The organism is Herpetosiphon sp. NSE202 (genome assembly GCF_042688385.1).
Lineage (GTDB): Bacteria > Chloroflexota > Chloroflexia > Chloroflexales > Herpetosiphonaceae > Herpetosiphon.
Window position 1 is genome coordinate 230685 of record NZ_JBHUPY010000010.1, and the last position, 50152, is coordinate 280836.

A 50152-nucleotide genomic window follows, 5' to 3' on the forward strand; every position below is an offset into this window, starting at 1 on the left:
GGTTTCTTTGGCCAAAGGCTGATCCTGTTTGAATCCAAGGCCAATAATCGCCACGCTGGAGAGCAACGTCCAGAGGCCGAAATTAATTCCCCACGCTTGATGAAACAAGCCTATCAGATCGGCAATTAATCCTAAACCAAACGCAACTGGGAGCAAAGCCAGCACAAGTCGTTGTTGGCGTGACATACAGTTTCCTCGCAATGAATCGAACCCGTGTGTTTGGATTGTAGTTGCCTGGGCTAGCACCCAAGTGCCAGATTATGTGCACTCAAGTGCAATGCAATGTTCCCTTACCCGCAGAACGCGTTTTCATCACGGAGTGCAGCAGAATCACGGCATGAAAGCCCCTCGCTCGTTCGACGGGAGCGGGGTTGGGGTGAGGGAATTAGTGGCGCAAAAACCTGCGATAATAGGCCCAATTGTGCTGTTGTGGAGCAAACCTATGCAGATCAAACAAATTGAAAATGCCGCCGAGATTACCAGCACCTTTGCCGTGATGCAGCAGTTACGCCCTGCCTTAGTTGAAGCAGAGTATGTTGCCCGCATTCAACGCATGCAACAACATGGCTATCGCTTGGCAGCTGTGGTGGTTGATGGCGAAGTTCAAGCCTTGGCAGGCTATCGTTTTATGGAGATGTTGTACGCTGGAATGTTGTTATATGTCGATGACCTGATCACATCAGCTAACCAACGCTCAAGTGGTCATGGCAAGGCGCTGTTGGATTGGCTTAAAGCTGAGGCCAAAGCCCAAGGTTGCAACGAACTGCATCTTGATAGTGGCGTGCAACGCGAGCAAGCGCATAAATTTTATTTTCGTGAAGGCTTAACAATCAATGCCTATCACTTTCGGATTGGCCTTGATTAACCAAAAAGCCCAGTGCGGAGCGCAAAACTCGGCACTGGGCTAATTTCTATCCCAACAATGGAATAACGTCTAACGGTGCATCGCTACTATCATCCAAATAGCGTTGAATCATCGCTGGGCGATAAATTCCGCGATCAGTCACGATGCTGCTGATCAATTCTGGCGGGGTTACATCGAAGGCAGGATAATAGCCACGCACACCTGCTGGAGCGATGCGCTGGCCATTCATCATCAGCACTTCATCACCATTACGCTCCTCAATTGGAATCTCAGCGCCGGTTGGCGTGTTGATATCGGGACCATCGTAGCCCAGCACATAAAACGGCACGCCATGGCGTTTGGCAAGCACAGCATTGGTATAGGTGCCAACTTTATTGGCAATCGAACCATCAAGCGCAATCCGATCAGCAGCAGTGATATAGACGCTAATCATATCGCGGCTAAAGCAAAAGCCCGACATATTATCGTTAATTACGGTCACTTGCGAGCCAATTTCCAAAGCTTGCGAGGCGGTTAAGCGAATGCCTTGGCCATACGGGCGAGTTTCAGTTGGCATCACCGCCACTTGTTTGCCATGTTTCACCACAGCCGTGTAGAGCATCCAATTGAATGCAGCGCCAGGATAGCACACCGTCAAAATAGTATCGCCATCGGTCAGCAACTCAGCAGCGCGCACACCACAGCGCTCCGCCGAACGGTCGCCACGCTGAATTTCGCCAGCAACATAGCGATAAACCGCGTCATTTGGGGCTTGGTTTTGATTCAGTGCCTGCAAGGCCAAGCGTTCTGCTTCTGCCAAAATGGTGTGCAAATCGTCGGCCGTTGGGCGGGTGCGGCGCAAACGCTCCAGCGCTTCACCTAAAACCGCTTGTTGCTCAGCCAACGAATAGTCACTAGCGCGATCGAGGGCCAAGGCCAAACCATAGCCAGCAGCGTAGGCCAAGGGCGGGCCACCCTGAATCACCATTGTTTCAATTGCTTGCGCTACGGCTTCAAGATCGGCGCAATCAACCCAAACAGTTTCGGCAGGATACAAACGGCGATTTAATATGGAAACAATGCCTTTTTCGCGATCGTAGCGCAAGGTATCGCCACGGCGGGTCAGTAAAGGTAAACGTCCAGTCATCGGCAACCTCATATTTCGTTGATGCTAAAATTGTAGCAGAGATTGCACGCCAACTCGCGTGAGCGTGGTAGTATAGGGCCAAAATCAGCAACCCTAGGGCAAAGGATCGCAATGCAATCACCAGCAAAACAATGGCTCCGCCGCAGCCTTCGTGGGCTATTCGCCAGTATCTGTTTGGCAACTGTGCTATTTATCAGCACTGGCTATATTGTGGCGCGCCAAGCTGACCGAGCAGAATTGCGCCCAGTTGATGCCTTGTTGGTGCTCGGCGCAGCCCAGTGGGATGGCGAGCCGTCGCCAGTGTTCGAAGCCCGTTTGAGCGAAGCAATTCGGCTGTATCGCTTGGGCTATGCCCGCCGGATTATCGTTTCTGGCGGCACTGGCCTCAACGACACCCGCTCGGAGGCCTCCGTGGCCTATGATTTTTTGATTGAGCAATCGATCGATCCAACCTTGATCATCAGCGTGGCCCAAGGCAGCGACACCCGCACCACATTGTTGGCAGTGCGCGACGAAATGCAGCGCCAGCAGATCGATAGCTTGTTGATTGTGACCGATCCGCCACACCTGTTGCGCGCACTCAAAATGGCTCACGACTATGGTATTACCAGCTTTGGCGCGCCCGTCAAGGCCAATACCCCAACTACGAATTGGGCTAGTATCAAAGCTACCAGCCGCGAAACCTTGGCCTACTTAGCCTATGTACTCTTAGACCAATAAGATCGTGACTTTTGGCATACCAAAATGTGAGCATCTGTGCGTCAAAGTCATCGTATGTGCTTTCAGAGGAGGCCACGCGATGATGACAGTACACTCTTTGCCCACTGCCATTCAAGCTGTTTACCATAGCTTGATCGACCACCCCCGTTGGCACACCTTCGGCAAACAAACCTGCGGTTCATGGCGCGATCTGTTATTGATCGAGTCGGTTGTTCGCTATCCCCGCCAAACCTTGCATGGTTATGTCAATTATCTGCATTATTATACCCCGTTGATTGTTGCCAGCGTGCTTGAAAAGGCTTTGCAGCAAGGTTGGCTGGTGCTTGATCAGGGCAAATACGAGCCTGGGCCGCGCTATCCTAGCTATCTGCTTGAACGCGCCGATTTAATCCAAGAATTATTGAATCTTTGGCCAACCGCCGCTGCTCAAGCTGTCGCCGAATATGGCGAGCGTTTATGCGCTACGATTCCTGCTCAAGCCTGTCTTGACCATTTACTATACGCCTATGGCCCACGCCCCAGCGCCCACAAAGCAGCAACCTTTGAAGAACGGGCGTTGTTGGTTTGCACGGCGCTGAGCAACTATCGCGCCGATGCCAAAGCCTTGGCATGGCATGCCTGTGGCATTAGCCCAGCCCAAGGCATCATTTTGCGCACGATTATCAAACAGCATAGCCCGATTTCGCGCTGCAATTTGTTGATCGCAGTCGATCCCTATTTGGGCATCTGCGCCGAAAGCGCCATCGAAGCGCTATTAGCCCAACAATGGATCACCCGTGATGATCGGGGCTTACGCCTGACCGCAACTGGTTGGGGCTATTGGCATGCTGGCCGCAGCGCCTTGCGCCAACGCATCGCCCAACTCTATGGCGTGCTGAATTATCAAGAAACTCAAGAGTTTATTATGGGCGCACAAACTCTAGTTAACACAACCAAATATGTCTTTGCTCAACATTTAGCACTGGCTTGATCTACATTTAACCAAAACCGTGGTACAATGACCTGAATACCTCCCGCCAGACGGGACTCAAATTTGCCATCTAAGGCACAAGCGATGATGCTTGTGCTTTTGTGCAACATAAGGAGGCCAAATGGCTTTAGAACAAATTGATACCCTGCTGCTTAATGGCATCGTCGTAACAATGGATGCAGCAGGAACGATCATTCGTGATGGTGGGGTGGCAATTCAGGCTGGTGCGATCGTTGCGGTTGGGTCAAGCAGCGAATTACGCGAGCGCTATACCGCCAATCAAACGATCGACTGTACCAATCATGCCATTGTGCCTGGCTTAATCAATGGCCATGCTCACGTTCCAATGAGCTTGTTGCGCGGCATCGTCGCCGATCAACAGCTGGATGTGTGGCTCTATGGGTATATGTTTCCGGTCGAAAGTCGCTTTGTCAACCCCGAATTCGTGTACCATGGCACGCGCCTCTCGTGTGCCGAAATGATCAAAGGCGGCATTACCAGCTTCGTCGATATGTATTTCTTCGAGGAAGAAGTTGCCCGCGCCGCCGACCAAGCAGGCATGCGCGCCATCTGTGGCCAAACCGTGATGAAATGGCCAACTCCCGACGCAGCCTCCTACGATGAAGGTTTAGAGCGCACTCGACGCTTTTTTGAGCAATGGAAAGATCATGGGCGCGTGATTCCGGCGATTGCCCCACACGCACCCTACACCTGTAATAGCACGATCTATCGCGCCGCCGCCGATTTGGCCCGCGAATTCGATGTGCCGTTGGTAACTCACCTCAGCGAAACCGCTCGCGAAGTTGAAGAAGCTCGCCAGTTGGTCGATAAATCACCAATCGCCTATGTTGCCGATTTGGATGCTTTCACAGGCAAAGGCATTGCAGCCCACTGTGTGCACATCGACAAACGCGATATGCAATTGCTCAAAAAACATAACGCTGGCGCAGTGCCCTGCCCAACCAGCAACCTCAAACTAGCCAGCGGCGTGGCCAAGTATAGCGAAATGCTCCAAGCTGGGGTGAATGTTGGGCTTGGCACCGATGGCCCCGCCTCCAATGATGACCAAGATTTGTGGATGGAAGTTCATTTGGCGGCGATTTTGCCCAAAGGTGTGACTGGCGACCCAACCGTGGTCACCGCCAAACAAGTCTTTGCCATGGCTACCAGCATGGGAGCCAAAGCAGTGCACCTTGAGCATTTGGTCGGTAGCCTTGAAGTTGGCAAACGCGCAGACATTACCATTGTTGAGCTTGGCGGATTACACGTTGTGCCAGCCCCAGCCTACAACTATAGCAACGATTCAATCTACAATCACCTGGTCTACTCGGTCCGTTCAGGCGATGTGCGCCACGTCTTGATCGATGGCGCGTGGGTGATGCAAGATCGCCAATTATTGACCCTTGATGAAAACGAAGTGCGGGTCAATGCCATGCGCATCGCCGAAACCATCAATCAATTCCTCAGCCAACGCGAAGTCAATCTATTGGATAAAATTTTGGCAATCGGCGGAGTCAAGCAGGCCGAAATCTTCGAAGTTCAAGTCAAAGCACGTTTAGAAGATGCCAGTGGTGTCGAAGCCTTGCTGGCCTCGCATGCGGTTGAAATTACCAAGGCCAGCGAACGCAAGCAATACGATACCTACTTACTGTTCGATGATGCAACCCGTGGCCGCATTCGTTACCGCGAAGATCATCGGGTTGATGGCTCGCGGATTGAACCAAAATACAACTTGACCTTGACGATGCCCAACGAACGCGAAGATTTGCCCTCGGCAGTGTTGCTTTCCCGCGCTCGCTACACCGCGCCAGCCGATCGCTCGTTGCGCTTCTATCGCGAATATTTCTCGCCCGACCATGTGCTTGAAGTTGAGAAATATCGTCGCCGCTGGCGGATTATGTATGGCGAGGTTGATTTTGCGGTCAACATCGACATGATCACCAGTGGTCCAGCCAAAGGCACCTATTTGGAAATCAAGAGCCGCACCTGGTCGGCTCGCGACGCTGAAAGCAAAACCCAAATTATCAGCGAATTGTTGCAATTGGCCGGAGTCAGTGCCGATCAAATCATCAAACAAGAGTACGTCGAATTAGCCCAAGCCTAAATCAAAAGCCCGCAGCCATGAGCTTCATGGCTGCGGGCTTGGTTCGGTTGGCACGCTCAAAGGCTATTTGATGTTGATGCTCGAAGCCGAGCCAGAAAGATAAATATCTAAGCGATAGGTTTCGTCGCTCTCTTCCCAACCTGGGCTGCTATAGAGATCATCATCAATCGATTGAATATCCAAGCTTTGGTCGAGGTTGAACGCAGTAGCAGTATCATCGCGATGAATTCGCACTGGAACACCCGGCGGCAAGGTTAATTCTAAAGTCGTGGCATCGATATTAAAATGATACTCCCCGCGCTCAGCCAAGGCAATCGTTGCCGTGCCAGCCTGCAATTTTGCATCAATTTTACCAATTTGCAACGACGTTAAATCAGCATTTAAGCTCACATCGCGCAAATCCCAATCAAAATCAACTGCATGATTCATCGAAACCAAAATTGTTTGATCTGATCGATTGGTGCCTAATGGGCTATCTTGGCCTAAGACAATCGTTATTTGATCGCTGTCTGGTTGCAATTCGCGCACATTGATATTGCTTGCTTGAACAATTCCAGCAATTGACGCTTTGCCATCGAGAATTTCAGGCTTAATTGCCAGCGTACTGGTGCGTTCCTTCACAATAATATGCGCCGTTTCGGGCATCGTTGTGCCTTGTGGGTAGCTAATAGCGTAATTTGGCTCGTTGTAGGTAAGCCCATAACCCCCCATAACTGCCAACACCAGCAGCGCCAAACCAAGCCCCAACTTCGGGCGATTGCGCACCAACAACAAATCAAGGCCAGCCCCGATCAACAAGACTGGCCAAAACTGTTCAAGGATGTCGAACAAACTGGCCTCAAACACATCGATTGCTGAAAGCGCGCCCAGTAAACCGAGGCCAATCAGCAAACAAGGCCAGAATAATGAACGGCGCGGTGTTTGCTCCGTTACAGTTGTCATCGCAAACCCCTCTCTTATCCGCGCCGACGAAACAGCATGACCCCTAAACCAATCAAGAGCAATGGTGTAATGAATTCGGCAGCGCCGCCAAATTTATCAATCATCGTAATCATGCCGAATGCCAGCAGCAACAAACCAAGAACATGCTTGTTGTTGCGGGTTGAACGGGGCGCTGGCGTTGGAGCTGGCGCTGGTTGTTGGCCTTGGATAAATGGCGGCATATAGTGGTCTGGCCGCACTTGGACGGTTGTGCCAGTATAGGCCTCTGGTTGCTCAGCAATTGGCTGGCCCGTAAATGGGTCATAGCGATACGGCGGGCGGGCAGCATTGATTGGTTGCTGTGGTGGTGGCACAACGCCCGCTTGCTGGTGTGGCATAAAAGGTGGTGGCATAGCCCCAGGTTTTTCGCTTGGCATAATTAACCACAATACAGGATAAATAAAGAAACTTAAGCCTGTAAAGATGAGTAAAATCATGACTAAACGCACCAGCGTTGAATCAATTTCAAAATAAGCACCTAACCCTCCACACACGCCAGCAAGCTTGCGGTCGTAGTAGGAGCGCAATAACCGTGGTTGCATTGTTTGCCTCCGAACCTTGTGTTCTGTATTTGCTATCGATATGACGCGCTTTGTGGTTCAATTGTTGCAAGCAATCTCTGAACCAACAGCCTAATCGTTGAAACCTTTTTTTGCAGGGTTCGTACGTGCTAAGTTCAAGCCTTGGTGTGGGGCTTGCAAGCGCTTGGCATTGTATGCAATCAAGCCAAGTCTGTCGAATTTTGATTCAAGCTAGCATTAATAAAGCACGATGGTATAATTACGCCTCAATTCAAGCATGTCTGTTACAGCGCCGATTAAGGCCTGTCTAATAGTTTTTTAAGGAGTCGCTTCATGCCTTCTACCCGCGCTCGTGTTCGCCGTTCACTGCCAGGTATTGCCATCGAAGGTATGCCTTTCATCGGGGCCGGCTTGGGGTTAACTGCCCTAACAGCGTTATTTAGTCGCAAGGCAGCGGCACTACCCCTCGCACTTACCGCGTTTACCAGCTATTTCTTCCGCGACCCAGACCGCGAATGCCCCGCCGATAGTTCAATTCTCTACGCAGCAGCCGATGGCCATGTCACCATGATTGATGAGGTCGATGAGCCACGCTTTATTGGCGGTAAGGCTACCAGAATTGTTACATTCTTATCGGTGTTTGATGTTCACATCAATCGCACGCCCTGCGCTGGCACGGTGCAATATCGCGATTATGTGCAAGGCGAATTTCGCGCGGCATGGGATGGCGAGGCGGATATTGTCAACGAACGGGCTTATATTGGGCTGGAAACCGAACATGGCCCTGTTTTGATCAGCCAAATTGCTGGTTTGGTGGCCCGCCGCATTGTAACTTGGCCGGTGGTTGGCGAAGAATTAGGGGCTGGCGAACGCTTTGGCTTGATCAAGTTTGGCTCGCGCACCGATATTTTGGTCCCAAGCGGCTCAATCAACGTCTTTGTCAAAAAGGGTCAAGCCATCAAAGGTGGGCTGACTCAGATTGGAGCATGGCTGTGAAATTTCGCCGTTCATGGGTTCCCAATCTGGTTACGTCGGGCAACCTGTTTTGCGGCTTTTTAGCAGTTATTGCTGCTGTTGATGGTCAGGCTTTCAGAGCCGCAGTGCTGATTTGTTTGGCCGCCATTTTCGATACGCTCGATGGTCGAACTGCGCGCATGCTGGGCGTAAGTGGCGAATTTGGCAAGGAGCTTGATTCGCTAGCCGATGTGGTTTCGTTTGGCACGGCTCCAGCGCTGCTGATTTATCAAGTTTCTTTGCGCGAGGTCGGCTGGCTGGGCACGATTGCCGCAGGCATTTTTGTCTGTTGTGGCGCTGGGCGCTTGGCTCGCTATAACTTAATCACCAGCTCGGATAAGCGCTTCTTTGTCGGGATGCCAATTCCAATGGCGGGCATGACCGCAGCCTCGTTGGCGCTCTATACGGGCGCGCTCGACCCCTACGTGGCCACCGCATTAATTGGCTTTACAGGCTTTTTGATGGTTAGCACGTTGCGTTTTCCCAGTGTTGAGCAAATTGCCTTTGAAGCCTTCTTGCCGATTCGAATCGCCTTTATTGCGATTTTCGTCTTGGCTCTGTCGCGGCCAAGCCAATTTCTGTATGTCTTGCCGCTGAGCTACATCTCCTATGGCTTGATTGCCAACATTGTTTGGACAATTCGCGGGCGTGGCTCGCGCACAGCCACTTAACGACACTTGGGCGTAGCAAACAACTACGCCCAAGCATTCTAAAATTTCAGCAATAGCTAACTTGGTGGAATAACCGAATCCTGCGGCAGGCCTTGGCGGCGCAGCAATCCGCGCAACATGCCAAAGCGTAAGCGGGCTAATTGGGCTTGGGCAGCAATGCTGGTGCGCAAAGCAGCCTCTAGTTTGCTGCGGCGGGCTGGCTCAATTGGCGCAGCAACTGGTGCTAATTGGCTTTGTTCATTGAGATAGGTTTTGGCACTTTGATAGCCTAATTCCATCAACTGGCCGCTATAACGAAAATCGCGTACATCCAGCCCACTATAATGCAACATTTGAATATGGTGAACTTTAACACCAGCCTTGGCAGCCAAGCGCACTAACTCACGTTCATGAGCCATTTGGCGGCGCATCAAGGCATCGAAGGTACGGGTCAACGAGCCTCGCATGCCAAACGGTGGCACAGTTGAAGCAGCATCAAGCCCAATTTCCAAGGCCCAAATTTCGCTCGCACCTTGCTGCAAGGCTACGCCGATGGGCAAATTTGAAACAAAGCCGCCATCAAGGTAGGTTTCGCCACGATAATGATAGGCTGGCAAGTAGGGCGGCACGGCGGCACTCGCCATCAAGGCATCGACCAAACGCTCGCGCGGATCGTCGCCAAACAAATGCATATCGCCAGTACGATAATTGGTAGCGGTCACAAAAAAGGGCATTGCCAAATCGCTGAAGCGGCGAATATTTGGTGGCAATAATGAGAGAATAAAACGGCGTAAGCCATGATTATTGTGCAGCGAGCCACGCCCACGCATCACGCGCCAAGCAGAGCGCAACGAGCCACCAGGAAAAATATCCTCACGCTTAACGGTTTTCCAGCGCTGAGCAATGCGTTGAATCCCAGCCAAACTGGGATTACATGCGAGAACTGCTGCATTAATTGAACCAACTGAAGAACCAACCACTAAATCGGGGGTAATGCCTGCTTCGAGCAGGGCAAGGGCGGCTCCTGCTTGGAGTGAACCGCGATTGGCACCGCCACTAAATACAAGTGCGCGCATAGAGACAACCTTTCATGACCATTCTGCCGCGTCGTTGAGACAATGTAGGTCACAGGCGAGGCGCTCTACGCTCGATAGTCAAAGCTTACTCTGAGGTATCAAGCGGAGTGAGGGGATGCTGGAAGTCGCCCCGTGCGCCGCCCGTTTTATTGCGAACAAAAACCTGCTCAATCACCATAGCACGATCAACAGCTTTGGCCATATCGTAAATGGTCAAGGCTGCGACTGATGCTGCCATCAGCGCCTCCATTTCTACGCCAGTGCGGCCTGTGCAGCGCACCGTGCTGATGATACGCAATAACGATTGGTCGGGATGCGCCTCGATCTCAATCGCGACTGCACTCAGCGGCAGTGGATGACACAAGGGAATCAAATCGGCAGTGCGTTTGGCGGCCATAATGCCAGCGATGCGGGCAGTTGCGAATACATCGCCTTTGGGCAATTCTCCGGCCACCAATAACGAGAGGGTGGCTGGCAGCATACGCACATCAGCTTGCGCTTGGGCTGCACGCTGGGTCACATCCTTGGCCCCAACATCAACCATATGCGCCCGACCATGATCATCAAGATGAGTCAACATGAAATATGTGATTCCTCAAGCAGCGAAACGGGCAAGGGTCTGTTCAAGTTGGTCGACAACTTGGGGAATTAAGCCAGTTTCGCGCACATCGATCAATTGGGTAAAGCGGCCTTGTTGGCTGCGTTGCTGTGCCCAGCTATGCACCTGAGGCCGAAAGCCATCTTCGATCCAAATAATTGGCTTTTGCCACTCGGCTAGGTGTTTGGCAACACTATTGAGCTTCCACAAAATTGCCTTTGGATTTTCGGCCAATGGCTCGATTAAGGGTAATTCTGGCAAGCCAAGGTCGCTATGCAAGCCAAAATTTGCCAATTGCAGCCACGTCGAACACCAGATAAGTTGGCCAAGTTTGGCTAAGCGGGTGATTGAAGCATGAATCTGCGGCGGATATTGCACTGGAATGCCTGGCGGAATGCGCTGTTGGGTTGGCCCTAAGCGCCCAAACATATTAATCACGCCATCAATATCCAATAAAATAATTGGCCGCAGATCGTGCCAATCGAGCTTATCCACGGCGTTGCTCTTGCAAGGGGCGAATGCCAAGCCCAACTTGCTCCAAGGCGTATTCGATACCATCTTGCAAGTTGGCGCGAACCGACAATTGGCGCAGGTCGATTTCGAGGCCAACGATGGTTTGGGCCACTTCGGCGCTAATCCCAACCAAAATCACTTGCGCGCCCAACAAACTCACAGCTTTGGTGGTTTGCACCAGGTAATTGGCAATATTGGTATCAACAATTGGCACGCCAGTAATATCCATAATCACAATATCGGATTGACGGGCAACGATTTGCTCAAGCAGATCTTCGGTGAGCATTTGGGCACGGTTGGTATCGATCGAACCAACCAAGGGCAGCACCAAAATATTATCGTGAATTGGCGCAATCGGCGCTGCTAGCTCACGCAACGCAGCATTGGCTTGATCCAATTCGTTGGTCATTTGGTGCAAAGCCTGCTCACGCTCGCGAATGCTGGCCTCGCGCAAATCAACAAAGGTTTGATAGCTGGCTTTATTGGCAATAAACGTCACTTCGGCAATAACCGCTCGCGCCAAGGCATAATTCAATTCATCATCGGCAAAAGCTTCGCGGGTTGCCACTTTGAGAGTTTCGTAAATTGCTTCGCCCACTTGGGCCACAATGTCGCTGCTGGCATTTGGATTTTCCACCACCGCCTTAATCGATTGCCGTGAAAAATCGATCAGGGCTTGCATATCGCCGCGCAAGGCTTCAATAGTGGCGACAAACGGTTTTTGCATGCGGGGAATCAACTCTGCGTCTGCGATTTTAAGGTAGGGCGAATTGGGCACTTGGCGCAGCAATTCACCAGCGTGTTTGGCGAAGCGCGCAAGATTGGCTTCGAGAAAGTCGGCTAATACATGTTCGACGCTCATTGGTATCCTCGTTATTGACTAAATTGCTGATCGTCAGCGCCCGTTTGTCTCGTACAATGGTGATTATACCCGTTTCTGCAACGTGGTTCTATGGTTCTCTTTACGGTTCTTAATAGTACTTTTGTGGAATGAGGAAAACGATGACACATACCACTCCCGATAATTTTTTGGGCTTAGACCAGCAGTATAGCACGCTAGAGACCAGCAAGGTGGTAGTTTTGCCTATCCCCTTTGAGGCTACGGTGAGCTATGGCGGTGGCACGGCCAATGGGCCAGCGGCAATTATCGAGGCTTCGCAACAGGTCGAATTTTACGATCGCGAATTTGATAACGAGCCAGCCAAAACTTGGGGCGTGCATACGCTACCTAGTGTCGAGGTGAATGATCAAGATCCTGATAGCGCTATGGCCAGCATTGCCCAAGCAGTTGAGCAAACTGCGCGTTTGGGCAAATTGGTGTGCGTGCTGGGCGGCGAGCATTCTGTTTCTGGCGCGATAGCCCAAGGCTTGCATGCTGTTCATGGCGATTTTGTGACGGTGCAAATTGATGCTCACGCCGATTTGCGCGACGAATACGAGGGCAGCAAGCACTCGCATGCCTGTGCCATGCGCCGAATTCTCGATGTTGGCGCTGGCGATTTGTTGCAATTGGGCATTCGTTCGCTGGATATTAGCGAAGCCCAGATGATCAAGAGCGATCAACGAATTACGACCTTCTATAGTGAAAATGTGCATGATGGGCTGCATCTGCAAGCCTTGCGCGATTTTGTGCGTGGCAAGCAGGTCTATTTTACAATCGATATTGATGGCTTGGATGTGGGCCTTGTGCCTGCGACCGGAACGCCCGAGCCAGATGGCATGACATGGCGCGAAGTGCTCGACATTACCCGTATTCTAGTGCAAGAATCCTCGAAGGTTGTGGCCTTTGATGTTATGGAATTAGCACCAATTGAACAGCTGCATGCGCCAAATTTTGTGAGCGCCAAGCTCACCTACAAGGTTATGAGCATTATCATGGCCCAACAAGCCAATTTGTGGCAATAAACCCCACACATTAGCCCCAGTAGTTTGTAGCAGATCACAACGAACACCAAGCATCAGCATTTGGTGTTCGTTGTCGCAGCATTGGCAATTTCTCATCAGCGCTAATTCCAATAGTGTGTTTTGTGTGAGGTCGTCAATGCTGATGCCAGAGGTAGGTGTATGAAGCATCCATTCTCGCTCCGTTTTACTCGTTTGCTTTCATTGGGTATGGTTGGTTTTTTAGGCTTGAGTGGCTTGCAGCTTAATCAGCAAGCAGCCGCCCAAATTGGCAGTTCTGCTCATTCCACGGCAGCGCTGGATCAAACAATTCTGCAATGGGCTGAGCAATTAAATCAAGCGCCAGCCCAACCAGCACTACCACTCAGTGTGAAACACTTGCAGGCCTTGAATTCGCCGCCCGCAGCGCCCATGCCCGCCCCTCAACCCAAGCCGTTTGCCCCCCAAGCCAGCTTTATCGTCAATACGGTTGCCGATACTGATGATGGCGCGTGCGATGCATTTGGCACTGGCACTGGCAACCAAGATTGTAGCTTGCGCGAAGCGATTAACGCCGCCAACGCCAATGTTGATGCCGATACGATTAATTTTGCAATTGCTGGCGCTGGCGTTAAAACGATTGCCCTCAGCAGCAATCTGCCCGCCTTGCAAACCCAAATTCAGCTTGATGGCTGTAGCCAACCAGGCAGCGATTGCAGCGTTTGGCCAATGAGCTTGCTGATAGAGATCGATGGTGCTGGCTTGAGCGATCCCGTTGGGCCAACCAGCACCCAGATTCTCGCCGTAGAAAGCAATGGCTCGGTTATTCGTGGCCTCGTTTTAAATGGTGCTCGTAGCCCAGGCTTTTATGCGTGGTATGGAATTAATGTTAAAGCTGCTAATGCGTGGATTACACAGAATATTATTGGCCTCGAAGCAGATGGCCAAACCGCCAATGGCAATAATACAGGAATTCAATTAAATGCTGGCAGCAGCCAAGCAATTATTGGCACCAATGGCGATGGCACGAATGACACAATCGAAGGCAATATTATCGCCGGCCAAACCTTCGATGGCATCTATATCTCTGCTGGAGCCAACAGCCGAGTGGCGGGCAACTATCTTGGGGTTGCCAGCGATGGCATCACCGCACAGCGCAATGAAACTGGCATACGATTTTTCGGCCCAGCACTTGGGAATGTCACCATTGGCACCAATAGCGATGGCCTGAGCGATCTTGCTGAACGCAATATCATTAGTGGCAATACTGCAAGTGGCATTCAAATCGATAGCTCCTCGAATAATCGGATTAGTGGCAATTATATTGGCCTCAACGCCGCCGGAACTGCTGCCGTGCCAAATCAAACTGGCATCAATCTTAATGGCAATGCGAGCAATAGCATCGTTGGCACAAACGGCGATGGCATTCGCGATGCAATCGAGGCCAATGTGATCAGCGGCAACAGCGCTGAAGGCGTGCAAATCGGGCAATTTAGTGGCGGTGTAAACACGTTTCCAACTGATAATGTCGTTGCAGGCAACATCATTGGGCTTGATCCCACGGGCACGACAGCAATTGGCAACCAGCGCGGCGTGATCGTGCGCTTTGGCCCAGTTCGCACCCGCATCGGCACCAATGGCGACGGCACCAGCGATACGCTAGAGCGTAACATCATTAGCGGCAACAGCGATTTGGGGATTGGGCTTGGTGGCGGCACTGAGTACACAATTCCCGATACAATTATCAGCGGTAACTACATTGGCACCGATCACACTGGCTTAATCGCCCGCCCAAACAGAGTTGGCATTCAAGTGCAAAATTCGGTTAATCGGGCTGATATTGGAATTACTGGCACTGCCACAAATGGCGCAGCCCAAGCCAACCTAATTAGTGGCAATACTGGCCATGGCATCGCCTTCGTATTTGATCCCAAAACGGTGCGTGTGCGCGGCAATCGGATTGGCGTAGCCCTTGATGATAGCCCGCTTGGCAACCAAGCTGATGGGATTATGCTGGCGGAACTGAGCCCATTGGCTCCAGCCAACATTCGGATTGGCGGCGATGGGCCATTCGGCGAGAATAAAATAGCGTTTAACGGTGGCCTCGGCATCGATATTGGCAACGATGGCCCAACGGCAAATGACCCGCTTGATGCTGATGCAGGCCCAAACAACAGCCAAAATTATCCAGTTGTGACGAATGTGGTTGATAATGGCACGACCGTCACGGTGCAGGGCTATCTTGAAAGCGTGCCGAACCATAGCTATCGTTTGGCGTTCTATAGCAACGCGACGTGTGATCCTTCTGGCTATGGCGAAGGCCAAACGTTCTTGGCAAGGAATGCATTGAACACGAATGCAACTGGCTTGCTTGTCTTTACTCAGATATTTGCCAGCCCAGCCCCGAATATCACAATTTTGGCAACTGATACCAATGAGAACCAAACTTCGGAGTTTTCGCAATGCTGGGTTGCGCCGCTGCCAACCGAAACTCCAACCTTTACGCCAAGCAACACACCGACCAACACCGAGACTGCGACTCCAAGCAACACACCGACCAACACCGAGACTGCGACTCCAAGCAACACGCCAACCACAACCAATACTGCCGTGCCAATTACGCCAACTACGCCGCCAAGCGCCTGTGTGCCTGGAAACAATCTGCAAGTGCTGTTCAGCGATAGTGTCAACACCAGCGCACAATGGAATGTTAGTGGCACAGGCCCAACTTGGGGCTTGGATGGTAGTAGTTTCAATAGCCCCAACTTTTCGTGGCACGCCGATGATCCTGCTATACTCAGCGATCAGCGCCTCACAACTATGATGGGGATTGCGATTCCAGCTGGGGCCAGCGACGTAACGCTCTATTTCAACCATAACTATCGTTTTGAGTTTGATGCTGGTGGAGGTGACGATGAGCCAACACCTATGCCAGAGCGCTCAAGCAAACGCAGCAACACCCCATTCGAGAGCTATTACGATGGTGGCGTGGTCGAATACAGCACTGATGGCAGCAATTTCAACGACCTTGGCAGTTTCTTCAGCAGCTCGGGCTACGATGGCATGATCAGAAATGAGAATGATAATCCTTTGGCTGGCAGAAATGCCTTCGTCGGCATGAGCGGCGATTATCCATTTTATATCGAAGAAACTGCCGATTTAACCCCGCTGGCTGGCCAAACAGTTTGGTTACGCTTCCGCCTTGGCAGCGATAGCTCAATTGGTGATCTTGGTTGGAACATTGACGATATTGTGGTTGCTGGCTGTGTCGGCAGTGGCAGCACCAACACGCCAACTGCGACCAGCACCGCAACCAATACACCAACCGCGACATCAACCAACACGCCGACTGCGACCGCCACGGCCACGGTTGCAACCCCAACCAACACGCCAACCGCGACCGCCACGGCCACGGTTGCAACCCCAACCAACACGCCAACCGCGACCGCCACAGGCACGCCATTTGTGGGCACGAGTCGCAATTTCTTGCCCGTGGTGATGCGCAATTGCTATCCCGATTTGGTGGTAAGCAGCATCACGGTTGAACAGCAGTTGGAAGTTATCGTAACCAATCAAGGCAATTGTGCTGCCAACGAAGCATTTTGGGTCGATTTGTATCTCGCGCCAAATCCAGCGCCAAGTCATGTCAACCAGCAGTGGTGGGATATTGCGCAGCAAGGGATTGTGTGGGGCGTGACCCAAAGCCTTGAGCCAGGTCAATCGATCAGCTTGCAGCCGTATGATCAATATTATTCGGCGCGCCGAAGTGCATGGTCAAACCGAATAGCGGCTCAAACCAAGCTCTATGTGCAGGCCGATGCCTACAATGCTGCGACCAATTATGGCGCAGTCTTGGAAGTGCACGAAGCCTTGAATGGCGAATACAATAATCTACATTCAATTACGACGAGCAGCAATTTCAGCCAACCAACTGGCCAACGCCAGCAATTGGCAAATGAACATGGCTTGCCTGCACGACCAGCAAGCAGCAAATAATTAATTTCAACCTCGAAGGCCGATTAATCGTGTTGATTAATCGGCCTTTGACCATGCCAAAAAATGCTTGCTTATGGCTCTATAATGAACTATTCAGCCAAACCAAATTTGACGATTGCTCGGCTTATCTCTACAATCGCCAAACCAATCCAGCTCATGAGGGATTTTATGCTCAATCAACGTGTTATGCGCCATTGGCAATTGCCAACCAAGGCCACGCCAAGCCAACTTCGCAGCCTCGGCGAGTATCATCCATTGCTAGCAGCTATTTTATGGAATCGCGGCTGGCGCGATGCAGCAGCGGTTGAGCAGTTTCTCAATATCGAGTGGAAACAACGCCATGATCCGTTTTTGCTGCACGATATGGATCGCGCGGTCGAACGGATTAAGCTGGCAATTGAGCACAAACAACGAATTGTGGTCTATGGCGATTTCGATACCGACGGCGTGACCGGTGTTACGCTGTTGATGCAATTGTTCAAAGCCTTTGATCTCCAAGTTAAGCCCTATATTCCCAAACGCGAGGGCGAAGGCTATGGCCTGAATTTGGCGGCAATTGAAAAATTGCATCAAGCAGGCATTGATCTGCTGGTGACGGTTGATTGTGGCATTAGCAATGCAGCCGAAATTAGCCGCGCCAACGAGCTTGGCTTCGATACGATTGTGCTTGACCACCACCAACCGCCGTTGCATTTGCCCCCAGCTTATGCAGTCGTCGACCCTAAACGCAGCGATTGCCGCTATCCATTCAAGGGTTTGTGTGGCGTAGGCGTAGCTTTCAAGCTTTACGAGGCCTTGTGGCGGGCAGGCATCCAGCCCAACAACCTGCGTGCTCGCGAGATTCTCGATGTAGTCGCTCTTGGCACAATCGCCGACATGATGCCCTTGACTGGCGAGAATCGGGTGCTGGTGCATTTTGGCTTGCAGGCCATGAACGAAAGTCAACGGCCTGGATTAAAGGCATTGTTGCGCGTTTCAGGCGTTGAGCAAGGTAAAATCGATGCTAGCAGCGTGGGCTTTCGGCTTTCGCCAAGGATTAATGCTGCTGGCCGTTTGGTCGATGCCAGCATTGCCTATAGCTTGTTGCTGGCCCCTGAACAAGCCCAAGCCGATGGTTTTGCCGACCAATTGAATAGCACCAATATTGAGCGCCAAGCCTTGACCCGCGATGTGCAGCAGGCAGCGCGAGATCTAGCCCAAAGCAGCGGCCAGCTTGATCAACGTATTTTGGTGATTGAGGGCGAGCATTTTCATCATGGCGTGGTTGGGCTAGCCGCAGGCAAATTGGCCGAAGAATTTGCCCGACCTGTGCTGGTGATGGGCAAAGAAGAACATACCAGTCGCGGTAGTGCGCGTTCGATTCCAGGTTTTAATATTGTCAACGCCTTGGCCGAATGCGCCGATTTATTTGAAAAATATGGTGGCCACGCCGCCGCTGCTGGCTTTACGATTGCCAACCAACACATTCCAGAGCTTACGCGGCGTTTGCAGGCGATTGCCAACCAACAAATTAGCGACGAAATGATGGTGCCACAATTGGCGATCGATGCTGAGGCCAGTTTCGATCAACTGAATCTTGAGATGCTAGCAGTACTCGAAAAAATGGCTCCGTTTGGGCTTGAGAACCCACAACCACGCTTTTGCAGCCGTCGCGTGACGGTCATCGAAGCCAAGGGCGTTGGCGCTGAAAATCAACATTTGCGCTTGCGTTTGCAACAAGGTCGCCATTATCAAACGGCAATTGGCTTTAACCTCGGCGATTGGCTGGCCGAATTGCATAATGGCGCGCAGATCGACATTGTGTATACGGTAGGCCTCAACGAGTGGAATGGCCGCAGTTCGGTGCAGCTGACGCTGGTTGATTTGCGCTTGAGTGAACAGCGATGAGCATCGTTTTAGCCTCAGCTTGGCAGCCCCGTGGCGAATTGGCCCGCTTTGAACGGCTCTTGCCCCAATTAAACCAATTGTATCGCTCGATTGTGATCAGCACGCCGCCAACGATTGACCAAGCATTGTTGCAAACGCTCAACAACTTGCCGAATGTGCGCGCAGTGCCAACCAGTGAGTGGGCGCAGGGCAGGCATGTGGCCTTGGCCGAAGCGCTCAAAGCCCAACCAAATTATATTCATGCCATTGATTTTGATCGGGCTTTGCGCTGGATCGAAACGCGCCCCAGCGAATTAACTAGCATCGCTCAGCGTTCGCAAACCCATTGTTTGATTATTGGCCGCACTTGGCAAGCCTACGCCACCCATGCTCGCGCCTTGATCGAAACCGAGCGCACCAGCAATACGATGGCCTCGTTTTTTCTGGGCACGCCAATGGATTTTAGCGCTGGAGCACGCGGCTTTACGCCAGTTGCTGCGCATTTTATTTTGGCCAATAGCCCGCCAATCGATGCGCTTGGCACCGATGCAGAATGGCCAATTTTGCTGCATCGCGGTGGATTTAAGCTTAATTATTGTGAAGTTGATGGCTTAGATTGGGAGATTCCCGATCAATTTCAAGCCCAAGCTGCTGATCAAGAGGCGCAGCAAAGCCAAGCAGCAGCCTATGATACCAAGATCGAGCATTGGCGCTATCGGGTTGAGGTGGCGCAACGGATTGTGCAAGCAGGCACTGCGGCAGCGCGGCGGCCATTGCAATTTCTCTCTTAACGCCAAACCGCGCTCCAAATAATGGAACGCGGTTTGGAACAGCAATAAATTTAGCGGAAGCTCTCGGTAATATCGCGAACTTCTTCATATTTGGCTTTGAGGTTTTGCAACGCTTCGTCGGTGACAGTTTGCAAATTACGATAAATTTGCTTATCGAGCATTTTGCTCTTATCGCCATCGGGCCACAAGCGCCATGAATCGTTGTCGATCATATCGGCGACGATCAATGCACCATCGGGAGTGCGGCCAAATTCGATTTTAAGGTCAACCAATTGCACACCGCGCTCGGCCCAGGTTTGTTCGAGCAATTCAAACACGCGTGTGCCTTCTTGCTCAATAAAATGCACTTCCTCGGCAGTTGCCAAGCCCTTTGCCACAATCCCAGCCAAATCAATTTGCGGATCGTGATTGGCATCGTCTTTATAGAAAAACTCAACCAACGGTGGGCTAAAGCGCGTGCCTTCTGGCGTTTCAGGGTGGCGACGGCAATATGAGCCAGTTGCTAAGCGCCGCATCACAACTTCCAAGGGCAACATATCGCAGCGTTCAACCAGCATCAACCCAGGTTCAGGATCAGCTTTGTAGTGGGTGCGCACGCCACTGCGATTGAGCAAAGCAAAGACATTAGCCGAGGTGCGACCGCTGATCGCGCCTTTTCCTTCGATTTCATTGCGTCGTGCCCCATCGCCAGCGCTAATCGAATCCTTTTGCAGCATATAGGCCAAGCTTTGGTCTTCAGGGTGAGCATAGATAATCTTGGTTTTGCCTTCGGCTAATTTGGTGCCGTATTGCATTGAAAACGCTCCTTCATGCGTTGTTGAGCAAGCAAATTCAATGGCAAACCCGCCAAATGGAGTCTGCCCGCCCCATTATACATGCTTATGCGCTTTCGCTTTTGATACCCTGCAACACAATTGCCAGATAGCGTTCGCGCTGTTCAGCCTGATCATCGCCGATCGGCAATCCCGCCAACAAGCCCGATAAATCGCCTGCTTGCAAATCGGCACGCACCATTCCTGCCGCTTTGGCGCGGTCAATTAGGCTTTGAATTGCTGGATTGATGCCCTGTTTGGCTTGGCTGCTGGCTTCAATTAAATTCGTATGTTGCTGAATCATAGTTTTAAACGCCCGATCTTTGAGCTGGCGTTTGGCCATGCCGCGCACCACTTGCTCGACCGCCCACCAAGGTTCAGCCGAATCCTGCAAGCCTGCCAGAAAATCCATCACCACCTGAAAATGCTCATGAATAACCAGATTTAGCAAGCCTTCTTTGGAGCCAAAATGATGATAGAGCGTGCCAACCGCCACGCCTGCATCACGGGCAATCGCATCCATCGCGGCGTTGGGGCCGTCGCTAGCAAAACGCGCTTTGGCCGCCGCCAGAATCCGCCCATGGTTTTGTTGGGCATCGGCTCGTTGGGCTGTTGGTTTTTTCGCAGTTTTGGAATCATCTGCCATCGTTAATTTCCCTCTTGACAAATTGAACCATAGTTCAATATAATCAAGTTGAACGCTAATTCAACATATTCAAACAGTATAGCATACCGACAAAAGCAAGGAGTCATTGATGGCAACAGCGCTTCAGCATCGCACAATTCAACTTGGGCCAAGCAGCATTACGGCAATCGTCGATGTCACCACACCATGGCCAATGCTGCCAGTCAACGGCGAAGTTTGGGATAAAGTTCGCGAAAGCTATCCCAGCTCGTTTTATAATGCGGAAACCCTGCTAGGCCGCGTGCATTGCTACCTGATTCAACAAGCAGAGCGCACGATCTTGGTTGATACTGGTTTGGGCAAGGCTCCAGCGCCAGTCCAACCATTGAGCAGCCAACAGCTTGAAGCCCAATTGGCAGTGCTGGGCGTTGATCCGGCAACGATTGATACCGTCTTTTTGACCCATGTTCATGTTGATCATGTTGGTTTGAATACCCATTATGTCGATGGCACGTTGCAGGCGCGATTTCCAAATGCGCGTTATTTGGCGCACCAAGCAGAAAAAGGCCTGATTGCGTTTATGCAACAGCACAGCCCTGAGCGCGCAGGCTACTTGCAGGATCAGGTTTTATGGCTCGAAGCCCAAGGTCGGCTTGAGTTTTTTGATGCAGATTTTGAACTGGCAGAAGGCATCACAACTTGGTTTACCCCAGGCCATAGCCCAGGCCACACCGCGCTTGTCATTGATCATGGCACTGGCGAACGAGTGTTGCTTGCTGGCGATATATTTTTCAACCCGATTCAAATGTTCGAGCCAAGCTTTGCAACTGGTTTGGATGTTGATAGTGATCAAGCGCATGCCACGCGGCTGGCGGTTTTAGGCCAAGTAAGTGATGGCAAAACCTTAGTTGCGCCCTGCCACTTTCCAACTCCCAGCTTTGGCTATGTTGTGCCCGAGGGTGCGACCTATCGCTGGCTGCCAATCGAGGATGAACTAGTACGCTCAGTTTAACCACAAAGGATGAGGCTATGGGCTATTGGCATTAGGCTAGCGGAACACTGGTTGGTATTTCCAAGCAATCTCCGATAGCCCATAGCCTTCAATCTATAGCCAAACATCCTCTGCGCTAAAATCTGATCCACGAAGGACACGAAGAGCACGAAGGATGGGAAACCGCGAAGAGCGCGAAGGTTGATTTTTTGGGCCACGAATCCCACGAAGAATGTTCCGATAGCCAATAGCCTATAGCCTAATCCCTTTGATTTCTGACTTTTGATTTTTGATTTTTACCCTTTGCCTTCTGACTTTTGACTTTTTGCGGTACTATAGCTAGCTAGTTGTCAACAGTTGGCAACCAAGGAAAGGCGGTAGGTCATGGCAATCGTAAGTTTAATTTTGGTGGGCTTGGTGGCGGTCGAACACATCTATATTTTGTATTTGGAAATGTTTGCTTGGACGAAGCCAAGCACTGCCAAATCATTTGGCTTAACCCCTGAGTTTGCCCAACAAACCAAATCGTTGGCAGCCAATCAAGGCTTGTACAATGGCTTTTTGGCGGCGGGCTTAATTTGGGGCTTGGTACATCCCAATCCTGATTTTGGCTTACAAATTCAATTATTTTTCGTGTGTTGTGTGGTAGTAGCGGCAATTTATGGCGGCTTGACGGCCAAACGCTCGATTTTATTTGTCCAAGGTGGCCCAGCAATCATCGCCTTGGTGGCATTATTAATCCATATGTTTAGCTAATTACTTATAAGATCTTTAAGTTTTCTTCATTATTCTTTGGTATGCTGCTTGGGCAGTTTATGCACAAGGAGTTATTGCCATGGATAATGATGATCAACCAGTTGGCCGGATTTTGAGTCGCCGCGAGGTGCTCAAGCTGTTTGGGTTGGCTGGCTCGGCGGCGGTTTTGGCTGGTTGTAGCAGCGAGGTAGCGCCAACTGCAACCAGCGTTGCCCAGGCCAATGCGCCAACGACCACCGCCACAACAGCGGCAACCAACACAATCGGCGAGGTTGCAACAGCGACCAGCGCCGCCACCAGCACAGCCGAGGCCACGGCCACCAGTGAGGCGGTTGCGGCATTGCCCAGCTGTATTGTGCGGCCCGAGCTAACCGAAGGCCCTTATTTTGTTGATGAAAAATTAGAGCGCTCGGATATTCGCTCTGATCCCAGCAATAACGTCGTGAGTGCAGGCACGCAGCTTGATGTTAAAGTGGTGGTCAGCCAAATTGGGGCCGGCACGTGTACGGCATTAACTGGGGCAATTGTCGATTTGTGGCATTGCGATGCTGATGGAGTCTATTCGGATGCCACCGATCGCAGCTTCAACACGGTTGGCCAGAAATTCCTGCGTGGCTATCAGCGCACCGATGATGCTGGCGTTGCCAACTTCACCACCATCTATCCTGGCTGGTATCAAGGGCGGGCGGTGCATATTCACTTTAAAATTCGCACCGATGCAGGCTATGAATTCACCTCGCAATTTTTCTTCGATGAAAGTCTGACCGATGTGGTGCATGCCCAAGCGCCGTATGTTGCCAAAGGCGTGCGCACCCTGCTCAACGATGGCGATGGCATCTATCAACAAAGCGCTGGCCAAACAATTTTGACGGTTGTGCCAAACGGCCAAGGCTATAGCGCAACGTTTGAAATTGGCCTACAGATTTAATTTTTAACACGAAGAACACGAAGAGCACGAAGTGATTAGGCTATAGGCTATTGGCATTTGGCTTGACAACCAAATGCATGCCCTCACCCCCAGCCCCTCTCCCACTGACCGCGGGCGAGGGGTACTGGTTTAGTGGTTCGCTGAGATTTGTTGGCAATGCAGCCAGCACAGCAACAAACTATTCGTGCCCTTCGCGCTCTTCGTGGTTAATATGTTCTATGCTCTTTGTTCTATGTTCTCTCCTTCATCCTTTTCTATGCGCTCTCGGTTCATTTTGACTTTTGACTTTTGACTTCTGCCTTTATGTTCTATGCTCTTTGTTCTATGTTCGCTCTTTCATCCCTCATCCTTCATCCTTACTTATACGGGGTTGACATTTCGGGCGGGCTTAAGCATAATTGCCGTTGGTACGATCCCGTAGCTCAGGTGGATAGAGCAACAGTTTCCTAAACTGTGTGTCGCGCGTTCGAGTCGCGCCGGGGTCACCATATGCCAAACAACCACGAAGCGCCAAGGCTTCGTGGTTTTTGTTTAGGAGTACGCAGGATGGATCTCAGTCTGTGGGCAAAGCTCAATGGAACAATCATCAACATCGTGACGGTGGCACTCGGCACGGGCTTGGGTTTGGCGCTACGCGGGCGCTTGCCAGAACGCATGCAAACCGTGATTATGCAAGCATTAGGCTTGGTAACGCTGTTTATTGGGTTATCGATGGCTGGCAGCATGAATAAAGCAGGCGCAACCTTACAAAGCACGGCCCAAGCCAGCCAACCAATTGTCGTCGATGGCGTGGTCATCGGCTTGGTGGGCTTGGTCGTTGGCGGCTTATTGGGCGAGTGGTGGCGGGTTGAAGAGCGTTTAGCGGCGCTTGGTGATTGGCTCAAAGCCAAATTTAATGGCAGCGGACGCTTTACCGAGGGCTTTGTCGCAGCCTCGTTGCTCTTCTGTATTGGCCCAATGACCTTGATTGGCAGCATCAACAATGGCTTGGTTGGCGATGCACAGCTGTTGATCATCAAAGCAGCGCTTGATGGATTAGCAGCTGTGGCCTTGGCAAGCAGTTTTGGCATTGGCGTGGGCTTTTCGATTCTGATTATTTTGATCTATCAAGGTGGCGTAGCGCTCGCTGCTGGCTCTTTAGCCACAATTTTGCCCAATCCAGCGGTCGATCCACGGGTGTTGATCATCACTGGAGTTGGCGGTTTGATGGTGGTTGGCGTAGGCATCAATCTGCTTGATCTAACCAAAATTCGGGTGGCTTCGTTGCTACCAGCCTTGCTGATGGCTCCGCTGCTGCATTGGCTGATTAGTTTGCTGTAAGGTTCCCTCACCCCCTAGCCCCCTCGCCCACTGAACGCGGGCGATGGGGAATAACTAAAATTATGGCAAAAACCACTGAACGCGGGCGATGGGGAGCACCAATTCATGCCAAACCCACACAACCAAAAGCCCCTCGCCCGCGCCACGGGAGAGGGGTTGGGGTGAGGGGATCTTAACAACCTACCCTCGCCCACTCAATGCGGGCGAGGGGCTGAAGTCAAACTTAGGCTTCGTGGAAAGGCCAAGCAATTTCCATCAAGGCATCAGGGCCAGGTGGGTTAACCCAGATTTCGCGCGGCGAATCGGAAACAACATAACCATTGGCTTTGATCCAATCGCTGCCAGCATCGTAGCCTGCCAAAATATGCGGAAACTCACATTGATCGCCATGCATCGTTACAACGGCAACTTTGCCAGCAGGCAAAATGCGCCCAACAATCTCGCCTTGCTGCTCAACAACCTGATCGACTGGTAAACAAATTTCGATTGGGCCGTCATCATCGGCGTTAATTGTGCCGTGAAAAATGCCAAATGCAGAGCCACGCACAACTAAGTTATTGTCAGCGGCAAAGCGTTCCATACTGTGGAAGGCATGCGCAATCACATTATCCAACTCGTTAACAAACGTGCGTTTGGTGATGCTCAGGATGGGCTGCTCTGCTTGTTGGCGGACAGTTACTTCGAGACTCATACAAACTCCTTCTTGACGAATTAACCCGAGGATAAGGCTTTGGGCACGACGGGCTTGAATTGCCTGCAACTCGACCGAGCGAATGTAGCGACTAAGCAAAATCTCTGCATCTTTGGCATCGCCAGCAATTAATTGGCGAATCGTGGCCAGCGGCATGTTGATTTGACGCAACATGCTAATCAAGCGAGCAGGTTCGAGTTGCTCAGCGTGATAGTAGCGATAGCCATTCTGCGGATCGACATAGCGAGCTGCCAAAATGCCCAGTTGATCGGACAAACGCAAGGCTTTGAGCGAGAGCCGAGTTGCTTCGGCAAAGTTGCCAATAGAGATAAGCGATTCGTTCATAGCGCTAGTATAGGCTCTGCCCCAAGGGCAGACGCAAGGGTGATCTTTTTTTGGTAACAAAAAAGCCGAAGCATTGAACTTCGGCTTGTGATCAATAGTTAATTCAGGCTAATTTAGCGTTGGCGGGTGTTGTTCTCAACTGGCACATAGACCGGAACCCGTTCGCCATAGCGATAGGGTGGTTGGTAGATGCGGCGAGCTGGTTTGGTGCGCACGGCGAACTCTGCGCCGCCAGCAGCAAACGACAAACCCATAAACAACGTTGGTGGCACCAACTCAATAGCGCCAATAGTCATGCCCTTAACATCAAGCGAGGTTGTAAAAAAGCGTTGAAAAAGCGGGCTTAATTTCGGCGTAAGCGCGCCAGCAATGGTTAATGCCAAGAAAATACTGGTACTTGACAACATATCGAGGAAAGCAACCATACCAAGGCCAACCGAGGCGACTGTTAGAAAACAGAAACTCAGAGCCGTTGCACAGCGACGATAGATCGCCATTGAACGATCGCCACGTTGCAGGCGCAAAAGGCCTTCGCGGGCGGCATCAAGCAACAGAGCGGGATCAATCGCGGCGCGAATGCGGAACCCTTCGGTTGTGGCACAGCCATCGACCAACTGCGAGCCATAGCGCTCTTCAAGCACATTGACGGTGGCGTGCTCAATTGCGTGATTACGCCGAACTGAAACACCTTGCCACAATTGATTGAGTTGACGGGGGACATTTAACAATGACCAAATTGGCTGACCGAAGAACCAAAAGATGACTGCCAACGCACCAAATAATCCCGAAAAAATCATTAATCCATGCATAGGCTTTCCTTCCCGTGGCAGTTAACAAGCTGTAAAGTACCAATAAAAGCAGCGTATCACGCCACTGTGTCGTCGTCAAGGCAGACATAAGTACTTTACGTTATACGACCCCCATTGGTTCCATTCACCCACACCGAATTTTCGCGTACAATGTGGCTTGATTGTGCTCGGAGGAACCTGTGGGCTATCAATTAACTCCTGAAGTGGTTCGTGGAACGCGCGACCTTTTTGGCGCTGCCGTTCACCAACGTCAGACACTAATTCAGACATTAACCGCTACTTTTGATCAAGCAGGCTACGACCCAATTGAGTTGCCCTTGCTTGAGCATCGTGAATTGTATTTAAAGAAATCTGGTGATGATCTCATCGCCAAATTGTACCATTGGAATCAAGGTGGCCGCGATTTGGCCTTGCGCCCTGAATGGACGGCCTCGGTCTTACGGGCGGTTATCAGTGGATTGGGCGATGCGCCGATTCCGTTGCGCTTGCGTTACGCAGGCCCGGTGTTTCGATACGAACGCCCGCGCCGCGCAACCTATCGCCAATTTACCCAAGTTGGCATCGAATTGCTCGGTGCGCCTGGGCCGTTGGCCGATGCTGAAGCCCTTGGCTTGGCCGTAACTGGCTTGCGCGAGTTGGGCATTCAACAATGGACGCTCACAATTGGCCATATTGGCGTAATTAAGACGTTGCTCAACAGCCTTGGCTTACCAGAACGCATCACCTCGGCGCTCACGTGGAGCCTCCAACGAATTCGTTCCAAAGGGCTTGACGCGGTTAAGCAACAATGGCGCGACGACGATGATGATCTGCCAGTTGATTTAGCCAGCCTTGCTCACCTTGCCGACCAAGACCTTGAAACGCTGCTTTTGCGCGTGTTGCCCAGCCTTGGTGTGCGCCTCGATAGCGGCGGTCGCGAGCCACAAGCGATTATTCAGCGCTTGGTGCGCAAACTACGCCGTGGCGACGATACGCTGAACCTTGATCGCGCTTGGCATTTGCTTTCGGCGCTGACTGCGGCCCATGGCCCTGCGCCAAGCGTTATGCAGCACATGCGCGAACTCTGCACAGAGTATACGGTTGCAACCGATGCTTTGGATGAGTTGCAAACCACGCTTGATCTCCTCAAGGCATATGGCGTGCCAGCAGATCAGGTTGTGCTCGATTTTGGTATGGGTCGCGGTTTGCACTACTACACTGGCCTAATTTTCGAGATCGATGGCGCTGATGGCTTGCAATTGTGCGGCGGCGGGCGCTATGATGATTTGGTTGCGGCACTCGGCGGGCGGGCCATGCCAGCGGTTGGCTTTGCCTATGGCCTCGAACGGATCGTTGCGGCAGTTGCCCCAGCCGAGATTATACCGAATAAGAGTGTGCTGGTGGTTGGCGACGATCATAGCTTGGTCATTCAAGCAGCGGCAACTTTGCGCCAACAAGGCTATCGCACTGCTATCGATTTGCGCCAGCGTTCGGCTGCTGCTAACTTAAATGATGCGCGACGACGAGAAATGAGCCATTTGGCCGTTGTAACCGCCGCTGGAATCCAACTTCGTGATTTGAATGAACAGAAAGCCCAATGAGTATGCTACACTACGCTGAGCATAATTAATTGGTTAAGGTAGGAATGGCATGTTTGAGCAATTAGATCAGATTGAAAAAGAGGCCAAAGCAGCCTTGGCCAATGTCCAATCGCTTGATGATTTGGCAGCATGGCGCACTCAATGGACAGGCAAAAAGGGTTCGTTGGCCCAAGCCAGTCAATCAATTGGCAAGCTCGACCCTAAAGATCGGCCAGCCTTTGGCCAACGCTTCGGGGCCATCAAGCAAGCGCTGAGCGAACAAGAAGCAACTTTAGAATCACGCTTGCAAAGCGCGGCATTGCATGAAGAACTTGAAGAAGATGCAGTTGATATTAGCTTGCCTGGGCGGGCAGCCAACATTGGCCGTTTGCACCCAAGCACGCAATCGCTACGCCGGATTCAGCATATTTTTGCTGAAATGGGCTTCCAAGTGTGGGAAAGCCGCGAAGTCGAATCCGATGAGTATAATTTTGAATTGCTCAATATGCCTGCGCATCACCCAGCCCGCGATATGTGGGACACGTTCTATGTGCAATCTGATGATCCGCAGCAAAAGGTTGTGTTGCGCACTCACACCTCGCCAGGCCAGATTCATGTGATGCGCACCTTGAATCCTGAGCCAATTCGGGTGATTTTGCCTGGCAAATGCTATCGCTACGAGCCAGTCAGTGCCCGCTCAGAGATGATGTTCCATCAAGTTGAGGGCTTGGTAATTGGCCGCAACATTACCATGGCCGATCTTAAAGGTACGTTGGCCAATTTTGCCCGCCGCATGTTTAAAGATGATGTTAAAGTGCGCTATCGCCCTTCGTACTTCCCCTTCACCGAGCCAAGCGTCGAAGTCGATATCGAATGCTTCATCTGTGGTGGCGAAGGCTGCCGCATTTGTAAAAAGAGCGGCTGGCTGGAAATTTTGGGCGCTGGCATGGTTCACCCAACCGTGTTGCGTAACGGCGGCTATGATCCCGCTGAATGGAGTGGTTTTGCCTTCGGCATGGGTCCAGAACGCCAAACGATGTTGCGCTACGACATCGACGACATTCGCTGGTTCTTCTCCAACGACGGTCGTTTCTTAGAACAATTCGGTTAATTCTCCGATTGGCGCTGAATGGTCTCATTCAGCGCCTTGCTTCAATGCCTGCATTAAAACGCTTCCGCTACCATTGGCCTTTGCTGCTCCTGCTGCTGGTGTATTGCACGCTAGCGGTCTGGTGGAGTACCCGCATTCCCCTTGGTGAAGGCCCGGATGAGCCAGGCCATGCAGAATATGCCTTGTTCGTGGCCCGCACCAATCGCTTACCCGACCAACGCTTGGGCGATGTGCCTGGCGAAGGCCATCAACCACCCTTGGCCTATTGGCTAATGCAGCCCTTGGCGCGCTCGGTTGCGCTCGAAGATCGAGTGGTGATTCTGGCCAATAATCATAATTGGATTTGGGCTGGCGGCAAAGATCCAGCTGCTTTTGCCTGGCGCTCGATCGATCGTCATCCCTACCAAGCTGATGTGTTGGTTTGGCATCGCTTACGTTGGTTTTCGATTGGCTGCGCCACATTGACGATGGTAGTTGGCTATGGGATTGCGTTGCGTTTAGGTTTACGCAAATCCTTAGCGCTGTTTGCTACAAGTTTACTAGCATTCTGGCCCCAATTGCTCTTTCACTCAGTTTTAGTCTCGAATGATCCTTTGCTGTGGCTGCTGTGTGCAACGCTGCTGTGGCTGTTGCTTGAGCCAAATCCAAAGCCTTGGTGGCCGTGGGCGGTTGGCGCAACGCTTGGAGCGGCATTGCTCACCAAACAAAGTGCAGTCATGTTGATTCCCTTAATTGGCTTGCGTTTGTGGCACTTGCGGCATACGCTCAAATTACGCTCAGCAGTTGCGGGGATTGCACTCAGCAGTGCGGCGATTGCTGGCTGGTGGTATCTGCGCAACCTGCTGCTGTATGGCGATCCATTTGGTTTGGGCTTGTATAAAGGCGAATTTAGCAGCCCGACCTTCTCGCCATTCAGCCTGCACGATTGGGGCGAGGCCATGCATGCCTTGGGCACGTCGCTGATTGCGCGCTTTGGCTGGATGAGCGTGGCCGCGCCGCAATGGCTGTATTGGTTGCTGGCAATCTGGATTGGCCTCGCGATTTTGGGCATTCGACGCTGGCGCATCGAGCAGCACTGGCAGTTGGCATGGGCCTTGGTTGGGCTTTCGTTTGCATGGACATTTGCCTTTGCAGTGTTGAGCGGCCAAGTTGGTTGGCAAGCGCGATTCTTGTTTCCGGCGGCTCCGGTAGCGGCCTGTGCTTTGGCAATTGGGCTTGAGCGCAGCGTCAAAACGGCGGCTTGGCTGTTGCCAGCGCTCTTAGTAACCATGGCGGTTGGCCTGCCAAATACAGTCATCAGCGCAGCCTACCCCTATTTGGTCGTCGAGCCACAGCCAGAGCGGCCAGTGTTGGCTTTGTGGCGGCCAGATACGGCCAACCCCATCGAGCTACGAGGGATTTTGTTGCCGCAAACCGCCAAGGCTGGCCAACCTTGGTTGGTCAATACGCTCTGGCGCGCAGTTGGCAAACAAGATCGTAAATGGTCGTTGTTTGTGCATTTGGCCAAGCCTGGCAGCGAAAGTGAAAGTTTTGCTTTCGATGTGCAGCCGCAAGATGGGGTTTGGCAAGCGCTGCGCTGGACACCAGATGATTGGTGGGAAGATCTGCTGACGATTAATCTGCCCACCGAGCTTGAGCCAGGCCAATACGAAGTGCGGATGGGCTGGTTTGATGAGTTTGGCGATTGGAGCCGCGCTGGTGTGTGGAGCCAACATGGCGTGTTGCTCGGCGATTATGCGGTGGTTGGCAAGGTTGTGGTCGAGTAGTTTGATCCACGAAGAGCACGAAGGACACGAAGGCTGCAAACCGCGAAGAACGCGAAGGGCACGAAGCTATTTCAGCCACGAATTGCACGAATTTCACGAACAATATTCCGATAGCCAAAAGCCAATAGCCATCATCGCTCTGCGCCTCTGCGTTGAAGCCTGCCCCTGAACCTCGATCCCTGATCCCATTTTGACTTTTGACTTTTGACTTCTGACTTTTGCCTTCTTCTCTCAATCAACAATATTTTTGGCAGCCGCGAGAATAATCATCACCGGAATCAGGGCCTTTAGCTCTAAGCTGTAGTCGCTGCGCCCACGTTGAATAATAATCCCAGCGTTGCGCAACTCCTTGAGATGATGATACAACTGGCCAGCAGATTGCATATGCAATTGCTCCAACAGGCTTTGGCTGCTAGCTGGTTTTTCAAGCAAGGTTTGGACAATCTGCAAACGAATTGGGCTAGCCAAGGCACTAAGCACGCTAATTAATGGCTCGGCAGGGTGGCGCAGCAATTCGCCCAAGCCATGCTCACCCTGCCAAACATAATTGCCAAGCACCGAACTGATCGAGCCAGCAAAAAGAAACGCGCCATGACCAAGCTCATGCTCATAATCGCTGCCTGTGCGTTGTTGGAGTTGACGCACCAAACCCAACTCTTCGTTGCTTGCTACTGTGCTTGCAGGAGTTTGGTTTTCTAAAGCGCTGACCCGAGCTTCTAAAGCAGCAATCCGATCAAGCAATGATTGAGCTGAATCCATGGCATTGGCTCCTCTGGCTGAAATCGGCTTATTTTAGTTCGCTTGCAACCGATTGAGCAAATGCAGGATCAAGCGCGAGTTGCACCGCAAATTGCTGTTGCATAAACGATTGCATCAAGCCCAACCACGTTTGATCAGGCAATTGGTTGAAAAACAACACCACAACTTTGGTGCGATCAGCCCATTCGCCTTGGGCAGGCTGAATAAACATGGCTTCGGTTAGCATTCCGGGCAAACTGCCGCCCTTGGTGCCAAAATGGGTAAACATCGTTTCGTTGCCAGGAATTGTCATCGGCCACTCTAAAAATTCGCGCATGGTTTGCGAAACTGCTGGGCTGATTAATTGATTGTTGCCAACCAAGGCCATTACGTTGGCATAATCGCCAGCGCTGCCTTTGGGCATAATATGATCAAACACTTGGCTTTGTTGCGCCAGATCAAGCTTCAATTCAGTTTGATCTTGAGTTGCTTTGCGCCATTCCGGCTCTGCTTGATAGCGCTCAGCCAGCGCCACTGCTTGTTGCTCGATGCTGGCTTGATCAAGCTCCAACAAGCTTTGCATGCTCGTTGCATCGATTGAAGCATCTGGGTTCATCACCAACAGAAATAGCCCAACGATTGGCACAATTTTGGTTTGCTGTTGCATGCCAAGGTCTTTGATTGTTTGATCAAGCGCTGGAAGGCCCAAGCGATCAATTAAATAATCGGTGGCTGCATTATCGCTCTCGAAAATCATGGCTTGAGCCAAGGTTTTGAGCGGCACAGTTTGGGCAGGATCATTGGCAAAGCCACGTTGATCGGCGGGGATGCCAAGCCGTTCTAGGGCCGCCGGATGCGCACCACCATCGGTATTTGGCCAATACCAGGCTTCCCAATCGGCCAAGCTAATTGGCTGTTCAGGGTCGAGCGTGCCTGCCTCAACTGCTTGGGCGTAGCTGGCCAAAATCACGATTTTCATGGTCGAAGCTAGGGGCAGTGGTTGCTCAGCATTGAATTCAATCAGCGGATCGGCGTTGTTAATGCTGCCATCGCTGTTGGTGCTATAGCTCACCAAGCTAACATTGCTAGGATTTTGGCGAATAAACGCCAACACCTCTTCACCCGATTGGGGATTGCTGATCGTTGCCGTCGTTGGATTCGTCGCCTCGAGCGTTGGTGTAATGGCAGCAGTTGTTGGATTCGTCGCGGCCAGCGTTGGCGTGCTAGCAACCATGGTTGGCGTAGAATTAACAAAGATGGTTGGAATACTCGTTGGATTAGTCGAACTGGTGGTTGGTTGATTGGCCATCGCGCCACATCCAGCCAGAATCATTGCCAAAAGCAGCAGCAAACCTCGGTTAAACATATGATTATCCTCGTGTAATATTCTATTTTTCTAGATTATATGTATTTATATCAATAAAATTAGAATATTACAAGCACCAAATTTGCGATTCAATGCTGGAGTGCAAAGCAATCGAAGCTAGTTATCATAAACTGTGGTAAATAAAAAATAGCCGCTTTTCGGCTCTGTGAGCAAGAAATTTGGAGAGCCAAGCAAGTAAATACACGCTTTTAGCTGTTTGTATGAACTAATGTGACATCTGGATAGTTGGGGCTGCTTGACTGACCATAAGCCAAACGCTTATGGTATACTTGACGGCAGAAATGCGGCAAACCACCTGTTGGGGGCGCTCATGGGCAATTTCATTAGCCAGTTTTTTCTCCTGTTAATCCCGATTCTCGAAATCGCAATCTTTGTGCGAATCATCATGTCGTGGTTTGATCCACAGGGTCAATCACGGTTTGCCTTGATTCTGCGCGAAATTACCGACCCAATCTTGCTACCGATTCGGCGCGTTATTCCATCAGTTGGCATGTTTGATCTCTCGCCACTGATTGCGCTGCTGCTTCTGCAAGTTTTGCAAACGGTTTTTCAATCGGTTAGCTAAATTGCTGCCCGATTTTTAGCTCATGCCGTGCCGTGGATGCAACGCCCAATGGGTGGCTTCCACGGCTTTTTGTTGAAAGGATTCAAGCATTGGCACGTCGTTACCTTATGTTGTTGGTCTTTGGTGCGGGGATCTGTACGCTCGGCATTGAAATGACTGCTTCGCGGCTTTTGGCTCCCTATTTCGGCACATCGCAGTTGATTTGGGCCAATGTGATTGGCTTAACCTTGCTCTACCTGACCTTGGGTTATACGATTGGCGGGCGTTGGGCCGACCGCCGCCCAGAGTTGGGCTTGTTGTGTAGCATCATTTTGGTGGGTGCAATCACCGCCGCCGTGATTCCATGGATCTCGAAGCCCATTCTGAAGTGGTCGATCAGCGCCTTTGCCACGCGCTCAGCTGGGCCATTCGTTGGCTCGTTGCTTGGCGTTTTGGCCTTGTTCTCTGTGCCAATCACCTTGTTGGGCATGGTTAGCCCGTTTGCCGTGCGCTTGGCCATTCGCGATGCAGCCGATGCAGGCAAGGCTGCTGGTAATCTCTCGGCCATCTCGACGCTTGGCTCGATTCTCGGAACCTTCTTGCCAGTGCTGTTTCTGATTCCCACGGTTGGCACAAATATGACGATTTATATTTTTGCCATGGGTTTGTTGGTGCTGGTATTGCCTGGCTTCTGGATGGAGCGCCGCAAAATGTTGCCAGTGGCCATGGTGGCCTTGATTGTGGTCATTGCCTTGGCATTCTGGCCACGCAGCGAGCCAATTAAGGTTGCCGATTGCCGTGGCTGTAACCTGATTACCGAAGACGATTCGGCCTACAACTACATTCAGATTGTCGAACGTGGCAGCGATGACAACAAAATGATCGGTTTGGTGCTCAACGAGGGCCAAGCCATCCACTCTATCTACTACCCAAAATTTGAGCAAACCAATAACGCCAGCGATTTGCTGACCAACGGGCCATGGGATTTCTATAACATTGCGCCCTATTTCTACCCCAATCGCAGCGTTGAAAGTGTCAACAGCATGGCGATGGTTGGCTCGGCTGCTGGCTCAGTGCCAAAGCAATTTCTCTCAATTTATGGCCCAGAATCAGTGATTGATGGAATTGAGATTGATCCCCGCATTGTTGAATTGGGTCGTGAATACTTCGCCATGCACGATGTTGAGTATTACAAAGAACGTGGCGAAACACCACAATTTCCTAATTTCAACACCCACGTTGCCGATGGCCGAATTTTCTTCGCTGGCAACGACAACAAATATGATATTATCGGCATGGATGCTTACAAACAGCCCTATATTCCGTTTCATCTGACCACGCGCGAGTTTTTTGAAACCGTGCGCGATCATTTGGCTCCGAACGGCGTGGCGGTGGTCAATGCAGGCAAGCCCAACACTGCTGCTGGCGGCGATTATCGCTTGGTCAACGTCTTGGCCAACACCATGAGCAGCGTTTTTGCCCATGTCTATATGATCGACGTGCCAAATAATTTCAATACCATGTTGATTGGCATTCCAGCTGATGTTGGCGATGGGATTGCCAACTTCGAAGCCAATTTGGCAACGATTCAAGACCCGACCTTGCGCTATGTGATGGAGCAAGCATTGGCCAGCAATAGCAACAAAAAGCCAATTCGCCGCTGGGATGGCGTGGGCGAAAATCGCGTCTTTACCGATGACCTTGCGCCCGTTGAATCAGTGATCGATCGGATTATTTTGGGCCAGGTTGATGAAGGCCAATAGTATGACAGAAACGGATCAAGAAGCAATTAAATTGCGCCGCGCCAAACGCCCCAAAGGCATTGTGCTGATGGTTGTGGCGTTGTATGGAGCCGCCGCCTTGGTGGTTATTTCGGCCTTGGCAACAGGCGGCAGCGATGTTATGCCCAGCGATGTGGCCAGCGTCGTGACGATTTACCTGATTGCCTTGGCCTTTGGCTTGTGGCGTTTATGGCGCTGGTCGTGGTTTGCCACCGTGATTATGTTTATTTTAAGCACGTTTTATGTGCTGAGCAATGCCCAATTACTTGGCAATTCGATTGTCAGCGTTGAAGTTATTTCACCGTTGCTACTGATTGTGCTTGCATTAGGCTATTTGCTCTCGAAAGATATTCGCACGGTCTATTTGCGCAATGGCTGGGAGCCAGTCGAGGAAGAAGAGCATAGAACATAGAGCATAGAACATAGGAGAAGGTCAAAAGTCAGAAGGAAAAAGTCAAAATGGGATCAGGGATCGGGGGCTGGGGATCAGGGCTTTATGCTATGGGCTTTCGGACATTATTCGTGGAATTCGTGCAATTCGTGGCTAAAATAGCTTCGTGCCCTTCGCGTTCTTCGTGGTTTCCAGCCTTCGTGCTCTTCGTGCCCTTCGTGGATCAAAAACTTAACCTTCGTGGATCACTACAAAATTATGAAAACACTTTCACTACTCACATCCGATAATTGGCACGATTACGCCCTGCTCGATAGTGGCAATGGCCGCAAACTTGAGCGCTTTGGCCCAGTCACAGTGATTCGCCCTGAAAGCGAAGCTCTGTGGCAGCCCAAACTCGCTGCCAGCGCGTGGGAAGCGGCGCACGCAATTTACGAATATCAAGGCAAAGGCGAAAATTGGCGCAAACTCAAGCCGCATCCTGAAACATGGATGATGAGCTACCAAGGCTTGCGCTTCAAGGCCCAGCTTACGCCATTTCGCCATGTTGGGGTTTTTCCCGAGCATGGTGCGCAATGGGATTGGGTGGCTGAGCAAATCAAACGCGCCGACCAACAACCACGAGTGCTCAACCTGTTTGCCTATACTGGCGTGGCTTCGTTGGCCGCCGCCCAAGCAGGAGCCAAAGTAACCCACTTGGATGCCTCGAAGGCTTCGGTCGATTGGGCCAAGGAAAATCAAGCAGCCTCGCAACTAGCAGCCGATTCGATTCGCTGGATTATTGACGATGCTTTGAAATTTGTGCGCCGTGAGGCGCGACGTGGTGCGCATTACGAAGGCATTATTATGGACCCGCCAGCGTTTGGGCGTGGCAGCCAAGGCCAAGTTTGGCAATTTGCCGAATCGTTTCCCGTGCTGTTGCAAGAATGTCGGGCGATTCTCGCACCTAAACCATTGTTCTGCTTAGTAACAACCTACGATACCCGCGCCTCGGCCTTAATGTTGGCTAATACGCTGGGCGATAGCCTTGATGGCTTGGATGGAACGCTTGATGCAGGCGAACAAACCTTACGCGAACAATCGGCAGGCCGTTTGCTATCGACCTCGATTTACGCCCGCTGGAGTGCCAAATGAGCCATGAATCCTGGCTGATTCGCCATGGTGAGAGTGCCGCCAACGCTGGCCAACGAACCGCCGACCCAGCCAGTATTCCCTTGACTGAGCTTGGCTGGCAGCAGGCTCGCAACTTAGTTGAACGGCTGCCCCAACCAGATCGGGTGATCGTTTCGCAATATTTGCGCACCCAGCAAACCGCAGCGCCATTGCTCGAGCGCTACCCACAGTTGCAAGCAGAAATCTGGCCAATTCACGAATTTACCTATCTTTCGCCAGCGCTTTGCAGCAATACCAACCAAGCCGATCGTCAGCCAATGGTTACGGAATATTGGCAACGCTGCGACCCTGATTATCGCCATGGCCCAGATGCAGAAAGCTTTCGCATGTTGATCGAACGGGTACAAGCAGCGTTGCAACAGCTGCAAACCTTGGATGGAATAAGCTGCGTTTTTGCCCATGGTCAAGTTATTCGGACCATGCTTTGGCTGCAAACCCAAACCATCACCACCATTGATCAAGCCTTGATGCAACGCTGGCATGCCCACGGCAATCAACAAGTCGTTGGTAATGCTGAATGCATTCGTTTGACATGGCCAGAATAGCGAATTGAGCTTTTGGCTATAAGACAACCAGCAGCATTCCCTCACCCCCAGCCCCTCTCCCACTGCACGCGGGCGAGGGGAGCATTGGTCTCGTGATTCCCCCTCGCCTCGCTGGCGGGAGCGGGGTTGGAGTGAGGGGATTATCTCCAACCCACGAAACCAAAAAGCCCCTCTCCTGCATACGCGGGAGAGGGGTTGGGGTGAGGGAATCAAGCAGCCTTTGCTCAGCTTATAAAGGTAGTTCTGGTTTGGGCAAGCCCTCTAATTCTGCATATTCATAGACAATTGAGCGCAGGTGATCGAGGCTATTGAGAATAAAATAGTGCTCGTGATAGCCATAAGGAGCCGAGGCAGTATCGGCAACGCGTTCAATATCAAACTCATAGCGTGGTGTTTCTGGATTGAGCGAATGCAATAATTCGCCTGGTGATGAGAGCAAGCCAGCGCCGAGCACCTTCAACTCGCCGTTTTCGCGCAGCAAGCCAAACTCCGTGCTAAACCACCAGATCCGCGCAATGCCTAATTGCTGGCGCTCGTCCTTGGCCGAAAGATATAATGGCCCGAATAATTGGGCAATATCGGCAAACTCTTTGTTGGTAAACGCTGGCAAGTGGCCAAAATATTCGTGAAACAAATCGGGCAGCGGCGTAAATTCCAATTCATGCGGGCGGCGAATGTAGTTCGTCACCGGAAAACGCCGATCAGCAATGTGCTCAAACCATTCGGTTGGCCCGAGATAGGCGTTTTGAGCATCGCCCAAAGCCCAACCAGTCAGCGTATTCAAGTGATCGCTCACGGCCAACGGATCGGGCAAATGGCTGCGGTCGAGATTCAATATATCGATGCCATCGAGAAAAAGCTGGCAGGCATGTTCTTGAGCGAGGGGCAATTGACGCTGCCAGAGCGCTGCCCATGTATCGTGATCTTCTTGTGGATATTCCAAGCGGCTAAGGGTTGGCGATGCGGTGGCCATTGATCACTCCTTTGTGTAAGCCATAGGCTGCCAACCAAGCCCAAGCATGGGAGTGCGGCGGCAGCAGTGCCAAAATACTTGCCTTGCTATTGTACCAAATCTCGGCAGCTTCCCCAACAGCAAAGCACTAGAATTGCTCAGCATTATGTAATGCGTGGTAGGTAACCTAAACTTATTCATCAATAATTACATCCAACAATTTTTGATCAAAGGGTTGTTGATTACGCAAATTATTGAGTTGCAGTTCATGCTGATGCACTCGCTCGATGCCTAAGGGTCGTTCTTGCTCTAAAACGGCCTGCATGCGCGATTCCGCTTCAGCCACATCGCCAAGCTTCCAATGGAGCAGACCGATTTTCCACAGAATATCTAAAGCATTTAAGTGGTTAAAGTGTTGCATGAGTGTATATGCGTTATTCAAGGTCTCGATTGCTTGGGCATAATCAGCTTTCAAAACAAGCAATCTCGCCTGCCCTTGGAGCATATACGCGCGACCTTGATCAAAATTCATGCGTTCAACAATGACAAGGGCTTGATCCAAGGCCATTTGTGCTTCATCAAGTTGATTCAATTTCAGATAGGTTTGCCCAAGATTGTATAAGGCGCGACACTCATCTTCTTGGTTGGCAAATTGTTGCGCTAGTGTCAATGATTCGATATAGTAGTGAGCCGCTTCGGCATAACGACCCAACTTATTAAGACAGCCGCCTAAGTTATTGACTCGTAAGCTTTCGATAGGCCCACCATGACCACTCTCCCGAAACAGCCGCAGGGCTTCCAGTTCAAGTTCAAGGGCTTTCTCTAGGTTTGGCTGGCCACCCATTTCAATATAGCATGTGGCCATATCGCCCAAAGTAGTTGATTGAAGATACATATCCTGACTTTCAAGCCCGATTACATACGCTCGTTCGTGCCAGTCAAGTGAGAGCGGATAATTACCTTGTTGGAGATAGTGATTCGCGGTCGTTAGAGCCAGAACTCCAGCTTTATAAAGCTCCTTAATCCGCAGTGCTCGCTCAACAGCCTGTTCTCGTTCATTAAGATTGATGAATCGTCGTCCAACCCGAATATTGCTCGTTTTACGGCTGTAAAACACTGCATCAACCAAAATCTGGTCAGTGATTGGTGAGCTTGGTTGCTGCTGCGCCCATCGCCACGCCACTACGATATGCGCATGCTCACGATCAAATGCTTCAATACTTTGGATTTGAGCAGAACCACCTTTTTGATAATCATCTGAAATAGTTTTGAGAGTCTCAACACTGGTTTGGGCATACTGTAAGTGCGTTTGACCCTGTTCGACTTCCGTCAAATAGTGCCGCAAGACACTGCGCACCAAGTCGTGCATGCGCCAGCGTTCTTGACGATGCTCGAATTGAATCAAATTGTGCGATGCCAGTTTATACAACAGGTTTTCATTCGCCATATTCAGCGCCAAGCCTGCCGTCGCCAACCCCAATTCGCTGCTGAAATCGGCTACCACCACACTCAACTGGCGCGCCAAGGCTTGTAACTCACTCGGCAAGCGCGCATAGCTCAACGCCAACGACGCAGCGACGCTCGCCTGTGGGTCGTCCGGGTGTTCCAAGGCCGCCAGCTGTTGCTGCTGATCCTGTAATTGCGCCAGATATTCAGCAACCGCCAACTCGGGATTTGCAACCAAAATACTGGCGCTGATCCGCAACGCCAACGGCAAGTAGCCACAGGCTGCCGCCAGTTGTTGCGCGGTTGCCGCATCCAAGCGTGGGCAAATCTGCTGCAGCAAGGCTACCGCATCTGACTCCTGCAATTCGGTTAAATGCAGTTGGGCCATCAGCGGCATCGCAAAGCGCAAACGGCTGGTTACCAACAAACAATTGCCCGTCGGCGGAGTCAAATCCTGCACATGGGCCAGATCACGCGCATCGTCAGCCAAAATTAGTACCCGCTTGCCGGTCAATAGCTCCTGATACTGAGCGATCAATTGCGCGCGATCGTCCGGCAATTTGGCATTCGGCTGAAACTGACTGATCACGCTGCCCAAGGCTTGCTCGACCGTCAGCGGTTGCTCGCGCGAGCCATACAAATTCAGCACCAGTTGCGCATCGGGAAAATGCGGAATCAACTGATGGGCTAAATAGATCGCCAACTCGGTTTTGCCCACCCCGCCCATGCCTTGAATCCCGCTGATCACTGCGCCACGCGCGGCGTTGCGCGCCACATCCAGCGCATAGCTGACCTGTTGCAATTCCGCACTCCGCCCCACAAAATCGGCCAAAATTGGACGCAGTTGGTGTAAGTTTGGTGCGGTGGTCGGGGCGGCGGTCAGTGGCTGATCGCCATTGAGCAAGCTGGTTAGTTGCTGAATCAAGGCTTTTTGGTGGCGATGATAGGTCGCTTTATGCACGTTGAGCAACGAGCAGTACGTTTCGACTGGAGCGCCAGGATAAGTGGTCAGCACCTGGAGCACGGCATGCTGATTGGCTTCCAGCGGCAGTTGTTGCAATTGCTGATAAAACGCGCTGAGCCCACCATGCTGCTGAATCGTGTGCCGCCAGTCCGTGTGGCTCAGCAAGCGCTCTGGGCGCTGCAACACATCCTGCACTGCCCGTTCGTTCCATAAAGTCGTTGTCATTGTGCAACCTTTCGCTTAACTCGAATCCAATTCAAAAGCAAGCCCAACAAGATGAGGCCCAAACTGAGGCCACTCACCCAGCCACCCACGATCAAGCTTTGTGGTTGATAGCGAAATTCGACCGTGTGCTGGCCCGCCGCTAACCATACGCCGCGCAAGGCATAATTGGTGCGATAGAGTTTGGCTGGCTGGCCATCAACCGTCACCTGCCAATCGCTGGTGTAGGCATCGGCCAGCACCAATAAGCCTGCTGCTGGCGTATCGACCTGAACGGTAGCTCGATTTGGCGCATAGCTCAAACTAGGCGTAAGCGTTTGAGTCGGAGCTGGCCCAAGCGCTGGCACTGCCTCGGCCACAATCGCTTGAGTCGCAGGGTCGAAATCGCTGGCTGCCAGCCGATCAAGCTGGGCCAATTCAGTGCTAATAACCTCGGTTTGATAGACCATCCACGCTCGTGGCAGCACCTCAGGATTACGATAAATCGCGCCTTCATCGTTGCGTTGCACCAACTCCAACGGTTGATACAGCTCAGGGTTGGGGCTATTGGGGGTGAAGATCAGGTATTCCACATTTAGCATATTTAACAAGCGACGCTGATTGTAGGCCATGGTGAAATAAGCGTGTAAACTATTGCCACCCTCGCCAAGTTTATGATAATCCTTGCCATCCATCAGCCTGGTTAGCCGATTGTATTGAGCCAAATAAAGCGATTGATAGCCGCGAATATCCTCAAGCCCAAAGGCGCTAAACACATTGGTTGGAATGGCCTGATAGTCGGCCCCAAAGACGCGAAAAACGCCTGGCTGGCGCAACAGAAAGTTAATTTGGCGGGTTGGTGGATACAGAATCGCTGCATCTTGCAGGGCTGGCTCAGCCAGCAAACTGGCTTGCATATCAGCCGTCGCATGAAACAGATTGGGATCGACACTGGTGTTATAGCTCGCACCATACCAGAGCAAATCGCCAGCCAAAACGACTAAAACCAGAGCATTGGCCCAGCAACGAGGAATACGTTTAATCAACAAGCCAATCAAGGCCAAACCACTTAATCCAATAATGCCAAGGCTGATTGGGTTGAGCGCCAAACGCAGCAGCGTGCTGTATTGGGCGTAGCGCGAGTTGGCAGTAAATAACGCAATATGTTGTAATACCCAACCAAGCAAACCAAGCAAACCAAGCAAACCTATGCTACGTTGAAGCCAAAGCGCCCGATTTGGCTTAGCCAGCGGCTGCTGCAAACTTTGCAGGCCATAGCCAGCCAACATCGCCACGGCAAAACCCCATAAACCAAACCAACGCTGATGGTCGGCAAATTGACGATAGGGCGGAATTAGCCATAGCAACAATTGCAGCAATGGCGTGCCAACCGCAATTGCAAACGAGCCAAGCGCCAACAGTGCAAATAATTTAACGCCACGTTGTTGGCTGCTCCACACTGCTAGCAAAGCGAGGCCCAAGGTTAATACACCAGCATATGGTTGCACACCTTGCAACAAATGCGGTTGCCAAGCGCTTGGATTTTCGCGCGCAGCCCCATCGACAAGCGGCAAGCCCAAGCGCAACAGCCAAAGCATAATCGAGCTGGCCGAGCCAAGCCCTGAGCCAATATCAAGCCGTTGGCCTTTGGCCGAAAGCGCAATTTGCGGCAACAATTGTACTGCGCTTAATCCCAACGCCAGCCCAATAGCACTACTAAATTGCGCAATTTGCTTGAAGCGCAAACGCCACGTTGGCAACGCAATCAGCTGGTACAGCAGCAAACAGCCAATCCCAAGATAGCAATAAAACGCCAGCTGAATTTGGCTAACCAATGGCAAGGCCAACACCAAACTTGCTTGTAGCCAATCGCGCCAACGCTGGCTTTGCGAGGCTCGTAGCACCGCCCAAAAACACCACGGCAGCATGGCACAAGCAGCACTAAATTCGGGAAAATGCAGCCAATTGATCAGAAAGCCACTCAGCATATAGCCAACTGCCGCCAAGCTGGCAGGCATTTGCCCAAGCTGCATGCGGCGCGCAAATTTGTAGCTGCCAACGCCCGCCAACCAAACATTGATCAGCGTGTAGATCCCAAAGGCATAGCGCAAGGGCAGCAACACAAACAGCCAACTCAGGGGGTAGAAAAAGGCCAATTGGCCATCAGCAAGCAACGGCGTGCCAGTTAAAATTGTTGGGTTCCAAAGGGGCAACGCGCCTTGCTCAAGCAGTTGGTTGGTTACCAAGCGGCGCGGATAAATTTGGGTAATCAGATCGCTATTAATCGGATTATTGACCGCCACCCGTTCGTAGGAGAAACGCCATGGATGCAAGTGGGCCACAATATCGAGCGGCAAAAACGTATTGCCCAGCACAACCCGCCACATCAGCAGCAGAGCGACTAGCGTGATACAAAGATAGGGCCACCAGCGTTGCCACTGGCTAGAGAATGAGCGTTGTTCCATGGCGATAATTCCATATAAAAAGCCCATGGGCTGAAGCTCAACCCATGGGCAACAATCCGACGCTCAATTATACGGTATTAGCTAGCCAAACGTGCTGGACGGCGTTTGAACCACCACCACAAGCCACCAATCGCCAGTAGCGGAAGCATAATCCAGAGGCCAAATTGCCAGCGTTGGATTTGGGCCAAGGCCTGCTCAAATTGTACAATTGCCTGACCATTGCTGGCACAAAACCCCATACCATCAGGCCGACAACGCTCAATCGGATCAAACCGTGATAAGTTGCTGAAGCACCAATAACACCCAGCAAGGCTCGCAACGCTAAGCCCGCTGGCAAGCACCATTGGCAAGAGTTTGGCTGTTGCATTTGGGCTGGTCAACTGACCAATAAGATAGCCCAAACCCAAGCTACTGAATAAAAAAAAGACCAATAAACCGCTGATCATCAACAGATCACTAAACCCTGCCATGTGCCAACTCCAAGCCAACTAGCGTTGATTCTTGCCTGAGGTAGTTTTATCGAGCTGAACTAAGTTATCACGATTGGCCAAAATTTCAGCATGCAGCTGATCTTGGGTCATCGAGGTGCCATATTTGTTCCAGAGGTCGATGCCCATTTGCACGGTCAACACATCACCTGGATCGTTGGTTCCGGTCAGTGCATCGCCAAGGTTGGCCCCATCTTGCAGGGTTTTAGCGTCAAAGCCAGCGGCTGTGCCAACATAGCCATAGTGAATGTTCGACCAAATATCGTAGTAGTATTCGTTGGTTTGGTCGCCGCGAATTGGGAAATAGTAGTCCTTGTCGTTTTTGAGGCCAAGCATATCACCCAAAATCGGCTTGTGATCCCAATCGCTGCCAGCATGAACTTTGGCTGTCCACATTGCCAAAGCAGTAACAATTTTATTGCCAGGATTACTGCCCATGAGACTATCGTACCATTGTGGATTCATGGCCGAGTCCATCAGCGATTTCATCTGTTTGACTACATCGCTTTGAGCATTGGTGACCATTTCTTGGTGCATATATTCAATGGCTTTGTCGAAACGGTCGTAGTTATTGGGGTCAGCGGGTGCGGTTGGGGTTGGCGTTTCTTCAGCGGAAAATTGGGCGGCATTGGCGAACATGGACACGCCACCACCCCGTAAGGCAGCCACGCCTTCGGTTGGCGAGCCTTGGAACAAGCGTGATGCTTCTTCTTCAGCTTGGCGCATGACCGTTTTGATTTCAATGGTCAGGGCTTGGCTGGCCCGCAGCGCGCCGATCAAACGGCTAAATGCTGGAAAAACATTGGCTTGCATTTCGTTGGCAAACGCTCTCGCTGCATCGCCCTGCCATTGGCCACCAACCAGCGCATCGTGCATTTGACGAATGCTTTGGACGATTGCTTCGCTTTGGTCGGCTTGACGATTGAAACGATTGGCAACTTGCTCAAGCTGCTCATACTGAGCTTGAACGATTTCTGCGGTCATTTGTTGCTTCCTCCTACACAAATGGTGTTGAATTGGGGAATACTGAGGCGGTATGAGGCTGGTATGAGTTGTATTCTCACCAAGCAAAAGTATAACACGTTTGGATTGTAAGGTTCCCTCACCCCCAGCCCCTCTCCCACTGAACGCGGGCGAGGGGAGCGACGTTTTACCTCAAGAGTTGCGGCAAAACCACGGCAAAAAGCCTCTCGCTCATCGGATGGGAGAGGGGTTGGGGTGAGGGAACACAGCTTCGATTTATTCTAATTCTTGCGCTATTGAGGCTGGCAAATTGCCCAACCAATTTCAGGGCTAAGCGTTTGGGTCGTGGCATCAAGCTGAGTGCCGATTAATCCAGCCACACAGGCTAATTCCTGCACCGAGCCATCACGCAATTTGACCGTGATTGGCACGCTGGCCAAGCCGCTCGGAAAGCTGCTGTTGGTAATCCCTTGGCCAACCACAATTGTTTTGGTTTGAGCAGAATCGCTGCTTGGCGACTCACCAAATAAATGCTCAAAAAGCATCCCTTGATAGACTAAACGATTGTGGGCAAAATCCAGTTCATGGTCAAGTTCGCCATTCAACAGCGTCGATCGCGGTTGCTCAAATAAGGGATTGCGCAGCGTCGGCTGTTGTTTGGCATCGTTGATATAGGGAAACAGGTCGGCAACCCAACCAGTCACGACTTCGCCGCCATATTGATCATACGGTTTGTAGAGTTGCTGCCAAAAACTATGCGGCGGCTGGCCTTCGCTGGTCAAAATCAAGCCCTCGCAAATTGGCGCAAGCCGCTCCGTCCACCACGCCAAATCATACTCAGCAAGGCGTTGCACCCGTTCGGCCAGCGAGCGCCAATCGGTAGGCTTGCCCAACAGCGTAATATTGGGAATGCCACAAATACAGACCGCACTATAATCGAAATAATGCTCAAACTCGTGCATCAGCACAATTTGGCTGGCCGTGCGGCTAATTGCGGTAGTTGTCGAGAAATCGCATTGCAGCGTTTGGGCCAAATTGGCAGGCAACGCCGCATTGAGCAACTGCGCCCATAACCCAATCGCATGCGTCCATGCCGCGTGGCCACTGAGACCATCAACCTCAATTTCAAGCGTCTGTTTAGCGGTATGGGCAACGAAGCGCTGGCGTAAATCCTCAGCATGGTAATTAACGTGGTTAGCAAAGCCTTGGGCAATCGTCAGCCAAATACAATCAGGGGTGAGCAGCAACGGGTAATGCTGGCTAAATGCAAGGTGAATCGTTTGAATTAGCGAATTATCGTTGCTGGTTTTGACCAACAGCTGCGCAGGATCGTGGCTCATTTGGATCAACGGACGCTTGATGCGTTGGGCAAAGTGAGTTTGCGCATCAACCAAGCTCACTTGGCTTTGATACGGCTCCACCGCATCGACCACAAATTGAATTGCGCCATGGCGTTGCGCTAAAATCGGGGCAATTGCAGACATTCTATACCTCTCTACTATCTTTAACGGAGACTTACAATCTCTCAGGTGCTCGAAAATGCTCCTGATCGAAATAATAATCACTGCTCGCTAAGAGCCGCTGAAAAAATTCGGCGATACTGGTGGCAATAATGATTGGGGCTTGCTTGGGGTTGGGATTGACCAAAATCACCCAACAAATGCGACTCGAAAGAGCGTGATAAACGATTTCGCGGCCATCGCCGAGCTTGGCAAAGCAAATCCAATCAGGATGATAGTTTACAGCTTGATAGGCATTTTGGGGCAGCAGATAGCAGGGATTTGCGCTCGCAGCAAAGAGTGTCATGCTGGGAAAATATTTGAACATATCAGCCAACATAGCGGGCAATTGCTGATTCGTGCTCGATTTTTGGGCCAATGTACCCTGATGTTCAAGCCTTATGCGCCGCCAAAATTCAGTGTGATCACGTTGCTTATACACAGCCCAGCCAATTTCTGGGCGAAGCTGGTTGGTTGCAGGATCATAGCTTGTGCCCAGTAAGCCCGCCATAAGTTTAACCAAGTGCGATTGACCATGATCGCGTTGGATTATGGTTACTTTAGCTAAGCCAGTAGGGAAAACACTCGCATATAGCTCGCTAACTGGAGTCGATTCATAATCAAAATCTAAGGTTTCAAGCTCAAACGGCACCATTCCCGCCACATCATCAGGATTAAAGGCAACCTCAGCAGGCAAAGGTTGCGTCTGATTTGAATTGAGCGACGCTGGCGCAACCGGATCAGCAAAAAGCTGCCGTTCACGCTTCAGCAGTGGGTTACGCTGAAAATGGCCAGGTTTGTTTGCGGCTTTGATATAGGGAAAAAGCTCGGTAATCCAGCCATCGATTTGGATGCTACACAAATCGATTTTGTGATAGATCTGTTGCCAAAAACTATGCGGCGGCTGGCCTTCGCTGGTTAAAATCAAGCCCTCGCAAATTGGCGCAAGCCGCTCCGTCCACCAGGCCAAATCAAACACCGCCAAGCGTTGCACCCGCTCGGCCAGCGAGCGCCAATCAGCAGGCGTGCCCAACAGCGTAATATTGGGAATACCGCAAATTGGTGTCATGTCATATTCAAAATAGGCTTGAAAGCTCTCCAGCAGCACAATTTGGCTGGCAATCCGCGTGGTTGGGGTTGTCGTCGAAAAATCACATTGCAAGGTTTGAACCAAATTTTTGGGCAGCGCTTGAGTCAGTTGGTCAACCCAGCGCTCAATTGCTTCAGGCCACGTCCAAACATCATCGGCCAGCAAGCTTTTTTTGCCTGAATGCTGGACTAAGCGTTGGCGAAGTTGTTGGTAGTGTTGATTGAGATGCAAGCTAAAGCCTTGCGTAATCGTAAGCCAAATACAATCAGGCGTGAGCACCAACGGGTAATGCTGGCCATAGGCTAGCTCCAAACAACTCAACAGCGGATGATCGCTGTCAGTTTTGGCGAATAGCTGCGCGTCGGTTTGGATGGTTTCCAGCGTTGGCAGCCCTTGCCAAATTGGCAAAGCGTTCGCTTGCTGGCAGGCTGGGGCTTGTTGGCAAGGCTCGACCGCATCGACCACAAATTGAATTGCGCCATGGCGTTGCGCTAAAATCGGAGCAATTGCGAACATCGGTTTCCTCTCTAACTTGCGCGATCTGCTTGATAGGCCGATTCGATAATGTTGCCAGCCAAAAAGCGCGAACGCAGCGATTGCAAGGCAGCTTGTTTGATCGTTTGGGGAGCGTCGCGGCGTAGCAACACCCGTTGGGCATAATCGCCAAGGTCTTGAATTACGCGCTCATAACGATAATAGGCCAAAGCTTTGTAGTCAATCGTTGGTTGGCCGTAGCCCTCAAAAAACCATTGTTCCTCGTGGCGCTGCACTGGCACGCCAATCACTGAGCCAACCACAAAGCGCAAATCGCGCTCTTTTGGCGCAAACAGCGGGTAATCCCAATCGACAATATTAATTTGCTGAATCTGATCGAGCACAATGTTGGCGGTATGAATATCGCCGTGGCTCAGCCCAAAATTGCGTGCATTGACCCGCAAATAATTGCCAAGCTCGCTAATCCGTTCGATCACATAGCTAATTTCGCGGGCCTTGATCCGCCAAAAATCGATTAATTCGGCGCTATAGCTATCGCCAATTGGCCAAGTATTGATGCTCTGATGGATGGCTTGGACGGTCGGCAGCCATGGCGGGCGAAAGTTCTCCCAGCGCAGCATGTGGCGCAATGGCGGACGTACCTGCATCGTATGAATACGACGTAACTGCTGACCAAAACTCTGCCATTGTTGGGCCGACATGCCATGATCCATCCCCGTTGCGCCTTCGATATAGGGGTAGAGCACGCTATGAAACTGTTGGCAACGCCCCCACAATTGCTGGGTGCGGGTATCGACCGGTGCAACCACCGCGGCCACCCCACGATCCTTGAGATAGCGCGGCAACAAAACCCCAGCATGGTAGATCGAGCCATGTTTCAGCTTCAGAAAATACTGCTGTTCACGAGTTTGCACCAGATAAAGCGCCGCCTGTGGATCATTGCCACGCTCGATTTGCTCAATCGTGCAAGCTTCAATCGCATAGGTTTGGGCCAGATGTTGGCGAATTATTGCTTGGTCGGGGGCGTGAGCTTGCTGCATACCAGACTTCCTTGATTGGATTAACATGCGTGCTTTACGCCCTTGGAAAGCACGCCAAACGAGCAACATTCAAACGTGAACGAACGCAACTGTAAAGCTCGGTTGGTGCAAGAACGAAAACAGCCTGAGGCAATTGGCGCTCGTTTGCTTGGTTGGGCCGAGCCTGTGGGAGCAGCGGCAAGGCCTAAGCGCATAGTTGGTTAAGTATCGACCTAGCTGTTTTGAATGTCAAGCAATTTGTTGTAAGTCAAAAGTCAGAAATCAGAAGACAAAAAGAACAAAGAGCATAGAACATAGGGATCGGGGATCAGGGGTCTTTTCAAGGATAGGTTTTAAGATCCCCTCACCCCAACCCCTCTCCCGTGGCGCGGGCGAGGGGCTTTCATCCCGTGGTTTTTGCATGATTTTTGGTGAACATTGATGCTCCCCCTCGCCCGCGTTTTCGTGGGAGAGGGGGCTGGGGGGTGAGGGAATGAACCATGGTTGCTAACCTAATGAACCATTACACAAAGAACATAGGGATCAGGCATCAGGGGTCTTTTCAAGGATAGGTTTTAAGATCCCCTCACCCCAACCCCTCTCCCGTGGCGCGGGCGAGGGGCTTT

General features: G+C 51.5%; 44 protein-coding genes and 1 tRNA gene (1 of these 45 running past the window's edge). 23 read left to right on the top strand and 22 right to left on the bottom strand.

Annotated features, from left to right (window positions below; translation table 11 throughout):
* Window positions 1-186: the beginning of a DUF4153 domain-containing protein gene (locus tag ACFMKP_RS13090; protein ID WP_382292428.1), read on the bottom strand. 1305 nt of this gene lie to the left of the window's left edge; 186 of the gene's 1491 nt are visible here — the first part of the coding sequence; it begins with the start codon at window positions 184-186; its stop codon lies beyond the left edge, outside the window.
* 256 nt (window positions 187-442) lie between these two features.
* On the opposite strand from ACFMKP_RS13090, the gene ACFMKP_RS13095 reads away from it, so the two are divergent.
* Entirely contained in the window at window positions 443-865 is a 423-nt protein-coding gene (locus ACFMKP_RS13095; protein WP_382292429.1) for a GNAT family N-acetyltransferase, read from the top strand.
* A 46-nt stretch (window positions 866-911) separates the two neighbouring features.
* On the opposite strand, the gene ACFMKP_RS13100 is transcribed toward ACFMKP_RS13095, so the two are convergent.
* Window positions 912-1991 carry a s-methyl-5-thioribose-1-phosphate isomerase gene (locus tag ACFMKP_RS13100; RefSeq protein ID WP_382292430.1) on the bottom strand — a complete coding sequence of 360 codons (1080 nt, stop codon included), beginning with the start codon at window positions 1989-1991 and terminating at the stop codon, window positions 912-914.
* A gap of 111 nt (window positions 1992-2102) precedes the next feature.
* Here ACFMKP_RS13100 and ACFMKP_RS13105 point away from each other — a divergent pair, with 111 nt between their 5' ends.
* The 3 genes from ACFMKP_RS13105 to ACFMKP_RS13115 all read left to right on the top strand — a co-directional run bounded on the left by ACFMKP_RS13105 (window position 2103) and on the right by ACFMKP_RS13115 (window position 5785).
* Entirely contained in the window at window positions 2103-2711 is a 609-nt protein-coding gene (locus ACFMKP_RS13105; RefSeq protein WP_382292431.1) for a YdcF family protein, read from the top strand.
* A 79-nt stretch (window positions 2712-2790) separates the two neighbouring features.
* Entirely contained in the window at window positions 2791-3681 is an 891-nt protein-coding gene (locus ACFMKP_RS13110; RefSeq protein ID WP_382292432.1) for a hypothetical protein, read from the top strand.
* 121 nt (window positions 3682-3802) lie between these two features.
* Window positions 3803-5785, top strand: coding sequence for an amidohydrolase family protein (locus ACFMKP_RS13115; protein WP_382292433.1), 1983 nt, complete (start codon window positions 3803-3805; stop codon window positions 5783-5785).
* A 63-nt stretch (window positions 5786-5848) separates the two neighbouring features.
* On the opposite strand, the gene ACFMKP_RS13120 is transcribed toward ACFMKP_RS13115, so the two are convergent.
* Window positions 5849-6727, bottom strand: a complete 879-nt coding sequence (locus tag ACFMKP_RS13120) for a LiaI-LiaF-like domain-containing protein (protein ID WP_382292434.1) — start codon at window positions 6725-6727, stop codon at window positions 5849-5851.
* A 14-nt stretch (window positions 6728-6741) separates the two neighbouring features.
* Complete coding sequence (locus ACFMKP_RS13125; protein ID WP_382292435.1) at window positions 6742-7308, bottom strand: PspC domain-containing protein; 567 nt, start codon at window positions 7306-7308, stop codon at window positions 6742-6744.
* Between the two features lie 312 nt (window positions 7309-7620).
* Here ACFMKP_RS13125 and ACFMKP_RS13130 point away from each other — a divergent pair, with 312 nt between their 5' ends.
* On the top strand, window positions 7621-8283 hold the full coding sequence (locus tag ACFMKP_RS13130; protein ID WP_054536559.1) for a phosphatidylserine decarboxylase: 663 nt from the start codon (window positions 7621-7623) through the stop codon (window positions 8281-8283).
* Window positions 8280-8972, top strand: a complete 693-nt coding sequence (gene pssA / locus ACFMKP_RS13135; RefSeq protein ID WP_382292436.1) for a CDP-diacylglycerol--serine O-phosphatidyltransferase — start codon at window positions 8280-8282, stop codon at window positions 8970-8972. Before ACFMKP_RS13130 ends, pssA begins: the two co-directional genes overlap by 4 nt.
* Window positions 8973-9028: 56 nt before the next feature.
* Here the strand turns inward: pssA and ACFMKP_RS13140 are convergent, their stop codons facing one another.
* The 4 genes from ACFMKP_RS13140 to ACFMKP_RS13155 all read right to left on the bottom strand — a co-directional run bounded on the left by ACFMKP_RS13140 (window position 9029) and on the right by ACFMKP_RS13155 (window position 12000).
* Window positions 9029-10027: a patatin-like phospholipase family protein gene (locus tag ACFMKP_RS13140; protein ID WP_382292437.1), complete on the bottom strand. Its 999-nt coding sequence runs from the start codon at window positions 10025-10027 to the stop codon at window positions 9029-9031.
* Window positions 10028-10112: 85 nt separating this feature from the next.
* Window positions 10113-10607: a cyclic pyranopterin monophosphate synthase MoaC gene (gene moaC, locus ACFMKP_RS13145; protein ID WP_382292438.1), complete on the bottom strand. Its 495-nt coding sequence runs from the start codon at window positions 10605-10607 to the stop codon at window positions 10113-10115.
* Between the two features lie 15 nt (window positions 10608-10622).
* A complete protein-coding gene (locus ACFMKP_RS13150; protein ID WP_382292439.1) occupies window positions 10623-11120 on the bottom strand; it encodes a hypothetical protein in 498 nt (165 codons plus the stop codon).
* Window positions 11113-12000 carry an STAS domain-containing protein gene (locus ACFMKP_RS13155; protein WP_382292440.1) on the bottom strand — a complete coding sequence of 296 codons (888 nt, stop codon included), beginning with the start codon at window positions 11998-12000 and terminating at the stop codon, window positions 11113-11115. Before ACFMKP_RS13155 ends, ACFMKP_RS13150 begins: the two co-directional genes overlap by 8 nt.
* A gap of 140 nt (window positions 12001-12140) precedes the next feature.
* Here ACFMKP_RS13155 and speB point away from each other — a divergent pair, with 140 nt between their 5' ends.
* From speB to ACFMKP_RS13175, 4 genes are all read left to right on the top strand, one after another.
* On the top strand, window positions 12141-13043 hold the full coding sequence (speB, locus tag ACFMKP_RS13160; protein WP_382292441.1) for an agmatinase: 903 nt from the start codon (window positions 12141-12143) through the stop codon (window positions 13041-13043).
* A 159-nt stretch (window positions 13044-13202) separates the two neighbouring features.
* Complete coding sequence (locus ACFMKP_RS13165; RefSeq protein ID WP_382292442.1) at window positions 13203-17015, top strand: CSLREA domain-containing protein; 3813 nt, start codon at window positions 13203-13205, stop codon at window positions 17013-17015.
* Between the two features lie 168 nt (window positions 17016-17183).
* On the top strand, window positions 17184-18902 hold the full coding sequence (gene recJ, locus ACFMKP_RS13170; RefSeq protein ID WP_382292443.1) for a single-stranded-DNA-specific exonuclease RecJ: 1719 nt from the start codon (window positions 17184-17186) through the stop codon (window positions 18900-18902).
* A complete protein-coding gene (locus tag ACFMKP_RS13175; protein WP_382292444.1) occupies window positions 18899-19672 on the top strand; it encodes a hypothetical protein in 774 nt (257 codons plus the stop codon). The genes recJ and ACFMKP_RS13175 overlap by 4 nt, the downstream gene beginning before the upstream one ends.
* 50 nt (window positions 19673-19722) lie before the next feature.
* Here ACFMKP_RS13175 and ACFMKP_RS13180 read toward each other — a convergent pair whose 3' ends face one another.
* Both ACFMKP_RS13180 and ACFMKP_RS13185 read right to left on the bottom strand, forming a co-directional pair.
* On the bottom strand, window positions 19723-20466 hold the full coding sequence (locus tag ACFMKP_RS13180) for a phosphoribosylaminoimidazolesuccinocarboxamide synthase (RefSeq protein ID WP_382292445.1): 744 nt from the start codon (window positions 20464-20466) through the stop codon (window positions 19723-19725).
* Window positions 20467-20551: 85 nt separating this feature from the next.
* A complete protein-coding gene (locus ACFMKP_RS13185; protein ID WP_382292446.1) occupies window positions 20552-21130 on the bottom strand; it encodes a TetR/AcrR family transcriptional regulator in 579 nt (192 codons plus the stop codon).
* Window positions 21131-21239: 109 nt separating this feature from the next.
* On the opposite strand from ACFMKP_RS13185, the gene ACFMKP_RS13190 reads away from it, so the two are divergent.
* The 5 genes from ACFMKP_RS13190 (at window position 21240) to ACFMKP_RS13210 (ending at window position 25104) form a co-directional block, all read left to right on the top strand.
* Window positions 21240-22121, top strand: a complete 882-nt coding sequence (locus tag ACFMKP_RS13190; protein WP_382292447.1) for an MBL fold metallo-hydrolase — start codon at window positions 21240-21242, stop codon at window positions 22119-22121.
* Window positions 22122-22484: 363 nt separating this feature from the next.
* Window positions 22485-22856 carry a DUF1304 domain-containing protein gene (locus tag ACFMKP_RS13195; RefSeq protein WP_054536547.1) on the top strand — a complete coding sequence of 124 codons (372 nt, stop codon included), beginning with the start codon at window positions 22485-22487 and terminating at the stop codon, window positions 22854-22856.
* A gap of 79 nt (window positions 22857-22935) precedes the next feature.
* Window positions 22936-23784 (top strand): intradiol ring-cleavage dioxygenase, encoded by an 849-nt coding sequence (locus ACFMKP_RS13200; protein WP_382292448.1) that lies wholly within the window; start codon window positions 22936-22938, stop codon window positions 23782-23784.
* A gap of 411 nt (window positions 23785-24195) precedes the next feature.
* Window positions 24196-24272, top strand: a tRNA-Arg gene (locus ACFMKP_RS13205).
* A 58-nt stretch (window positions 24273-24330) separates the two neighbouring features.
* Window positions 24331-25104 (top strand): DUF554 domain-containing protein, encoded by a 774-nt coding sequence (locus tag ACFMKP_RS13210; RefSeq protein WP_382292449.1) that lies wholly within the window; start codon window positions 24331-24333, stop codon window positions 25102-25104.
* A 223-nt stretch (window positions 25105-25327) separates the two neighbouring features.
* On the opposite strand, the gene ACFMKP_RS13215 is transcribed toward ACFMKP_RS13210, so the two are convergent.
* Window positions 25328-26140, bottom strand: coding sequence for a GyrI-like domain-containing protein (locus tag ACFMKP_RS13215; RefSeq protein WP_382292450.1), 813 nt, complete (start codon window positions 26138-26140; stop codon window positions 25328-25330).
* 113 nt (window positions 26141-26253) lie between these two features.
* Complete coding sequence (locus ACFMKP_RS13220; RefSeq protein ID WP_382292451.1) at window positions 26254-26949, bottom strand: DUF6391 domain-containing protein; 696 nt, start codon at window positions 26947-26949, stop codon at window positions 26254-26256.
* Between the two features lie 179 nt (window positions 26950-27128).
* Here ACFMKP_RS13220 and hisZ point away from each other — a divergent pair, with 179 nt between their 5' ends.
* Genes hisZ through ACFMKP_RS13235 form a run of 3 tightly spaced genes read left to right on the top strand, consistent with a single transcriptional unit; the run spans window position 27129 to window position 31385 of the window.
* Window positions 27129-28529: an ATP phosphoribosyltransferase regulatory subunit gene (hisZ, locus tag ACFMKP_RS13225; RefSeq protein WP_382292452.1), complete on the top strand. Its 1401-nt coding sequence runs from the start codon at window positions 27129-27131 to the stop codon at window positions 28527-28529.
* 49 nt (window positions 28530-28578) lie between these two features.
* Window positions 28579-29619 (top strand): phenylalanine--tRNA ligase subunit alpha, encoded by a 1041-nt coding sequence (gene pheS / locus ACFMKP_RS13230; protein WP_382292453.1) that lies wholly within the window; start codon window positions 28579-28581, stop codon window positions 29617-29619.
* Window positions 29620-29663: 44 nt separating this feature from the next.
* Window positions 29664-31385, top strand: coding sequence for an ArnT family glycosyltransferase (locus ACFMKP_RS13235; RefSeq protein ID WP_382292454.1), 1722 nt, complete (start codon window positions 29664-29666; stop codon window positions 31383-31385).
* Between the two features lie 231 nt (window positions 31386-31616).
* On the opposite strand, the gene ACFMKP_RS13240 is transcribed toward ACFMKP_RS13235, so the two are convergent.
* Both ACFMKP_RS13240 and ACFMKP_RS13245 read right to left on the bottom strand, forming a co-directional pair.
* The gene (locus ACFMKP_RS13240) at window positions 31617-32144 is read right to left on the bottom strand and encodes an ArsR family transcriptional regulator (protein ID WP_382292455.1); all 528 of its coding nucleotides are present in this window, start codon (window positions 32142-32144) and stop codon (window positions 31617-31619) included.
* A 28-nt stretch (window positions 32145-32172) separates the two neighbouring features.
* The gene (locus ACFMKP_RS13245) at window positions 32173-33489 is read right to left on the bottom strand and encodes a serine hydrolase (RefSeq protein WP_382292456.1); all 1317 of its coding nucleotides are present in this window, start codon (window positions 33487-33489) and stop codon (window positions 32173-32175) included.
* A gap of 331 nt (window positions 33490-33820) precedes the next feature.
* On the opposite strand from ACFMKP_RS13245, the gene ACFMKP_RS13250 reads away from it, so the two are divergent.
* From ACFMKP_RS13250 to ACFMKP_RS13270, 5 genes are all read left to right on the top strand, one after another.
* Window positions 33821-34075 (top strand): YggT family protein, encoded by a 255-nt coding sequence (locus ACFMKP_RS13250; RefSeq protein WP_054536537.1) that lies wholly within the window; start codon window positions 33821-33823, stop codon window positions 34073-34075.
* Window positions 34076-34164: 89 nt separating this feature from the next.
* Entirely contained in the window at window positions 34165-35817 is a 1653-nt protein-coding gene (locus ACFMKP_RS13255) for a spermidine synthase (RefSeq protein ID WP_382292457.1), read from the top strand.
* 1 nt (window position 35818) lies between these two features.
* Complete coding sequence (locus ACFMKP_RS13260) at window positions 35819-36247, top strand: hypothetical protein (protein ID WP_382292458.1); 429 nt, start codon at window positions 35819-35821, stop codon at window positions 36245-36247.
* 237 nt (window positions 36248-36484) lie between these two features.
* Window positions 36485-37360 carry a class I SAM-dependent methyltransferase gene (locus ACFMKP_RS13265; protein WP_382292459.1) on the top strand — a complete coding sequence of 292 codons (876 nt, stop codon included), beginning with the start codon at window positions 36485-36487 and terminating at the stop codon, window positions 37358-37360.
* The gene (locus ACFMKP_RS13270) at window positions 37357-37944 is read left to right on the top strand and encodes a histidine phosphatase family protein (RefSeq protein ID WP_382292460.1); all 588 of its coding nucleotides are present in this window, start codon (window positions 37357-37359) and stop codon (window positions 37942-37944) included. The genes ACFMKP_RS13265 and ACFMKP_RS13270 overlap by 4 nt, the downstream gene beginning before the upstream one ends.
* A gap of 229 nt (window positions 37945-38173) precedes the next feature.
* On the opposite strand, the gene ACFMKP_RS13275 is transcribed toward ACFMKP_RS13270, so the two are convergent.
* The 8 genes from ACFMKP_RS13275 to ACFMKP_RS13310 all read right to left on the bottom strand — a co-directional run bounded on the left by ACFMKP_RS13275 (window position 38174) and on the right by ACFMKP_RS13310 (window position 49547).
* Window positions 38174-38917, bottom strand: a complete 744-nt coding sequence (locus tag ACFMKP_RS13275) for an amino acid hydroxylase (RefSeq protein ID WP_382292461.1) — start codon at window positions 38915-38917, stop codon at window positions 38174-38176.
* A gap of 172 nt (window positions 38918-39089) precedes the next feature.
* Window positions 39090-41531 (bottom strand): tetratricopeptide repeat protein, encoded by a 2442-nt coding sequence (locus tag ACFMKP_RS13280; RefSeq protein ID WP_382292462.1) that lies wholly within the window; start codon window positions 41529-41531, stop codon window positions 39090-39092.
* Complete coding sequence (locus ACFMKP_RS13285; protein WP_382292463.1) at window positions 41528-43972, bottom strand: YfhO family protein; 2445 nt, start codon at window positions 43970-43972, stop codon at window positions 41528-41530. Before ACFMKP_RS13285 ends, ACFMKP_RS13280 begins: the two co-directional genes overlap by 4 nt.
* A gap of 77 nt (window positions 43973-44049) precedes the next feature.
* Window positions 44050-44442 carry a hypothetical protein gene (locus ACFMKP_RS13290; RefSeq protein ID WP_382292464.1) on the bottom strand — a complete coding sequence of 131 codons (393 nt, stop codon included), beginning with the start codon at window positions 44440-44442 and terminating at the stop codon, window positions 44050-44052.
* Between the two features lie 18 nt (window positions 44443-44460).
* Window positions 44461-45444, bottom strand: coding sequence for a WXG100 family type VII secretion target (locus ACFMKP_RS13295; RefSeq protein ID WP_382292465.1), 984 nt, complete (start codon window positions 45442-45444; stop codon window positions 44461-44463).
* A 272-nt stretch (window positions 45445-45716) separates the two neighbouring features.
* The gene (locus ACFMKP_RS13300; RefSeq protein WP_382292466.1) at window positions 45717-46907 is read right to left on the bottom strand and encodes a DUF4419 domain-containing protein; all 1191 of its coding nucleotides are present in this window, start codon (window positions 46905-46907) and stop codon (window positions 45717-45719) included.
* Window positions 46908-46938: 31 nt separating this feature from the next.
* Complete coding sequence (locus tag ACFMKP_RS13305; RefSeq protein ID WP_382292467.1) at window positions 46939-48528, bottom strand: DUF4419 domain-containing protein; 1590 nt, start codon at window positions 48526-48528, stop codon at window positions 46939-46941.
* Between the two features lie 11 nt (window positions 48529-48539).
* The gene (locus ACFMKP_RS13310; protein ID WP_382292468.1) at window positions 48540-49547 is read right to left on the bottom strand and encodes a phosphotransferase; all 1008 of its coding nucleotides are present in this window, start codon (window positions 49545-49547) and stop codon (window positions 48540-48542) included.
* Between the last annotated feature and the right edge of the window lie 605 nt (window positions 49548-50152).

Bases quoted from the DNA above. Each gene is read 5' to 3' on its own strand.
- ACFMKP_RS13130 (WP_054536559.1), top strand. From the start codon at position 7,621: ATGCCTTCTACCCGCGCTCGTGTTCGCCGTTCACTGCCAGGTATTGCC.
- ACFMKP_RS13195 (WP_054536547.1), top strand. From the start codon at position 22,485: ATGGCAATCGTAAGTTTAATTTTGGTGGGCTTGGTGGCGGTCGAACAC.
- ACFMKP_RS13290 (WP_382292464.1), bottom strand. From the start codon at position 44,442: ATGGCAGGGTTTAGTGATCTGTTGATGATCAGCGGTTTATTGGTCTTT.
- ACFMKP_RS13220 (WP_382292451.1), bottom strand. From the start codon at position 26,949: ATGCATGGATTAATGATTTTTTCGGGATTATTTGGTGCGTTGGCAGTC.
- ACFMKP_RS13270 (WP_382292460.1), top strand. From the start codon at position 37,357: ATGAGCCATGAATCCTGGCTGATTCGCCATGGTGAGAGTGCCGCCAAC.
- ACFMKP_RS13140 (WP_382292437.1), bottom strand. From the start codon at position 10,027: ATGCGCGCACTTGTATTTAGTGGCGGTGCCAATCGCGGTTCACTCCAA.
- ACFMKP_RS13175 (WP_382292444.1), top strand. From the start codon at position 18,899: ATGAGCATCGTTTTAGCCTCAGCTTGGCAGCCCCGTGGCGAATTGGCC.
- pheS (WP_382292453.1), top strand. From the start codon at position 28,579: ATGTTTGAGCAATTAGATCAGATTGAAAAAGAGGCCAAAGCAGCCTTG.
- speB (WP_382292441.1), top strand. From the start codon at position 12,141: ATGACACATACCACTCCCGATAATTTTTTGGGCTTAGACCAGCAGTAT.
- ACFMKP_RS13240 (WP_382292455.1), bottom strand. From the start codon at position 32,144: ATGGATTCAGCTCAATCATTGCTTGATCGGATTGCTGCTTTAGAAGCT.
- moaC (WP_382292438.1), bottom strand. From the start codon at position 10,607: ATGTTGACTCATCTTGATGATCATGGTCGGGCGCATATGGTTGATGTT.
- ACFMKP_RS13285 (WP_382292463.1), bottom strand. From the start codon at position 43,972: ATGGAACAACGCTCATTCTCTAGCCAGTGGCAACGCTGGTGGCCCTAT.
- ACFMKP_RS13235 (WP_382292454.1), top strand. From the start codon at position 29,664: ATGCCTGCATTAAAACGCTTCCGCTACCATTGGCCTTTGCTGCTCCTG.
- ACFMKP_RS13190 (WP_382292447.1), top strand. From the start codon at position 21,240: ATGGCAACAGCGCTTCAGCATCGCACAATTCAACTTGGGCCAAGCAGC.
- ACFMKP_RS13245 (WP_382292456.1), bottom strand. From the start codon at position 33,489: ATGTTTAACCGAGGTTTGCTGCTGCTTTTGGCAATGATTCTGGCTGGA.
- ACFMKP_RS13120 (WP_382292434.1), bottom strand. From the start codon at position 6,727: ATGACAACTGTAACGGAGCAAACACCGCGCCGTTCATTATTCTGGCCT.
- ACFMKP_RS13185 (WP_382292446.1), bottom strand. From the start codon at position 21,130: ATGGCAGATGATTCCAAAACTGCGAAAAAACCAACAGCCCAACGAGCC.
- ACFMKP_RS13210 (WP_382292449.1), top strand. From the start codon at position 24,331: ATGGATCTCAGTCTGTGGGCAAAGCTCAATGGAACAATCATCAACATC.
- ACFMKP_RS13100 (WP_382292430.1), bottom strand. From the start codon at position 1,991: ATGACTGGACGTTTACCTTTACTGACCCGCCGTGGCGATACCTTGCGC.
- ACFMKP_RS13280 (WP_382292462.1), bottom strand. From the start codon at position 41,531: ATGACAACGACTTTATGGAACGAACGGGCAGTGCAGGATGTGTTGCAG.
- ACFMKP_RS13125 (WP_382292435.1), bottom strand. From the start codon at position 7,308: ATGCAACCACGGTTATTGCGCTCCTACTACGACCGCAAGCTTGCTGGC.
- ACFMKP_RS13215 (WP_382292450.1), bottom strand. From the start codon at position 26,140: ATGAACGAATCGCTTATCTCTATTGGCAACTTTGCCGAAGCAACTCGG.
- ACFMKP_RS13110 (WP_382292432.1), top strand. From the start codon at position 2,791: ATGATGACAGTACACTCTTTGCCCACTGCCATTCAAGCTGTTTACCAT.
- recJ (WP_382292443.1), top strand. From the start codon at position 17,184: ATGCTCAATCAACGTGTTATGCGCCATTGGCAATTGCCAACCAAGGCC.
- ACFMKP_RS13250 (WP_054536537.1), top strand. From the start codon at position 33,821: ATGGGCAATTTCATTAGCCAGTTTTTTCTCCTGTTAATCCCGATTCTC.
- ACFMKP_RS13265 (WP_382292459.1), top strand. From the start codon at position 36,485: ATGAAAACACTTTCACTACTCACATCCGATAATTGGCACGATTACGCC.
- ACFMKP_RS13165 (WP_382292442.1), top strand. From the start codon at position 13,203: ATGAAGCATCCATTCTCGCTCCGTTTTACTCGTTTGCTTTCATTGGGT.
- ACFMKP_RS13295 (WP_382292465.1), bottom strand. From the start codon at position 45,444: ATGACCGCAGAAATCGTTCAAGCTCAGTATGAGCAGCTTGAGCAAGTT.
- ACFMKP_RS13200 (WP_382292448.1), top strand. From the start codon at position 22,936: ATGGATAATGATGATCAACCAGTTGGCCGGATTTTGAGTCGCCGCGAG.
- ACFMKP_RS13095 (WP_382292429.1), top strand. From the start codon at position 443: ATGCAGATCAAACAAATTGAAAATGCCGCCGAGATTACCAGCACCTTT.
- ACFMKP_RS13180 (WP_382292445.1), bottom strand. From the start codon at position 20,466: ATGCAATACGGCACCAAATTAGCCGAAGGCAAAACCAAGATTATCTAT.
- ACFMKP_RS13300 (WP_382292466.1), bottom strand. From the start codon at position 46,907: ATGTCTGCAATTGCCCCGATTTTAGCGCAACGCCATGGCGCAATTCAA.
- ACFMKP_RS13260 (WP_382292458.1), top strand. From the start codon at position 35,819: ATGACAGAAACGGATCAAGAAGCAATTAAATTGCGCCGCGCCAAACGC.
- ACFMKP_RS13115 (WP_382292433.1), top strand. From the start codon at position 3,803: ATGGCTTTAGAACAAATTGATACCCTGCTGCTTAATGGCATCGTCGTA.
- ACFMKP_RS13305 (WP_382292467.1), bottom strand. From the start codon at position 48,528: ATGTTCGCAATTGCTCCGATTTTAGCGCAACGCCATGGCGCAATTCAA.
- ACFMKP_RS13275 (WP_382292461.1), bottom strand. From the start codon at position 38,917: ATGGCCACCGCATCGCCAACCCTTAGCCGCTTGGAATATCCACAAGAA.
- ACFMKP_RS13155 (WP_382292440.1), bottom strand. From the start codon at position 12,000: ATGAGCGTCGAACATGTATTAGCCGACTTTCTCGAAGCCAATCTTGCG.
- ACFMKP_RS13105 (WP_382292431.1), top strand. From the start codon at position 2,103: ATGCAATCACCAGCAAAACAATGGCTCCGCCGCAGCCTTCGTGGGCTA.
- ACFMKP_RS13310 (WP_382292468.1), bottom strand. From the start codon at position 49,547: ATGCAGCAAGCTCACGCCCCCGACCAAGCAATAATTCGCCAACATCTG.